The sequence below is a fragment of the Bradyrhizobium sp. DN3 genome (assembly GCF_041357655.1).
In the GTDB taxonomy this organism is placed as follows: domain Bacteria; phylum Pseudomonadota; class Alphaproteobacteria; order Rhizobiales; family Xanthobacteraceae; genus Bradyrhizobium.
Genome location: NZ_JAULLN010000005.1, coordinates 285,314 through 342,354, shown reverse-complemented (window position 1 = coordinate 342,354; position 57,041 = coordinate 285,314). Strand labels below are relative to the sequence as shown.

At 64.3% G+C, this 57,041-nt stretch carries 49 protein-coding genes (2 of these 49 running past the window's edge); 35 read left to right on the top strand and 14 right to left on the bottom strand.

From position 1 onward, the window contains the following. Positions 1-308, bottom strand: partial view of a hypothetical protein gene (locus AAE027_RS10805; RefSeq protein ID WP_091896457.1) — the 5' portion only. 28 nt of this gene lie to the left of the window's left edge; 308 of the gene's 336 nt are visible here — the first part of the coding sequence; the start codon lies at positions 306-308; its stop codon lies beyond the left edge, outside the window. Between the two features lie 144 nt (positions 309-452). Next, complete coding sequence (locus tag AAE027_RS10800) at positions 453-845, bottom strand: EF-hand domain-containing protein (protein ID WP_091896411.1); 393 nt, start codon at positions 843-845, stop codon at positions 453-455. A 335-nt stretch (positions 846-1,180) separates the two neighbouring features. On the opposite strand from AAE027_RS10800, the gene AAE027_RS10795 reads away from it, so the two are divergent. From AAE027_RS10795 to AAE027_RS10785, 3 genes are read left to right on the top strand one after another with little or no spacing between them, the layout of a single operon-like run. Further along, positions 1,181-2,845, top strand: a complete 1,665-nt coding sequence (locus AAE027_RS10795; protein WP_370987751.1) for a methanol/ethanol family PQQ-dependent dehydrogenase — start codon at positions 1,181-1,183, stop codon at positions 2,843-2,845. Positions 2,846-2,856: 11 nt separating this feature from the next. Next, positions 2,857-3,213 (top strand): c-type cytochrome, encoded by a 357-nt coding sequence (locus AAE027_RS10790; RefSeq protein ID WP_370987774.1) that lies wholly within the window; start codon positions 2,857-2,859, stop codon positions 3,211-3,213. Next, positions 3,210-4,139, top strand: a complete 930-nt coding sequence (locus tag AAE027_RS10785; RefSeq protein WP_370987750.1) for a substrate-binding periplasmic protein — start codon at positions 3,210-3,212, stop codon at positions 4,137-4,139. The genes AAE027_RS10790 and AAE027_RS10785 overlap by 4 nt, the downstream gene beginning before the upstream one ends. Before the next feature lie 630 nt (positions 4,140-4,769). Here the strand turns inward: AAE027_RS10785 and AAE027_RS10780 are convergent. Next, positions 4,770-5,738 carry a helix-turn-helix domain-containing protein gene (locus AAE027_RS10780; RefSeq protein WP_091896399.1) on the bottom strand — a complete coding sequence of 323 codons (969 nt, stop codon included), beginning with the start codon at positions 5,736-5,738 and terminating at the stop codon, positions 4,770-4,772. 514 nt (positions 5,739-6,252) lie between these two features. Between AAE027_RS10780 and xoxF5 the strand changes: the two genes are divergently transcribed. The 7 genes from xoxF5 to AAE027_RS10745 all read left to right on the top strand — a co-directional run bounded on the left by xoxF5 (position 6,253) and on the right by AAE027_RS10745 (position 14,138). Next, on the top strand, positions 6,253-8,058 hold the full coding sequence (xoxF5, locus tag AAE027_RS10775) for a lanthanide-dependent methanol dehydrogenase XoxF5 (protein WP_370987749.1): 1,806 nt from the start codon (positions 6,253-6,255) through the stop codon (positions 8,056-8,058). Between the two features lie 112 nt (positions 8,059-8,170). Then, entirely contained in the window at positions 8,171-8,662 is a 492-nt protein-coding gene (locus AAE027_RS10770) for a c-type cytochrome, methanol metabolism-related (RefSeq protein ID WP_091896454.1), read from the top strand. A 60-nt stretch (positions 8,663-8,722) separates the two neighbouring features. Further along, positions 8,723-9,832 (top strand): S-(hydroxymethyl)glutathione dehydrogenase/class III alcohol dehydrogenase, encoded by a 1,110-nt coding sequence (locus AAE027_RS10765; protein ID WP_128945313.1) that lies wholly within the window; start codon positions 8,723-8,725, stop codon positions 9,830-9,832. 33 nt (positions 9,833-9,865) lie between these two features. Beyond that, on the top strand, positions 9,866-10,429 hold the full coding sequence (gene gfa / locus AAE027_RS10760) for an S-(hydroxymethyl)glutathione synthase (protein WP_370987748.1): 564 nt from the start codon (positions 9,866-9,868) through the stop codon (positions 10,427-10,429). Between the two features lie 630 nt (positions 10,430-11,059). Beyond that, positions 11,060-11,512 carry a (2Fe-2S)-binding protein gene (locus AAE027_RS10755; protein ID WP_370987746.1) on the top strand — a complete coding sequence of 151 codons (453 nt, stop codon included), beginning with the start codon at positions 11,060-11,062 and terminating at the stop codon, positions 11,510-11,512. Between the two features lies 1 nt (position 11,513). Beyond that, positions 11,514-13,826, top strand: coding sequence for a xanthine dehydrogenase family protein molybdopterin-binding subunit (locus AAE027_RS10750; protein ID WP_370987745.1), 2,313 nt, complete (start codon positions 11,514-11,516; stop codon positions 13,824-13,826). A 54-nt stretch (positions 13,827-13,880) separates the two neighbouring features. Then, a complete protein-coding gene (locus AAE027_RS10745; protein ID WP_370987744.1) occupies positions 13,881-14,138 on the top strand; it encodes a hypothetical protein in 258 nt (85 codons plus the stop codon). 228 nt (positions 14,139-14,366) lie between these two features. Here AAE027_RS10745 and AAE027_RS10740 read toward each other — a convergent pair whose 3' ends face one another. From AAE027_RS10740 to AAE027_RS10725, 4 genes are all read right to left on the bottom strand, one after another. Continuing rightward, positions 14,367-16,094: a methanol/ethanol family PQQ-dependent dehydrogenase gene (locus AAE027_RS10740; RefSeq protein ID WP_370987743.1), complete on the bottom strand. Its 1,728-nt coding sequence runs from the start codon at positions 16,092-16,094 to the stop codon at positions 14,367-14,369. Between the two features lie 112 nt (positions 16,095-16,206). After that, entirely contained in the window at positions 16,207-16,860 is a 654-nt protein-coding gene (locus AAE027_RS10735) for a QcrA and Rieske domain-containing protein (RefSeq protein WP_370987742.1), read from the bottom strand. 263 nt (positions 16,861-17,123) lie between these two features. Further along, positions 17,124-17,588, bottom strand: a complete 465-nt coding sequence (locus tag AAE027_RS10730; protein ID WP_370987741.1) for a group III truncated hemoglobin — start codon at positions 17,586-17,588, stop codon at positions 17,124-17,126. Between the two features lie 138 nt (positions 17,589-17,726). After that, a complete protein-coding gene (locus AAE027_RS10725; protein WP_130211743.1) occupies positions 17,727-18,578 on the bottom strand; it encodes a 3-hydroxybutyryl-CoA dehydrogenase in 852 nt (283 codons plus the stop codon). A gap of 236 nt (positions 18,579-18,814) precedes the next feature. Here AAE027_RS10725 and AAE027_RS10720 point away from each other — a divergent pair, with 236 nt between their 5' ends. The 5 genes from AAE027_RS10720 (at position 18,815) to AAE027_RS10700 (ending at position 21,641) form a co-directional block, all read left to right on the top strand. After that, complete coding sequence (locus AAE027_RS10720) at positions 18,815-19,159, top strand: ArsR/SmtB family transcription factor (RefSeq protein ID WP_370987740.1); 345 nt, start codon at positions 18,815-18,817, stop codon at positions 19,157-19,159. Positions 19,160-19,170: 11 nt separating this feature from the next. Then, the gene (locus AAE027_RS10715) at positions 19,171-19,650 is read left to right on the top strand and encodes an ArsI/CadI family heavy metal resistance metalloenzyme (RefSeq protein WP_370987739.1); all 480 of its coding nucleotides are present in this window, start codon (positions 19,171-19,173) and stop codon (positions 19,648-19,650) included. A 16-nt stretch (positions 19,651-19,666) separates the two neighbouring features. Further along, a complete protein-coding gene (gene arsC, locus AAE027_RS10710; RefSeq protein WP_091896359.1) occupies positions 19,667-20,077 on the top strand; it encodes an arsenate reductase (glutaredoxin) in 411 nt (136 codons plus the stop codon). Beyond that, a complete protein-coding gene (locus AAE027_RS10705) occupies positions 20,077-20,781 on the top strand; it encodes an MIP/aquaporin family protein (RefSeq protein ID WP_370987738.1) in 705 nt (234 codons plus the stop codon). The genes arsC and AAE027_RS10705 overlap by 1 nt, the downstream gene beginning before the upstream one ends. 161 nt (positions 20,782-20,942) lie before the next feature. Continuing rightward, positions 20,943-21,641: an ABC transporter permease gene (locus AAE027_RS10700; protein ID WP_370987737.1), complete on the top strand. Its 699-nt coding sequence runs from the start codon at positions 20,943-20,945 to the stop codon at positions 21,639-21,641. Here AAE027_RS10700 and AAE027_RS10695 read toward each other — a convergent pair. Next, positions 21,615-22,424: an ABC transporter substrate-binding protein gene (locus tag AAE027_RS10695; RefSeq protein ID WP_370987736.1), complete on the bottom strand. Its 810-nt coding sequence runs from the start codon at positions 22,422-22,424 to the stop codon at positions 21,615-21,617. The genes AAE027_RS10700 and AAE027_RS10695 overlap by 27 nt on opposite strands. Positions 22,425-22,585: 161 nt before the next feature. Between AAE027_RS10695 and AAE027_RS10690 the strand changes: the two genes are divergently transcribed. The 5 genes from AAE027_RS10690 (at position 22,586) to AAE027_RS10670 (ending at position 28,127) form a co-directional block, all read left to right on the top strand. Then, positions 22,586-22,885, top strand: coding sequence for a hypothetical protein (locus AAE027_RS10690; protein WP_370987735.1), 300 nt, complete (start codon positions 22,586-22,588; stop codon positions 22,883-22,885). Positions 22,886-23,196: 311 nt separating this feature from the next. Next, positions 23,197-24,432, top strand: a complete 1,236-nt coding sequence (locus tag AAE027_RS10685; protein WP_370987734.1) for a hypothetical protein — start codon at positions 23,197-23,199, stop codon at positions 24,430-24,432. Positions 24,433-24,496: 64 nt separating this feature from the next. Next, entirely contained in the window at positions 24,497-24,772 is a 276-nt protein-coding gene (locus AAE027_RS10680) for a Plug domain-containing protein (protein WP_370987733.1), read from the top strand. A gap of 171 nt (positions 24,773-24,943) precedes the next feature. Further along, positions 24,944-25,828 carry a BJP family subclass B3 metallo-beta-lactamase gene (blaBJP, locus tag AAE027_RS10675; protein ID WP_370987732.1) on the top strand — a complete coding sequence of 295 codons (885 nt, stop codon included), beginning with the start codon at positions 24,944-24,946 and terminating at the stop codon, positions 25,826-25,828. Between the two features lie 289 nt (positions 25,829-26,117). Then, entirely contained in the window at positions 26,118-28,127 is a 2,010-nt protein-coding gene (locus AAE027_RS10670; protein WP_370987731.1) for a putative bifunctional diguanylate cyclase/phosphodiesterase, read from the top strand. A 7-nt stretch (positions 28,128-28,134) separates the two neighbouring features. On the opposite strand, the gene hutU is transcribed toward AAE027_RS10670, so the two are convergent. The 3 genes from hutU to hutI are packed head-to-tail and all read right to left on the bottom strand — an operon-like array spanning position 28,135 to position 32,585. After that, positions 28,135-29,805, bottom strand: a complete 1,671-nt coding sequence (gene hutU, locus AAE027_RS10665) for a urocanate hydratase (protein ID WP_370987730.1) — start codon at positions 29,803-29,805, stop codon at positions 28,135-28,137. 9 nt (positions 29,806-29,814) lie between these two features. Further along, a complete protein-coding gene (gene hutH / locus AAE027_RS10660; protein WP_370987729.1) occupies positions 29,815-31,374 on the bottom strand; it encodes a histidine ammonia-lyase in 1,560 nt (519 codons plus the stop codon). After that, positions 31,371-32,585, bottom strand: coding sequence for an imidazolonepropionase (gene hutI, locus AAE027_RS10655; RefSeq protein ID WP_370987728.1), 1,215 nt, complete (start codon positions 32,583-32,585; stop codon positions 31,371-31,373). The genes hutH and hutI overlap by 4 nt, the downstream gene beginning before the upstream one ends. An 82-nt stretch (positions 32,586-32,667) precedes the next feature. Between hutI and AAE027_RS10650 the strand changes: the two genes are divergently transcribed. From AAE027_RS10650 to AAE027_RS10620, 7 genes are all read left to right on the top strand, one after another. Then, the gene (locus AAE027_RS10650; protein ID WP_370987727.1) at positions 32,668-34,026 is read left to right on the top strand and encodes a formimidoylglutamate deiminase; all 1,359 of its coding nucleotides are present in this window, start codon (positions 32,668-32,670) and stop codon (positions 34,024-34,026) included. Continuing rightward, positions 34,023-34,751, top strand: a complete 729-nt coding sequence (gene hutC / locus AAE027_RS10645; RefSeq protein WP_370987726.1) for a histidine utilization repressor — start codon at positions 34,023-34,025, stop codon at positions 34,749-34,751. Before AAE027_RS10650 ends, hutC begins: the two co-directional genes overlap by 4 nt. A 107-nt stretch (positions 34,752-34,858) precedes the next feature. After that, positions 34,859-35,803 (top strand): ABC transporter substrate-binding protein, encoded by a 945-nt coding sequence (locus AAE027_RS10640; RefSeq protein WP_370987725.1) that lies wholly within the window; start codon positions 34,859-34,861, stop codon positions 35,801-35,803. A gap of 70 nt (positions 35,804-35,873) precedes the next feature. Next, positions 35,874-36,647 carry an ABC transporter permease gene (locus AAE027_RS10635; protein WP_091896321.1) on the top strand — a complete coding sequence of 258 codons (774 nt, stop codon included), beginning with the start codon at positions 35,874-35,876 and terminating at the stop codon, positions 36,645-36,647. Beyond that, positions 36,644-37,429: an ABC transporter ATP-binding protein gene (locus tag AAE027_RS10630; protein WP_164939435.1), complete on the top strand. Its 786-nt coding sequence runs from the start codon at positions 36,644-36,646 to the stop codon at positions 37,427-37,429. The genes AAE027_RS10635 and AAE027_RS10630 overlap by 4 nt, the downstream gene beginning before the upstream one ends. Further along, positions 37,422-38,654 (top strand): Zn-dependent hydrolase, encoded by a 1,233-nt coding sequence (locus AAE027_RS10625; RefSeq protein ID WP_370987724.1) that lies wholly within the window; start codon positions 37,422-37,424, stop codon positions 38,652-38,654. Before AAE027_RS10630 ends, AAE027_RS10625 begins: the two co-directional genes overlap by 8 nt. A gap of 131 nt (positions 38,655-38,785) precedes the next feature. After that, entirely contained in the window at positions 38,786-39,712 is a 927-nt protein-coding gene (locus tag AAE027_RS10620) for a catalase family peroxidase (protein ID WP_370987722.1), read from the top strand. Positions 39,713-39,739: 27 nt separating this feature from the next. Here the strand turns inward: AAE027_RS10620 and AAE027_RS10615 are convergent, their stop codons facing one another. Further along, on the bottom strand, positions 39,740-40,672 hold the full coding sequence (locus tag AAE027_RS10615) for a helix-turn-helix domain-containing protein (RefSeq protein ID WP_370987721.1): 933 nt from the start codon (positions 40,670-40,672) through the stop codon (positions 39,740-39,742). A 191-nt stretch (positions 40,673-40,863) separates the two neighbouring features. Further along, positions 40,864-43,377 carry an outer membrane protein assembly factor BamA gene (gene bamA / locus AAE027_RS10610; protein WP_370987720.1) on the bottom strand — a complete coding sequence of 838 codons (2,514 nt, stop codon included), beginning with the start codon at positions 43,375-43,377 and terminating at the stop codon, positions 40,864-40,866. Between the two features lie 297 nt (positions 43,378-43,674). Here bamA and AAE027_RS10605 point away from each other — a divergent pair, with 297 nt between their 5' ends. From AAE027_RS10605 to AAE027_RS10575, 7 genes are all read left to right on the top strand, one after another. Continuing rightward, on the top strand, positions 43,675-44,043 hold the full coding sequence (locus AAE027_RS10605) for a hypothetical protein (protein ID WP_370987719.1): 369 nt from the start codon (positions 43,675-43,677) through the stop codon (positions 44,041-44,043). A gap of 1,271 nt (positions 44,044-45,314) precedes the next feature. Continuing rightward, positions 45,315-46,841 (top strand): efflux transporter outer membrane subunit, encoded by a 1,527-nt coding sequence (locus AAE027_RS10600; RefSeq protein ID WP_479714215.1) that lies wholly within the window; start codon positions 45,315-45,317, stop codon positions 46,839-46,841. Then, positions 46,838-48,067, top strand: coding sequence for an efflux RND transporter periplasmic adaptor subunit (locus tag AAE027_RS10595; protein ID WP_370987717.1), 1,230 nt, complete (start codon positions 46,838-46,840; stop codon positions 48,065-48,067). Before AAE027_RS10600 ends, AAE027_RS10595 begins: the two co-directional genes overlap by 4 nt. A 1-nt stretch (position 48,068) precedes the next feature. Beyond that, the gene (locus AAE027_RS10590) at positions 48,069-50,030 is read left to right on the top strand and encodes a MacB family efflux pump subunit (protein WP_370987716.1); all 1,962 of its coding nucleotides are present in this window, start codon (positions 48,069-48,071) and stop codon (positions 50,028-50,030) included. Between the two features lie 90 nt (positions 50,031-50,120). Further along, entirely contained in the window at positions 50,121-50,834 is a 714-nt protein-coding gene (locus AAE027_RS10585) for a response regulator (RefSeq protein ID WP_370987715.1), read from the top strand. After that, on the top strand, positions 50,831-52,159 hold the full coding sequence (locus AAE027_RS10580) for an ATP-binding protein (RefSeq protein WP_091878166.1): 1,329 nt from the start codon (positions 50,831-50,833) through the stop codon (positions 52,157-52,159). Before AAE027_RS10585 ends, AAE027_RS10580 begins: the two co-directional genes overlap by 4 nt. A 61-nt stretch (positions 52,160-52,220) precedes the next feature. Then, positions 52,221-53,381 (top strand): MFS transporter, encoded by a 1,161-nt coding sequence (locus AAE027_RS10575; RefSeq protein WP_370987714.1) that lies wholly within the window; start codon positions 52,221-52,223, stop codon positions 53,379-53,381. 6 nt (positions 53,382-53,387) lie between these two features. Here the strand turns inward: AAE027_RS10575 and AAE027_RS10570 are convergent, their stop codons facing one another. After that, positions 53,388-54,377, bottom strand: coding sequence for a Bug family tripartite tricarboxylate transporter substrate binding protein (locus AAE027_RS10570; RefSeq protein ID WP_370987713.1), 990 nt, complete (start codon positions 54,375-54,377; stop codon positions 53,388-53,390). 292 nt (positions 54,378-54,669) lie between these two features. Here AAE027_RS10570 and AAE027_RS10565 point away from each other — a divergent pair, with 292 nt between their 5' ends. After that, positions 54,670-57,041: the 5' portion of an ATP-binding protein gene (locus AAE027_RS10565; RefSeq protein ID WP_370987712.1), read on the top strand. Its footprint extends 472 nt past the window's final position; only the first 2,372 of its 2,844 coding nucleotides appear in the window; it begins with the start codon at positions 54,670-54,672; the stop codon falls past the right edge of the window.

Sequence of the window (57,041 nt, the reverse complement as noted above, 5' to 3'; positions counted from 1 at the left end):
TTCGGCTTGGCGCCTTCGGCCTGCTGAGCAGCCGTCGGTTCACTCTGCATCTGCCGCTGCGCATCCTCGGATGAAGCCGGCGTTTCGCCGCTCGCACGATTCATCGTGCTGGTCGGCGGATGCTGACTGGTGTCGCTCGCCGAACTCGATGGATGGGATTGCGCCGAGCCCACGGTGACCGGGCCAGACCCGGCATCCTTGTCAGTGGCTGCACTGCCGGTTTTGCAGGGGCCCGCGACGGCGACACCGGCGCTCAACGTCAGGATCGCGCAGGCAGCAAGAACGGATCGTTTGGTGTTCATCTGCATGATCTCCTCTCCTCCCGCCGCGCAGCCCCACAACGCCAGGCAGGCCATTTCGGGGAGAACAGGCCCGGCAGCCCGATGTTCCGAGTGTCGGGGCGGAATTAATCGCAATGCCGCCGCCGCCACGTCCGTTCCAGGGGCACGCGCTCAGCGCAGCAGCCGCAGCAGCGCGCGGCCGGCCCGCGAGTTCAGCTCTTTTGCATCGAGCGTGCCATCCTTGTCCGGATTGGCCGCATTGAAGCGCTTCTCCACCACGGACAGGTATTCGTCGAGCGTAAGAGTCCCGTCACGATCGGGATCGGCGGCGGCGAGCTCTTTCGCCGACAACCGCCCGCGCAACTCGCGTGCATCGAGCGTGCCGTCATGATCGGGGTCGAGCTTGGCGAATAATGCGCTGGCCGCCTTCTTCACCTCGGCGAGATCGAGCGTGCCGTCATTGTCGGTGTCGAACATCTTGACCGCGTTGCCGGATGCCGCAAGGGCCGGACCGGACAGCAATGCAACCGTGAGCGCAAGCGTAATTGAGCGACGTGACCTCATTGAAACCTCCTGCCAACCTCGATTTGAGCGAGCACGAAACTGACATAAGTCCACAATCAAGCCCCGGTTCAAGTCGAAAATTACAACCTGCGCGCGCCAGACTTACGGAACCCCGCGGCGTCAGCCTAGTCGCCTCCGTCGGACCGCTTCGCGTCGCGGAATTTCTCCAGCGTCTGCGCACAAGTGAGAGCGGGCTGTCAGGTTTCCGTCAGGTGACTGGCCTCTGGCATTCAACATGTTGGCGTCGCACTCGCGACTTTCGTATTGACGCGTTTTGCATTCGGGCGGAGTGTTGTTCCCGCAGCGTCAAAAGACGCGCATATTGGGAGGAACGGATGAAACGCTTTGCGATGGCCGCGAGCCTCGTCATGCTTGCATCGACTTGTGCAAGCGCACAGACCACCGAGCAACTGGTCAAGGGCGCGACCGATACATCGAACGTTCTCAATTACGGGATGGGCTACAATCTCCAGCGTTTCTCGACGCTGAACCAGATCAACAAGGACACCGTCAAGAACCTCGTCCCGGTCTGGAACTACTCTTTCAACGACGATCGCAGCGAGGAATCGCAGCCGCTGGTGTACCAGGGCGTGATCTACGTGACCTCGCACAATGCGACCATGGCGGTGGACGCCAAGACCGGCAAGCAGATCTGGAAAACCAAGGTCGAGTATCCCGCCGAGACGCCGCGCATCGTCTGCTGCGGCATCATCAATCGCGGCGCCGCGCTCTACGACGGCAAGGTATACCGCACCACGCTGGACGCCAACGTGATCGCCCTGGACGCCAAGACCGGCAAGGAGCTGTGGCGGCAGAAGGCCGCCGACATCAAGGAAGGGTATTCGATGACGGTGGCCCCGCTGGTCGCCGACGGCGTCGTCATCACCGGCATCTCCGGCGCCGAATTCGGCACGCGCGGCTTCATCGACGGCTGGGATCCGGCGACGGGCAAGCATCTCTGGCGCACCCATTCGATCCCCTCGCCGGACGAGCCCGGTGGCGACACCTGGAAGGGCGACACCTGGAAACTCGGCGGCGGCTCGACCTGGATCACCGGGTCCTACGATCCCGAGCTGAACACGGTCTACTGGGGCATCGGCAATCCCGGCCCGTTCAACTCGGCGGTGCGACCCGGCGACAATCTCTACACCTGCTCCGTGCTGGCAATGGATCCAAAGACCGGCAAGATCAAGTGGCACTACCAGTTCTCGCCGAACAATCCGTTCGATTATGACAGCGTGGCCGAGATGGTGCTCGCCGACATGAACGTCGAGGGCAAGCCGACCAAGGTGCTGATGGACGCCAACCGCAACGGCTTCTTCTACGTGCTCGACCGCACCAACGGTAAGCTGCTCGCGGCCAACCCATACGTGAAGGTCAACTGGGCGACCAGCATCGACATGAAGACCGGACGTCCGATCGAGACCGACGTTTCGAAGGACGCGCGCGAGGGCAAGAAGGTCACCGTCTATCCGTCGATCCTCGGCGGCAAGAACTGGGAGCCGATGTCGTTCAATCCGCAGACCGGCCTGGCCTATGCCAACACGCTCGCCTTCGGCGGCAGGTACAAGACCGAGCCCGTCACCTTCAAGCAGGGTGAATGGTATCTCGGCATGGACCTGACCGACCTCTGGGAGTACGGAGACGGCCCGCGCGGCCATCTCAAGGCGATCGATCCCTTGACTGGCAAGGCGAAGTGGGAGGCCCCCGTCGACATCCCGCGCTTCTCCGGCGTGCTGTCGACCGCAGGCGGCGTCGTGTTCACGGGCGCGCTGACCGGCGAGTTCGAGGCCTTCGATGCCGACAGCGGCAAGAAACTCTGGCAGTTCCAGACCGGCTCCGGCATCGAGGGACAGCCGGTCACCTGGCAGCAGGACGGCGTGCAATATGTCGCAGTGACGAGCGGCTATGGCGGCGTCTACTCGCTGTTCTCCGGTGACGAACGACTGGCCAAGGTGCCGCCCGGCGGCTCGCTGTGGGTCTTTGCAGTCAAGCAGTGACCACAGGCACGATGCTGAAGGAGATATCTCACAAGACGGCGGCGATCTTCGCCGCCGTCGCGGTGCTGACGGTCGCGTTTGTGGCGACCGTTCGTGCCGCGGACGACGCAACCGGCAATCCTCTGCAGGCACAGATCGACCACGGCAAGTCGACCTATGCCGAAAAGTGCTCGCACTGCCACGGCCCCAACCTGATGAACTCCGGCACCATCACGCCGGACCTGCGCGCGATCCCCGACGACAAGACGCGCTTCATCACCACGGTGAAGAACGGCAAGAACAACAAGATGCCGCCCTGGGGCGACATCCTCAACGACGACCAGATCGGGGACCTCTGGGCCTTCATCTCCAGCCGGAGGAAGCCATGAGGCGTTGGCTCGCCGCGTGGAGCGTTGCCGCGATCCTCGCGGCGGCGCCTACGGTTGCGCACGCGGCCGATGATCCGCTGAGGATCTGTCTTGATGAAGGCCGGCCGCCGCTCTCGGTGCATCAAAAGGGCAAGCCGGATGCGGGCTTCGACGTGCTGCTGGCGCAGGCGGTCGCCGAGCGCCTGCGACGGCCCCTGACGATCCAGTGGTTCGAGAGCAAGCTCGATGAGGATTCCAGCCCACAGCTCGAGGCCAATGCGCTGCTCTCGGACGGGCGCTGCGCGTTGGTCGGCGGCTACGCGCTGACGCAGGATTCGCTCGTCAAGCCCGGCATGAAAACGGCGCGCCTGCCGGATTTCGCCGGCGCCACGCGCGAGGACCGGCGGCGCCGCGTCGCGCTCGGCGTGCTCACGCCGAGCCAGCCCTACGTCTATTCGCCGATGACGGTGGTGCTCGGGCCGAAGGCGAAGGGCCGCAAGATCGGCGACATTGGCGATCTCGCCGGCCTTCACCTCGTCATCGAAAGCGGCTCGCTCGGCGATGCCATCCTGATGACCTTCGACAAGGGCCGCCTGATCGACAACATCACCCATCTCGTGCCCGGCCGCGACGACCTCCTCGGCGCGCTCCAGCGCGGCGACCATGACGCGACGCTGATCGATCTTGCGCGCTTCGATGCCCATCGCGCCGCGCACCCCGATACGGCGATCACCGCGTCCGGCTACTATTATCCGATCGGCGCCAATCGCGGCTATGTCGGGCTTGCCAGCGATCCCGCGCTGATCGAGGCCGTCAACACGGCGCTCGGCCAGCTTGCCGCCGAAGGCAAGATCGCCGAATTCGGCGAGCAGGCCGGCCTCACCTATCTGCCGCCGCGCGAGCCTGCGATCCTCGGCGACGTCTGGATGAAGATCATTCAGCGGTGAGAGTTGGTCGCGAAGAGCGATGGCGCCGCCACGCGCTCCATTGTCATCGCCCGCGAAGGCGGGCGATCCAGTATCCCAGAGGCGGTTGCGATTGAACCGAAAGGCCGCAGCGTACTGGATGCCCCGCCTTCGCGGGGCATGACAGCGAGCGTGCGGCGAATGCGCGCCAAAATCGGCTCGCTGGCTTAGGAGGCTCCCGACATGCGGAAAGCGCGGCCGCCCGGATGAGCCGAACAGGACAACCTCCCTCCAATGCGCCAATCTGTCTCGCCCGTCGGCCATGGCAGTGACGGCTTGATGCAGTACCAAGGAAACCAATGCGCTGTATCAGCGCGAATTGCCGGTCTGGATCGAGAGCGCGAAGTCGCTCGGCCTCGAGCCGGCTTGAACCGGGAGAAGGCGCGGTCGCGCTTGCTTGCCGCTCTCTTGGCCAGCCTTCCCTATATCGCCATGTCGGCGTGACAGGCGTCGCAGCCGACGCCACGCGGCCGGCACAACGTCGTCGGCGACCGGCCGCAGCGCGACAAGCCTAAAGCGAGATGGGATTAGGACGAGTCGTCGTCGCGCTTGAGGTTATTGTTTGAGCATGATCTTTTCGGAAAACCGCTGCACACTTTTCCGGATCATGCTCTAATGCTCGTTCGAGCTCGCGGTGCCCTGCTGCGCCTTGTGGATCGAGGACGGCACCACGCCAAAATATTTCCGGAACACGCGGCTGAAATGCGATGAGCTGGAGAAGCCCCAGGAGAACGCGACGTCGGTGATGGTCTTGCCGGCGTGGGCCTCGAGCTCCTGGCGGCAGTTCTGCAGGCGCGCCTGCCAGATGTAATCGCTCACCGTGGTGCCGCGCTCCGAGAACAGCATGTGCAGATAGCGCTTGGAGCAGCCGAGCTCGGTCGAGATCTGATCGATGCACAGATCCGGATCGCGCAGATGCTCGCGGATGAAGAACTGCGCGCGCACATACATCGCTTCCGGTCCGACACGGTCGAACATCGTGTCGGCCTCGCGCAGCGGCAGCAGCAAGAGGTCGATCAGCGAATCGGCCACGCCGACCGCGCTGTTCGCCGACAGCTTCGCCGCCTCGTCGAAGGTGGCGTGGACGAAATCATGGGCGATCCGCCCCGTCCCGGTCTTCGCCGACAATTTGCACGCCGGCATCCGCTGCGAGGGGAAGCCGCGGTCGCGCAGCAGCGCCTTCGGCACGATCACCACGTCGTGGCGGGTGAAGGCGGGGCTGATGATCGAATGCGGGCAGGAGACGTCATAGGCGATGATGTCGCCAGGGTTGAGTTCGATGTGGCGGCCCTCTTGTTCGAAATAGGACACGCCGTAGGTCTGGAAGTGAATCTTGATGTAGGGATGTTCGTTGGCCTTGGCGCGCGCCATCGTGTGCGCGATGCGGTGCTGGCTGACCTCGATCTGGCAGAGCTTCAGGCGCGAAACGGTGGTGTAGTCGATGCGACCTTCGAGCGAGGAGGCCTCCAGCGGATCGACGTCGAAATAGCCGCACAGGCTCGTCAGACCATCGATCCAGCTCTGGATCTGCCGCTTCGGCGTCAGCCCGGTCGTCGAGAGCGTGTGAATTGTGTCGGACATTGATCCAGCCACTGGTTTGATCCGGAGATTCGACGCGAATCGCGACCAGCGCTGCTGGAGCCCTCAGCCGTGATTGCGTGACGTTTACCTCAAACTTAGGCGATCTTTTGGAACTTGCGCCTCCGTTCCACTGCCACCTTTGAAACTTAATCCTCCGCCTTAGTTGCAGCGCCGTCAAGGGGAACATAGGCGCGGACCGCCGTGCAAGCCGGCGCGGAAATCGCTGAATTCGCTACTGCAAAATCAAAATCTTCGTGCCCGTGCGCTGTCGAGCAAACCGGCTTCTCTCTTGGGCAAGTTTCCCGTTGACGAAGTCGTTAGGGATTGCGGCAGGAACAACAAGAACGGGCCGCTCCTGCACACACGGACCCGTGGCTCTCATCAGGAGGAGGAAACAGCACAGCATCGTTTCTGGTCTCGATCGTGACCGCCCTGCACGAGCAGACGCCGGACGAGAAGCCCGGTGATTAAGCAATGCTTCGGAAACAATAAACGACCAACGGAGGAATTAACTATGCGCAAGGTGCTACTGGCGACCTATCTTGGCTCCGCGGCGGCTCTCGCCGTCGGCAGCGCCTCAGCTAATGACGAGCTGATCAAGATGTCGCAGAACCCGAAAGACTGGGTGATGCCGGCGGGCGATTACGCCAATACCCGCTATTCCAAGCTGAACCAGATCAATGCACAAAACGTCGGCAAGCTCCAGGTCGCCTGGACCTTCTCGACCGGCGTGCTGCGTGGTCACGAAGGCGGCCCGCTGATCATCGGCAACGTGATGTACGTCCACACGCCGTTCCCGAACAAGGTCTACGCTATTGACCTTTCCAACGAGAACAAGATCATCTGGAAGTACGAGCCGAAGCAGGATCCGAACGTCATCCCGGTGATGTGCTGCGACACGGTCAACCGCGGCCTGTCTTACGGCGACGGCAAGATCATCCTGCATCAGGCCGACACCAACCTCGTCGCGCTCGACGCCAAGACCGGCCAAGTGGCCTGGTCGGCGACCAACGGCAATCCTGCGAAGGGCGAGACCGGTACGTCGGCCGCGCTGGTCGTCAAGGACAAGGTCCTGGTCGGCATCTCCGGCGGCGAATTCGGCGTGCAGTGCCACGTCACCGCTTACGATCTCAAGAGCGGCAAGCAAGTCTGGCGCGCCTATTCCGAAGGTCCGGATGATCAGATCAAGCTCGATCCGGCCAAGACGACGTCGCTCGGCAAGCCGGTCGGAGCTGACTCCAGCTTGAAGACCTGGCAGGGCGATCAGTGGAAGATCGGCGGCGGCTGCACCTGGGGCTGGATCTCCTACGATCCCGCTCTGAACATGGTCTATTACGGGTCGGGCAACCCCTCGACCTGGAATCCGAAGCAGCGTCCCGGTGACAACAAATGGTCGATGACCATTTTCGCGCGCGACGCGGACACCGGTATGGCCAAGTGGGTCTACCAGATGACGCCCCATGACGAGTGGGACTATGACGGCGTCAACGAGATGATCCTCACGGATCAGCAGATCAATGGGCAGCCCCGCAAGCTCCTGACCCATTTCGACCGCAACGGCCTCGCCTACACCCTCGACCGTGAGAATGGCGAACTCCTGGTCGCCGAAAAGTACGATCCGAAGGTGAACTGGACCTCCGGCGTCGACATGAACAAGAGCTCGCCGACCTACGGCCGTCCGAAGGTGCTTGACGCAGCTTCGACCGACAAGGCGGGCGAGGACGTCAACGTGAAGGGCATCTGCCCGGCCGCGCTCGGCACCAAGGACGAGCAGCCGGCAGCCTACTCGCCCGACACGCAGCTGTTCTACGTTCCGACCAACCACGTCTGCATGGACTACGAACCGTTCAAGGTGAGCTACACCGCGGGCCAGCCCTATGTGGGTGCGACGCTCTCGATGTATCCGCCGCAGGGTGAAAGCCACATGGGCAACTTCATCGCCTGGGACGGCAAGACCGGCAAGATCGTCTGGTCGAACAAGGAGCAGTTCTCGGTCTGGTCGGGTGCGCTCGCAACCGCCGGCGGCGTGGTGTTCTACGGCACGCTCGAAGGCTACCTGAAGGCAGTCGATGCCAAGTCCGGCAAGGAGCTCTACAAGTTCAAGACTCCCTCCGGCATCATCGGCAACGTCACCACCTATGAGAACAATGGCAAGCAGTACGTTGCCGTGCTCTCCGGCGTGGGTGGCTGGGCCGGCATCGGTCTGGCAGCAGGTCTGACCGATCCGACCGCCGGTCTCGGCGCCGTCGGTGGCTACGCGGCCCTCAGCAACTACACGGCGCTCGGCGGTACGCTGACCGTGTTCTCGCTGCCGAACTAGGCCCCGCTCAGCATCGCTCCGGCGCGTGGATCAACTCCACGCGCCGGCTCGTCTCCACCGAACGCCTTCGAGGAAAAATCTCTTGCGTAAAATCTGCTCTGCCATTGCTGTGATAATCTTCGTTGCGTCCGGAGGAGTTGCGGTCGCGGACGGTCCGGGAGACCCGACCGCGGTGAAGAAGGAAGACGACGGGAAGTGGCTCGATAAGGAAGGAAACCCGACCTACAAGATTTCGGCCGACGGCACCGTGGACTGGTTCACCTATTCCGGATACCGCCGCTATCACTCAGACTGCCATGTGTGCCACGGCCCCGACGGCATGGGATCGACCTACGCACCGGCGCTGAAGGATTCCGTCAAATCGATGAGCTATGGCGACTTTATCGGCGTGATCGCCTCCGGTCGCAAGAACATCTCGACCGCGCAGGAGAACGTCATGCCGGCCTTCGGCGACAACCCGAACGTCGCCTGCTACATGGACGATCTCTATGTCTATCTGCGCGCCCGCTCCACTGACGCGTGGGGCCGGCAGCGTCCCTCCAAGAAGGAGGAGAAGACAGAAGCCTACACCAAGGCGGAAGACGCCTGCATGGGCAAGAAATGAACGTTGCCAGGATCGCCGAGACGACGTCCTGGCGTCCTACGAAGATTTGAGGAGTTTACGATGAAGACACGTGCAGCCGTTGCTTTCGAAGCCAAGAAGCCGCTCGAGATCGTCGAGGTCGACCTGGAAGGACCGAAGGCCGGCGAAGTCCTGGTCGAGATCAAGGCCACGGGCATCTGCCATACCGACGCCTATACGCTCGACGGCTTCGACAGCGAAGGAATCTTCCCGTCGATCCTGGGCCATGAGGGCGCCGGCATCATCCGCGAGATCGGTCCCGGCGTGACCTCGGTGAAACCGGGCGACCACGTCATTCCGCTCTACACGCCGGAATGCCGGCAGTGCAAAAGCTGCCTCAGCCAGAAGACCAATCTCTGCACCGCGATCCGCGCGACGCAGGGCAAGGGCGTGATGCCCGACGGCACCAGCCGCTTCTCCTACAAAGGCAAGCCGATCTACCATTACATGGGCTGCTCGACCTTCTCGAACTTCACCGTGCTGCCGGAGATCGCTGTCGCCAAGATCCGCGAGGACGCGCCGTTCGACAAGAGCTGCTACATCGGCTGCGGCGTGACCACCGGCGTCGGCGCCGTCGTCAACACTGCGAAGGTCGAGCCGGGCTCTAACGTCGTCGTGTTCGGCCTCGGCGGTATCGGCCTCAACGTGATCCAGGGCGCCAAGATGGCCGGCGCCGACAAGATCGTCGGTGTCGACATCAACGATTCCAAGGAAGATTGGGGCCGCCGCTTCGGCATGACTCACTTCGTCAACCCGAAGAAGGTCACCGGCGACGTCGTCCAGCACCTCGTCGGCCTCACCGACGGTGGCGCCGATTACACCTTCGACTGCACCGGCAACACCACGGTGATGCGCCAGGCACTGGAAGCCTGCCATCGCGGCTGGGGCACCTCGATCATCATCGGCGTCGCCGAAGCCGGCAAGGAAATCGCCACACGGCCGTTCCAGCTCGTTACGGGACGCAATTGGCGTGGCACCGCGTTCGGCGGCGCGCGCGGCCGCACCGACGTGCCGAAGATCGTCGATTGGTACATGAACGGAAAGATCCAGATCGATCCGATGATCACCCACACGCTCAAGCTCGAAGAGATCAACAAGGGTTTTGACCTCATGCACGAGGGCAAATCCATCCGTTCCGTCGTCGTGTTCTAGCTCACTGCCATCACACCCCAGGAGGATCGACCCATGACTGTTGCACTCCATCCATCGATCGACAACGGCATCAAACAAGGCAGCGGCAGCTTCGCCGGCGGCACGCTGGTCTGCAAATGCAAGGACCATCCGGTGAAGGTCGGCATCAAGGGCGACGTCGCGCACAACCACGCCTGCGGCTGCACCAAGTGCTGGAAGCCGCCGGGCGCGACCTTCTCGGTCGTCGCCGTGGTGCCGCGCCAGAACGTCACCGTGCTCGAGAACGGCGACAAGCTCCAGATCGTCGATCCCTCCGCGGTGATCCAGCGCTATGCCTGCAAGGCCTGCGGCACGCACATGTACGGCCGCATCGAGAACAAGGGCCATCCGTTCTATGGACTCGACTTCATCCATCCCGAGCTGTTCCAGGAGCAGGGCTCGCAGGCGCCGCAATTCGCCGCCTTCGTCTCCTCGGTAATTGAATCGGGCGTGAAGCCGGAGCAGATGGCGGGCATCCGTTCGCGACTGAAGGAGATCGGGCTGGAGCCCTATGACTGCCTGTCGCCGGCGCTGATGGACGCGATCGCGACCCACGTTGCGAAATCCAAGGCCGCCTAAGAAGGCCGCCTGAGCGGGGCCGCCGAGCCCTCTCAAGCCCTATCGGTTCGCTGGTGCCTATCACCGCCAGCGAACCGGATCGGTCCCATCCGGGACCATCGCGGCGATGCCGCGCTTTTGCACCACGCGTATGTGAGGGCCATCAGCTCCTCAGTCCTGGTCTCTGAATGACTGCGCAGGGCCAGCCGGCTTCCGGCTTGAAGTTCGCGGTGCTGCGTTCTCCCTCCCTCGACTGAGGCATCCTGCTTCGTCCGCGCAGTCTCTTCCTGGCGGACGAAGCTTTTTTGGTTGCGCCCGTCTCATAAGCAGCGCGGCATCAAGCCGCGCCCTGCTTTTGACAAACCATCGATGCAATCTTTCCGGGTGAGAACACTCGGCTGTGAACGCCGGTCCGGCGCGATCTCTGCTACGGTCGCGCCGTCACGATGCCGCGCGAAATGCAAACAATTAAGAACAAAACGGGAGGTATCGAGCACATCCGGACATTGCGATTTGTATTCCTGCCGCCTGCCGGGATCTGCCCGCGCGGGATAATGCGGCCGGAATGCGGCGACACGACGCAACCGGCATACGCCCGGTCGGCGTCGTTAGTTTTGAATTGAACAGGCTTATGAAGAGCGAGGGACGATCATGATCAAGGTGAAGATCAACGGCCAGGAACAGAGCTGGGACGGCGACCCGGATCTCCCGCTACTCTGGTTCCTGCGTGACGAGGCCGGACTGACCGGCACCAAATTCGGCTGCGGCCAGGCCCTGTGCGGTGCCTGCACCGTCATCGTCGACAAGCAAGCCGTCCGCGCCTGCATCACGTCGGTGAACGACGTTGCCGGACGCGACGTCACGACGATTGAGGGACTGCACCCTACCGGCGATCACCCGGTGCAGAAGGCCTGGCGCGAGCTCAACGTGCCCCAATGCGGCTTCTGCCAGGCCGGCCAGATCATGCAGGGCGCAGCACTCTTGATGGACAACCCAAAGCCCTCGCACGACCAGATTCGCGAGGCGATGTCCGGCAACATCTGCCGCTGCGGCTGCTACCAGCGCATCGAGAACGCCGTCCATCTCGCATCGACTGGAGTGTGACATGAATTTCATCGACAATCCCCGCAAGCTTCGCGGCTTCGAAAAGCACATCAGGGTCGAGAAAGTCTCGCGCCGGAGCATCCTGAAGGGGCTCGGCGTCACCGGCGGCTTCGTGCTTGCAGCACCCGTGATGTCGCGCCAGGCATTCGCCTATGAAACAGGCGCGGGAAAGATGCCGCACGGCGTCGTGGTCGATCCGCGGGTGTTCGTTTCGGTCGCGCCGGACGGCATCGTCACCATCGTCGGGCACCGTTCGGAGATGGGCACCGGCGTGCGCACCAGCCTGCCACTGATCGTGGCCGAGGAGATGGAAGCCGACTGGTCCAGGGTCAAGGTGCAGCAGGCCCATGGCGACGAGGTCAAGTTCGGCAACCAGGACACCGACGGCTCGCGCAGCACGCGGCACTATTTGATGCCGATGCGCCAGATCGGCGCCTCGGCCCGCACCATGCTGGAGCAGGCCGCGGCCAAGCGCTGGGGCGTGCCGGCGACCGAGGTCAAGGCCGTCAATCACGAGATCGTCCACAGCGCCAGCGGACGCAAGCTCGGCTTCGGCGAGCTCGCCGCCGATGCCGCCAAGGAATCGGTGCCTGCTATCGAAGGCCTCAAGCTGAAGAACCCCAAGGACTTCCGCTATCTCACCAAGGGCCAGATCGGCATCGTCGATCTCCACGACATCACCACCGGCAAGGCGCGCTACGGCGCCGACGTGCGACTGCCCGGCATGAAATATGCCGTGATCGCCCGTCCGCCGGTGACCGGCGGCAAGCTTGTCAATTTCGATCCGGAGGCCGCGCTGAAGGTGCCCGGTGTCGAGAAGGTGATGAAGGTTCAAGGCTGGCCGTGGCCGTCAAAATTCCAGCCGCTCGGCGGCGTCGCCGTGATCGCGCGCAACACCGGTGCGGCGATCAAGGGCCGCGACGCGCTGAAGCTCGTGTGGGATGACGGCCCCAACGGCAAATACGACTCCGTCGCCTACCGCAAGGAGCTCGAGGAGGCCTCGCGCAAGCCCGGTCTCGTCCTGCGCCAGGAGGGCGATGCGGACGCCGCCTTGAAGAGCGCCGACAAGGTCATTGTCGGCGAGTACTACATCCCCCATCTCGCCCATGTCAGCATGGAGCCGCCGGTGGCGGTCGCCGACGTCAAGGGCGACAAGGCGGAGATCTGGGCGCCGGTGCAGAGCCCGGGCGGCACCCGCGAGGACGTCGCCAAGACGCTCGGCATTCCCGAGGGCAACGTCACCGTCAACGTCACACTGCTCGGCGGCGGTTTCGGACGCAAATCGAAATGCGACTTTGCGCTCGAAGCGGCCCTGCTCTCCAAGGAGCTCGGCGCGCCGGTCAAGGTGCAGTGGACGCGCGAGGACGACATCCATAACGGCTTCCTGCACACCGTCTCGGTCGAACGGATCGAGGCGGGCCTCGACAAGAGCGGCAAGGTGATCGCCTGGCGCCACCGCAGCGTGGCGCCCAGCATCGCCTCGACGTTTGCCGCCGGCACCGTGCACCAGGCGCCGTTCGAGATCGGCATGGGACTCGTCGACATGCCGTTCGAGATCGCCAACATCTCCTGCGAAAACCCGGAGGCGGCCGCGCATACCCGCATCGGCTGGTTCCGCTCGGTCTCGAACATCCCACGTGCCTTCGCGGTGCAATCGATGGTCGGTGAGATCGCGCAGGCGACCGGCCGCGACCAGAAGGAGACCCTGCTCGCGCTGATCGGCAGCCCGCGGATCGTCAAGCCCGCAGTGAAGGACCTCTGGAACTACGGCGAGCCCCAGGACGGCTACCCGATCGACACCGCGCGTCTGCGCAAGGTGGTCGAGCTGGTCGCCGAAAAGGGCGAATGGGGCCGTCAGGTCCCGAAGGGCCACGGCCTCGGCATCGCCGTGCACCGCAGCTTCGTCAGCTACATCGCGACCATCGTCGAGGTCGCGGTCGACGACAAGGGCAAGCTGACCGTGCCAAGGGTCGACACGGCGATCGATTGCGGCACCTATGTCAACCCCGAGCGCATTGCCTCGCAGATCGAGGGCGCGGCGATCATGGGGCTCAGCATCGCCAAATATGGCGAGATCACCTTCAAGGACGGCAAGGTCCAGCAGAAGAATTTTGACGACTTCCAGGTCGTCAGGATCGATGAATCTCCTGTGGTGACCAACGTCTACATCGTGCCGCCCGCATCAGACACGCCGCCGAGCGGCGTCGGCGAGCCCGGCGTTCCGCCGTTCGCGCCGGCGCTGATCAATGCGATCTTCGCCGCGACGGGAAAACGCATCCGCTCGCTTCCGATCGGCAAGCAATTGCAAGCGTGAGCCGGAACACAAGCGGCCTCGGGCCGTTTGCATCGATCTGACAGGAGCGGATCGATGACCAACATCTTAAAGGCGCTCGCAGTCTCGCTGTCGGGCGCCTTTCTTTTGACGACCGCCGGCGCGTTCGCCCAGAGCAACACCGCCCCGCCAACCACGGCGACGCGCCCCACCGCGCCGGACCAGAACTCCCTGCCCAACGCAAACGCTCCGCCCGCCTCGACCAACCAGACCACCGGACAACGCAACCCTGATCCGAAGGTTCGGGATATGAACCAGAAGGAAAAGGACAAGGTCGAGCGCCAGGGCAAGTAGCGCTCCGAGTTTGGTGCACTGATGTTACCACGCCGTCATGGCCGGGCTGGTCCCGGCCATCCACGACCTTTGTCTCAACACGAAGAACGTGGATGCCCGGGACAAGCCCGGCCATGACGAGATTGCGCAGCAAGGGCGTCATCACTTTAGCAAAAATGCGACGGACGTTACCGTCCGCCGCATTCGCCACCCCCCGGCTGCTCCGCTTCTTTCGATCCGCCTGCGGAGCTATTTCTTCAGCGCGAACACCCAGATGACGCCGCCCTGCGGGACGTTGGCTTCGATGCCAATGTTGTTGGTCGCAAGTGCATCCTGGATGCGCTGTGCGTCCACACCCCATCCCGACTGGATCGCGACGTACTGCGTGCCGTCGATCTCATAGGACACCGGCATGCCCATGATGCCGGAGTTGGTCTTCTGCTCCCACAACAATTCGCCGGTCTTGGCGTTGAAGGCGCGGAAGTTGCGGTCGTTGGTGCCGCCGACGAAGACGAGATCGCCTGCGGTCGCCGTCACCGATCCGAACAGTTGCGACTTCGGGAAATTGTGCTGCCAGACCTTCTTGCCCGTTGCGGGATCCCAGGCCTGGAGCTCGCCGAAATGATCCGCGCCGGGCTTCGCCTTGAGACCGATATCCTCCGGCTTGGTGCCGAGCCAGAGTTCGCCAGGCTTCAGCGCGACTTTCTCGCCGGTGAACCCACCGCAGAAATTCTCGTTGGCGGGCACGTAGACGAGGCCAGTCCTCTGGCTGTAGGCCGCCGACGGCCAATCCTTGCCGCCCCAGAGTGAGGGGCAAAACTCCACGCGCTTGCCGATCACCGGCTTGTGCGCGGGATCGACGATCGGCTTGCCGCTCTCCGGTTCGATGCCTTTCCAGACGTCCGTGGAGACGAACGGCCAGCCGGCGACATAGTTGATCTTGGTCGGCGTGCGCTCGAGCACCCAGAAGATGGCGTCGCGTCCCGGATGGACCAGGCTCTTGATGTTGCGGCCGTCGCGCTGCAGGTCGATCAGCATCGGCGCATCGACCTCATCCCAGTCCCAGGAATCGTTCTGGTGGTACTGATGATGGGTCTTGATCTTGCCGGTATTGGGATCGAGCGCGAGCACCGAGGAGGTGTAGAGATTGTCGCCGGGATGGGTTTCGCCGGGCCATGGCGCGGCGTTGCCGACACCCCAGTAGATCGTCTTGGTCTCCTTGTCGTAATTGCCGGTCATCCAGGCCGAGCCGCCGCCATTCTTCCAGTCCTCGCCCTGCCAGGTGTCGTGACCGGGCTCGCCTTCGCCGGGGATGGTGAAGGTCCGCCACAGCTCCTTGCCGTCCTTGGCATCATAGGCGGCGACGTAGCCGCGCACGCCGAATTCGCCGCCGGAGCCGCCGACAATGACCTTGCCGTCGACGATCAGCGGCATCAGGGTCATGTACTGGCCCTTCTTGTAGTCCTGCACCTTGGTGTCCCACACCACCTTGCCGGTCTTGGCGTCGAGCGCGACGACGTGGTCGTCGGTGGTGGCGAGATAGAGCTTGTCCTCCCACAGGCCGACGCCGCGGCTGGTCGGATGCAGCTGGAACAGATCGTCGGGGAGCTGCCGCTTGTAGCGCCAGTATTCGTCGCCGGTCTTCGCGTTCAGCGCGATCACCTGCCCCATCGGGGTCGCCACGAACATTACGCCGTTGTTGACGATCGGCGGCGCCTCGTGGCCTTCGACGACGCCCGTAGCGAAGGTCCAAGCCGGCGTGAGGTTTTTCACGTTCGAGGCGTTGATCTGGTCGAGCGGACTGTAGCCTTGCCCGTCATACGTGCGCCGGTAGAGCATCCAGTTGCCGGGTTCCGGATTTTCCAGCCGTTGCGTGGTGACCGGAGAATAATTCTCGATCGGGCCTGATATGGCGGCGGTCGAGGCAAGACACGTGAAGGCGACGAAGCCGGACAGTAACCATTGCTTCCTGGACATGGACGTTCCCCTTTTCATCCGTTTGAATTCTTGTTGTGAATTCTTGTCGTTCGTCCCGTCCGCCATCGGCGGATGCGGCCTCTCGTGACGCGGGCACGGCCCGCACCGTCCGTCATCCTGGCTGCGCGCCACCTACCTTTCCGATGAAATTGCCGGCAACGCTGAGCGAACCGTCAGCGAGCGCCAGCGGCAGCGCTGCAAGCCGTCGCGGCGCCGGCCCGAACACGACCTGCGCGCCCGCGCGGGGATCGTATTCGGAATTGTGGCACATGCACTTGAACACCTCCTGGTCGCCGACATCGCTCTTCACCCAGGCGGTGACGGGACAGCCCGCGTGCGAGCAGATCGCCGAATAGGCGATGATGCCGTCGACGGCACGCGCACGGGTCTTCTCGTCGAGCTCGGCGGGATCGAGCTTGATGATCAGGATCTCGTTGAGGCGCGAGGCGCTGCGCACCACCGACGTGTTGGGATCCTTCGGCCAGGCATGGACTGGCGGTCCGCCAGCCGTCACATCGGCCGCAGTGATGAGTTTCCCCTCCTTGTCGCCTTCGGAGAAGACCAGCACGTCACCCTTTTGCGGTCGTTCGTCGGAGCCGGGCGGATCTTCACCCGCGCGCGCCGGTGGCGAACAGCCGAGGCAAGCGGTGCTCGCAAGCGCGCCGAGCAGCAGCGTTCGCCGCGTCTGCTCGATGCCCGCGTCGACTTCGGGTTCCGTGGAATTCTCGGAGGATGCAGAATTGGGAGTGAACGATGAGCGCGACATGCACGCTAGCAGGCGCTGGAACTCTGCCGAAAACAAGGCGAAGAGTTGGCGCCGCAGTGCATCAATATGGCTTTGCTCGCTTTGATTGAGCGAGGGTGAACGCATTCAAGCGCGTTTTCGCAATTTCAACGTCATGCCACGCGATTGGCATGATGATTTTGCAGATCAGGCCGATGCTGTTGGAATTGGTGCACCGCGATCTCAGTCGCAACGCAAAAGCGAAGCAAAGGAGCTGCGTATTTTGCAGACAGGCCGATCAGTCGTCAGGACCGGAGCACGTGACGCGGAGACGCGATACGGCCTGCGACTGTCGCCGACGCCATTTCGAAACTGTCGGCGATGCGCCGTGCCTTGTCGATGAAGAGCGCGGCCGCCGCCGGCGGGCAGACCTCGCGCGCAGTCTGCTCGAACAGGTCGAGCCAGCGATCGAAATGATCGCCAACCAGGCTCAGCGGCAAATGCGCCCGCATCGGCGAGCCATGATAGCAGCCGCTCATCAGGACGACCGACGACCAGAAATCCCTGAGCTTGACGAGATGCTCATCCCAGTTCAGGACGATCGCAAAGACCGGACCGAGCAGTGCGTCCTCGCGCACGCGTCCGTAGAAGCGGGTGACGAGTTCCCCGATCATCTCCTCGGTGATCCCGGTGCGCTCGATCGCATCCTGGGTGAGCAGGTTCCGCCGCGCAGCCGCCGCCTCGCGCTCGGCCTTCAGTCGATCCGACATGTCCTTCGTTATCCGTTCCGATGTTCCCGCGATCCGCCCATTCGACATTGTCGGGCCAATTGCGCGCGGCGTCTTTGTCGCAGCGCAAATTGCGGAATCTGGCGGCGGACGCTGAGTGCCCGCCGCCGATGCCTTTCTTCAGGCGCTATAGATGTAGAAGCCCTGCCCGGTCTTGCGGCCGAGATGGCCGGCATCGACCATTTCCTTGAGCAAGGGGGCTGGGCGGTATTTGGGGTCGTTGAAGCCTTTGTAAAAGACCTCCATCACCGAAAGCATGGTGTCGAGGCCGACGAGATCGGCCAGCGCCAGCGGCCCGATCGGATGGTTGCAGCCGAGCTTCATGCCGGCGTCGATCTCTTCCGCTGTCGCGATGCCCTCCTGGAGCGCGAAGATCGCTTCGTTGATCATCGGACAGAGGATGCGGTTGACGGCGAAGCCCGGGCTGTTCTTGGCCGTGATCGCCACCTTGCCGACGCGCTTGGCGAAATCCAGCGCCTTGGCGTGGGTGTCGTTGGAGGTCTGCAGGCCGCGGATGAGCTCGAGCAGCGCCATCACCGGCACGGGGTTGAAGAAGTGCATGCCGATGAACCGGTCGGGACGATCGGTCGCCGCGGCGAGCTTGGTGATCGAGATCGAGGAGGTGTTGGTCGCCACCAGCGTGCGCGGCGACAGCGTCGCGCAAAGATCCTTCAGGATCTTGACCTTGAGCTCCTCGTTCTCGGTCGCTGCCTCGATGACGAGGTCGCAATCCGACAGCTTCGACCGGTCGGTGGTGCCGGTGATGCGCTTGAGCGTCGCCTCGCGATCGGCAGCCGACATCTTCTCCTTCTTGACCAGCCGCTCGAGACTGCCACCGACGGTCGAAAGTCCGCGGTTCACCGCAGCATCGGAAATGTCGACCATCACGACCGAAAGCCCGGCCGCCGCGCAGACCTGCGCGATGCCGTTCCCCATGGTCCCTGCCCCGATGATGCCAACGGTTTGGATCATTGCCTCACATCCTTCATTCTTGGGGGCCAGGACGGCCCAGCCCTGTTGTTCCTGCACCAGGGTCTAGCACCCCCACCGGGCGGGCGCGACCTGATCGTGCCCCTTCCATAAAGCATCCGAGGCGGGAATAAAGCGCCAAGCGCTGAACGGCGGCGACCGACCGTCAAATCGAGATTGGGCTAGACCCACCACAATCTCGATTGACAGCCGCTCATTATTTCCATAATCGTTGAAATATGGAAACGAAAGATGCCGTCGCGGCGCTCGCCGCGCTTGCACAAGACAACCGTCTCGAGGTCTTCCGCCTGCTGGTGCAGGCCGGCCCCGACGGCATGACTGCCGGCGCGGTCGCCGAAACGCTGGATCTCGCCCCCAACACGCTGACCTTCCATTTCGACCGGCTGCGGACGGCCGGACTCGTGACCGTCCGGCGCGAGGGACGCTCGATGATCTATGCGGCGCGGTTCGAGACCATGAACGCGCTCGTCGGTTTCCTGACCGAGAACTGCTGCGGCGGCGTGTCGTGCGCTCCGGCCATGCCTTCGAAACCCACGCGAAAGCGCAGCAAAGTGCCAGCCTGAAAGGAACGACCATGAAGCGCCTGCACGTTCACGTGTCCGTCGAGGATCTCTCCCACTCGATCGGGTTCTACTCCGCCTTGTTCGCCAGCGAGCCCTCGGTCGTGAAATCCGACTATGCCAAATGGATGCTGGAAGACCCCCGCGTGAATTTTGCGATCTCGACGCGTGGCCGCGCGGCTGGCCTTGACCATCTCGGCATCCAGGTCGAGACCGGCGAGGAACTCCAGGAAGTCTATGCGCGGCTGCGCCAGGCCGGCGGCAACGTGGTCGAGCAAGGGCAGACCACCTGCTGCTATGCCAAGTCGGAGAAATCCTGGATTGATGATCCAGCCGGCATCGCCTGGGAAACCTTCTACACCACGGGCGAGAGCACCGATTACGGCGACGGCAGCGGCGAGAACCGGGCGCGCGTCGCTCACGAGAAGCAGGAGCCGCAATCGGCCTGCTGCGCGCCGCAGGCAGCGCCCACAGCGTCGCAGGCGTGCTGCTGAGCACGAGGATCCCACCATGGATGCGATCATCTATCACAATCCCGATTGCGGCACCTCGCGCAACACACTGGCGATGATCCGGAACGCCGGCATCGAGCCGCACGTGATCGAATACCTGAAGACGCCGCCATCGCGGACGCTGTTGCAGCAGCTCATCGCGCGTATGGGAATTTCGGTGCGCGAGGCGGTTCGCGAGAAGGCGGCGCCCTATGCGGAGCTCGGGCTCGACAACGCGGCGCTGACCGACGATCAGCTGCTCGACGCCATGATGGCGCATCCAATCCTGATCAACAGGCCGATCGTAGTGACGCCGAACGGCGTCAGGCTCTGCCGCCCCTCCGAACGGGTGCTCGATCTGCTGCCGGCGCAACAAGGCGAATTCGTCAAGGAAGATGGCGAGCGCGTCAGGCTCGATCGCGGCGCCTAATGCCGGGCCTGGGACAGCGTGCCTTCGCCGAATCGCTAGGGACGGCGTTTCTGCTCGCCGCCGTCGTTGGCTCGGGGATCATGGCGCAAAAGCTCGCCGGCGGAAACGTCGCGCTGGCACTGCTGTGCAATACGATTGCCACGGGCGCAATCCTCGTCGTGCTGATCCTGATGCTCGCTCCGATCTCGGGAGCGCATTTCAATCCAGCGGTGACGCTGGCCCTGGCTTTGCGCGGCGAAACGTCATGGACGGACGCCGCGATCTATCTTGTCGCTCAGGTGGGCGGCGGCATCGCCGGTGTTGAGATCGCACATCTGATGTTCGAGCTTCCGGTCCTCCAGCGTTCGCTCACGGAACGCGCCGGCGCCGGACAATGGCTGGCCGAGGCCGTGGCGACCTTTGGCCTGCTGTCGACGATCCTTGGCGTCCGGTATCGGACACCCGCCGCGGTTCCTTACGCCGTCGGCCTCTACATTACTTCGGCTTACTGGTTCACGTCATCCACGTCGTTCGCCAATCCTGCGGTCACCATCGCCCGCGCACTGTCTGATACGTTCGCGGGTATCGCGCCGCGAGACGTGCCAGGCTTCATCGCTGCTCAATTCGTCGGGGCAGTTCTTGCCGTTGTGCTGGCGCGCTGGCTCTGGAGCCCAGCCTCTGTAAAGCCGAACGCCGCCCGGACCGCGTCGGGAAAGCCTGCATAACGCGGCACTTGACGGTTATTTTCCGCTAAATCGCCTGTCCAAATCGTCTCGCCCGAGTATTCTGTCGATGTCAAAAAGACTCGCAGAGACCAATCCGTGATGCGATTGCGCGATATCGACGATCCCGCGGCATCCTGCCCGACGCGGAAGCGCCCGGCCGGATGAACGATTTCGCACGATCCACCGCTGCTGCCTTCACGCTGATCGGCGAAGCCGACGCCGAACTGCTCGGCATCGTCGCCTTGTCGGTGCGCGTCAGCCTGACCGCGAGCATCGTCGCGCTGCTGATCGGTGCACCATTCGGGGCCCTGCTTGCGATCACGCGCTTCCGCGGACGTCAGGTCATCATCATCCTGACCAATGCCTTGCTCGGCCTTCCGCCGGTCGTGGTCGGGCTCGCGCTCTACCTCCTGCTGTCGCGGTCCGGCCCGCTCGGGGCGGGAGGACTATTGTTCACACCGACCGCCATGGTGATCGCACAGACGCTGCTCGCGACGCCGATCGTGGTGGCGCTGGTGCACCGTCCGGCCAGCCTGCTGTGGGCGGAGTATGGCGATCTGGCGCGGATCGACGGACTGTCTGCTCTGCGCAGCATGGCACTGCTGTTTGCACTCGGCCGGACCTCGCTGCTGACGGCTTTTCTCGCGGCTTTCGGCCGCGCCATCGCGGAAGTCGGCGCCATCATCATCGTCGGCGGCAACATACGGGGCTTCACCCGCACGATGACAACCGCGATCGCGCTGGAGACCAGCAAGGGCGACCTGCCGCTGGCGCTGGGACTCGGGCTGATCCTGCTCGCGCTCAGCGTCGCGGTGTCGACCATCGCATTCTTGCTAGTGGGACGCGTTGGGGAAAAATAGCTGCTCGCCGCCTACCTTGTAGCCTGCGATCGCATCCTGCCCCTTCGATGAGATGAGCCAGTCGATGAAGGCCTGCCCATCCTTCGCCTTGACGTTCGGATGCTTTGCCGGATTCACCAGCATGACGCCATACTGGTTGAACAGTCGCTTGTCGCCCTCGGTCAGGATGGCAAGTTCGCCCCTGTTCTTGAACGAGAGCCAGGTGCCGCGGTCCGACAGAAGATAGGCATTCGACGACGAGGCCATGTTGAGCGCCGGTCCCATGCCCTGGCCGATCTCCCGATACCAGCCGTCCTTGCCCGCTGCGATATCGACACCCGCTTCCTTCCACAATCGCAGCTCGGCCGCATGGGTGCCGGATTTGTCCCCGCGCGAGATGAACGGCGATTTCGCAGCCGCAATCTTACGCAGCGCATCAGTGACCTCCTTGCCGCCGGCGATCTTCGCCGGATCGCTCTTGGGACCGACGATGACGAAGTCGTTGTACATGACGTCGAAGCGCTTCACGCCCTGGCCTTCGGACATGAACTTGTCCTCGGCAGCCCTATCATGAACGAACACCACGTCGGCATCGCCGCGCCGCCCCATGTCAAGAGCCTGGCCGGTGCCGACGGCAACGACCTTCACCTCGATGCCCTCGGCCTTCGAGAACAGCGGCAGCAGATAGCCGAACAGCCCCGACTGTTCCGTCGACGTCGTCGAGGCCACGGTGATGGTGCGATCCTGCGCGAAAGCGATGGTGGACCAGAGCAGAACCGCTCCGATGGCAGCAATCTTTCTCATACGTCCTCCCTAAACGAATGATGAGGGTCCTGAATAGCCGCTGGCGATGAAGACGGGAACCCCGACGTTAGGCCGCAAAGAGTTGAAGCGGTGGTGATAGATCGGCAGGAACGTCGTTGGCGGAGGCGGATTGTCCGGGATGCCAAGTCAAGGAGAATCCAATGAAGAAGATCATTCTGGCATCCGCGTGCATCATGGCGCTGGCGACCGGTAGCGCCTTCGCGCAGACACAACCTGCTCCAGGCGCATCCAGTCAGGGCGAGGTTGGTCCCTCTTCGCGGGGGCCCGCGACCAAAGGCATGACGACGGGCCGCGCATCGAACATGCAGAACGAGGCCAGCGACAGCAAGGGCGCACAGTCGCCATCCGCAGGTGGCACCAATACGAATAACATGGGCAGCCAGGCCGGCGGCGGCGCGGGTTCTGGCAGCGGTGCAGGCTCCGGTTCCGGCGGGAAATAGCGCGAGAGAGGACGTTGCAGCTTCATTGGGGGTTCGCTGCCAAGCACGAGCCCCCCCACTCATGCCGATCGCTAACCACCGCTATTCGCACGTTTGGCGTCCGCTTCGGAATTCGCTCTTCCAGTTGAGCTGGGCCGTCACCAGACGATCGCGCAACGCGCACGATGGCGCGCGGATGTTCTGCAATTGGTCCCACCTAGATTGACATCGGTGTGACGGCCGGGGCAGTTTTTCACATTGCTGACGAATCAGCGATTGCCTCACGCCGAGTACCTCCTGGACAACTCCCAGTGCTTTCGAGACTGATATCGTTGCTGCGCCGCATCCCTGCGGTGAAATGGGCGTTCACCCGGCTTCGGCCCCTGCCGCACAGCGGCAGTGTCGACGTCGCACCGAGTGCCGCAAGCGACTCACCCGCCATCACCTCCGACATTGCAGAAGCAGCTCCGCCTCTCGACACCGGTCTCAGCACCGCTCCGTGCTGCAGCGATGCCGAGATCGCGATCGCGACTCCGGTCGCAGGGAATGATACCGTCATCGCGGAAAGCTCGTCGGCAGCGCCAATCGATGTCGACGTCAGCGACCATCCAACCCTGGAGACGCCGGCAGACGTCGAACCGGTCGTCATCGCAGAGGTTGCGGTCTCGTCGGCCGAGAGCGACCCGGTTGATGTTCCTGAAGTCATCAGCAACGATCCGCCCGCAGACCTCCCGGCGAACGTTGACCCCGCCGTCGTGGACGAGGCAGCGGTCGCAACCGCCACCGTCGAGGTCGAGCCGGTCGATGTTCCCGAGCCCATCATCAGCAGCAATCCAGCTTGCGAACTCCGGGCCAACGTCGCGGACGAGGTGCCGGTCGCGGCCGGCGAGGTCGCGATTGCCTCGGCTGACACACCCGTTCTCATCGTCAACGATGACACTTCCGCCGGCCTCCCAGGGGATGTCGAGCTGGCCGTCGTGGACGACTCGCGTGTCGCGCTTGCCGATAGCCAAGTCTCGGCGGAGGATATTGCCGAGAGCAGCATCGACAGGGCTGCGTCTCCCAGTGTCGCCGTAGAGATCGAGCCCGGCTTCGCCGGCGATTCCGCGCTTGTCGCAACGATCGTCGCAGCGGACGCTTCCGCCAACACACCGATCGTCCTCACGGATGTCGCGCCGGAGCCGATCCTCGAGTCTCCCGCTGCGAAGACACCCAGCACGCGGAAGCCTCGGCAAAAGGTCGCAGAGCCCACCGACCGCGCCGCGTTGATCCGGCAGCGCTGGGCCGAGACCGGGATCAGGATGTGGAATCCGCGCCTGCACGGCACCGGCGATGCCACTCTCAACATCCAGGGCAGTGTCGGACTGCTGCCGCCGGCGCCCGGCGAGACGATGCCGCGCTACGACAAGCTGGAATTCAGGATGCTCGGCAGGCAGATCGTCTGCGAGGGCGTCATCGTCGAGGCGCCTGCGCATGCGAGCCAGCGCAGTTTCACCCGGCTCGCCGAGCCTGGGAAAAACGACCGCGCCCGCGAGCCGGTGCGGGAGCGCCAGGCCGCCCTCGCCTGATCCTTTCTTCTGCGGCACACCGGTGCGATGTGCTAGGTTGATGTCCCGACATGGGAGATCGCATATGCGCGCAAGGTCATTGTCTCTGATCCTGATCGCCGCCTTCTGCATCTCGCAGCCCGCTCTGGCCGCGGGCAAACGGCCACGTCATGCGGCTGCTCCCGCCACCGATCCGGCCGCGCCTTACAAGGCCGATCGGCTCTCTTCCTCGCACGGCGAGACGATCCTCAACACGCCCGGCCAGACCACCGTGCTGACGCGGCAGATCCTCGACGACATGAACGCGACGAGCCTCCGGGACGCGATGCGCTCGACCGCCGGCGTGACGATCGGGCGCTAGGCGTCTCGCACCGCTTTCGGCCGACCGGCGTTGTTCCCGCGCGGCACATCGATATTTCCAGGCACGAAGCAGTTGCCCGCAACGCCGGCCACGACGTAACTTGCACAACGGGTCGCGCCACACGACGTCCGCGCCCGATCAAAACGACAAAAACACTGTGGGAGGCAAACTATGACGAAGCTCGCGGCCGCGCTATGCGCGCTGGCATTGTTCGCAACGGGCGCGCAGGCGCAGACCATCAAGGATTTCCTGGCGGCCGCCATGCAGAAGTGGACAGCGCCGTTCGAGCCGTTCCAGCTCATCGGCAACATCTACTATGTCGGAACCGGCGGCATCGCCCTCTACGTCATCAAGACATCCCAGGGCCTGATCCTGATGGATACCGCGATGCCCCAGTCGACCGGCATGATCGAGGACAATATCGCGAAACTCGGCTTCAAGGTCGCCGACATCAAGATCATCCTCAACACGCATGCGCATCTCGACCACACCGGCGGTTTTGCCGAGATCAAGAAGGAGACCGGCGCACAGCTCGTGGCCGGCGAGCGCGACAAGCCCCTGCTCGAAGGCGGCTACTATCCCGGCGACGAGAAAAACGAGGACCTCGCCTTCCCCGCGGTGAAGGTCGACCGTACGGTGAAGGAAGGCGACAAGGTCACGCTCGGCGACGTCACGCTGACGGCGCATGCAACGCCCGGCCACTCGCCGGGCTGCACGAGCTGGGAGATGAGCGTCAAGGACGGCGATCAGAACCGCGAGGTGTTGTTCTTCTGTAGTGGCACGGTTGCGCTGAACAGGCTGGTCGGTCAGCCGACCTATCCCGGCATCGTCGACGACTATCGCGCGACATTCGCCAAGGCCAAGGCGATGAAGATCGACGTGCTGCTCGGGCCGCATCCGGAGGTCTATGGCATGCAGGCCAAGCGCGCCCAGATGAAGGACGGCGCGCCGAACCCGTTCGTCACGCCGGGGGAGCTTACAACCTACGTCACCGGCCTATCGGAGGAGTTCGACAAGCAACTCGCCAAGCAGACGGCCGCGCTGGAGAAAAAATAGCGGCGATCAGACGCCGCACCACACCGTCGCCCGAATGGAGGCGTGGTGCGGCATACGTTATGCCGCCGCACATGGTTAGCAGAACGTAGCCGCACGGTTTGACCGGCGGCGAAGCGCCCGGCTCTGCCGCCGCAATGTCCTTAACAGACCCTCACCAATGCACGCCGACGGAAAATGCCGCAGTCACGTGCAACCTGCGCCGGCTTTTCGCGTGGAACCCACCTAACGCGACCTTTACCCGCGCCATGCAAGATCGCCCGGTTTTGAAGGACCCGGGGCGCGTATTGCAATGCCTGTTGCCGATTTGAAGTCTCATCTCGCCGCCGCGATGCGGCTGTTTCGCGTACCGGCCGACAACCCGGATCTGACACGCGCGCAGTTCGACGCCTTCTCCAAACAGGTCCCGCTCCTCTACTTCCTGCTTATGAGCAACTCGATCGCGGTCGCCTACACCTATGTGAACGTGGCGCCGGACTGGCTCACGATGATCGTGCCTTCTGTGCTGACCGTGCTCGCGGCGCTCCGTACGTTCTGGTGGCTGCGTCAGCGCCACCTCGTGCGCAGCGATGCCGATATCCTGCGCAATCTGCGCGCTACCAACTGGCTGACAGTGCCGATCGGCGCCGGCTTCACCGTCTGGTCCTTCGCGCTCTACCCCTACGGCGATCCGTTCGCCAAGAGCCAGGTCGCCTTCTACATGGCGGTCACCGTGATCGGCTGCATCTTCTCGCTGATGCATCTACGCTCGGCGGCGCTGATCGTGACGCTGATCGTTGACGTGCCCTATGTGCTGTTTTTCTTCGCCACGGGCGAGCCAACGCTGAAGGCGATCGCCGTCAACAATTTGCTGGTCTCGGGCGCGATGGTGACGGTGCTGTTCATCTATTACCGCGACTTCGCCGATCTCGTCGCGAGCCGCAAGTCGCTGCTTGCGCAGCAGGCGGCGACACAGGCGCTCTCGGACGAGAACTTCCGCCTTGCCAATCTTGATTCCCTCACCGAGCTGCCGAACCGCCGCCGTTTCTTCGCCGAGCTGTCGAGCGCCTATACCGACGCCGAGCGCCGGAGCGTTCGCGTCGCGGTCGGAATCATCGACCTCGACGGTTTCAAGCCGATCAACGACAATTACGGCCATAGTGTCGGCGACCGCGTCCTGATCGAGGCGGGCCGCCGCATCCGTGAAGTCTGCGAAGGCTTTGGCCCGCAGCGCGTGGAATTCGCAAGACTCGGCGGCGACGAGTTTGGCCTCGTCGTGTGCGGCGATCCCGATGATGCCGATCTAATGCGGCTCGGCGAGCGCATCGGCAGCCAGGTCAAGCTGCCCTACCAGCTCGACACCGCCCATACCGGGCTGTCCTGCTCGATTGGTTTTGCGCTGTTCCCGACCTCGGCGACGACGTCGGAAGCGCTCTATGAATGCGCCGACTACTCGCTGTATCACGCCAAGCGCCATCTGCGCGGCCGCACCGTGATCTTCTCGAGCGAGCTGGAGGCAGAGATCCGCAGCCGCGGCGTCATCGAGAATTTGCTCCGCAGTGCGGATTTCAGCACCGAGATGGACCTGGTGTTCCAGCCGATCGTGGACGCCATGAGCGAGCACACCGCCGGCTTCGAAGTCCTGGCGCGTTGGCATAGCTCGCGCCTTGGTCTGGTGTCCCCGGCCGATTTCATTCCGGCTGCCGAGCGCATCGGCCTGATCCGGCCGCTGACGCAGGCGCTGCTGGTTCGCGCGCTCGCGACCGCCAGGACCTGGCCCAACCACATTCGCCTGTCGTTCAACCTCTCCGCGCACGATGTCTGCGCGGCCGAAGGCATTCTGCCGCTGATCGCCATCATCGAGAAGAGCGGGCTGCCGCCGCACCGGATCGATTTCGAGATCACCGAGACCGCCGTCACTTTCGACTTCGTGCGCGCGCAGCAGTCGATCGCGACGCTGAAGGCAATGGGCTGCGGCATTTCGCTGGATGATTTCGGCACCGGCTATTCCTCACTCAGCCACGTGCACCGGCTGCCGCTCGACAAGATCAAGGTCGACCGCAGCTTCGTCGCCGACATCAACGACAATCCCGTGAGCTACAAGATCATCAAGTCGCTTACGGGCCTGTGCGACGACATGGAGATCGCCTGCGTCGTCGAGGGCGTCGAGACTCGTGCTCAGCTCGACACCCTGCGCCGCCTGGGATGCGACTTCATCCAGGGTTATTATTTCGCAAAGCCCATGCTGGCCGACGCGATCGGCGACTATCTCGCCAAGGAACAGCTGCGCCTCGACGGCGCCGGCGCCAAGGTCGTGGCCTGAGGCGCAGCTACTTCGCCAGGCTCGGCAGATCGAGACCCTTGTCACGGGCGCAGTCGATCGCAATGTCATAACCCGCGTCGGCATGGCGCATCACGCCGCTGGCGGGATCGTTCCAGAGCACGCGTTCGATGCGCTTTGCGGCTTCCGGCGTGCCATCGGCGACGATCACCATGCCGGCGTGCTGCGAATAGCCGATGCCAACGCCACCACCATGGTGTAGCGAGACCCAGGTCGCGCCACTGGCGCAATTGAGCAGCGCGTTGAGCAAGGGCCAGTCGGATACCGCGTCCGATCCGTCCTTCATCGCCTCGGTCTCGCGGTTAGGGCTTGCCACCGAGCCGCTGTCGAGATGATCGCGGCCGATGACGATCGGCGCTTTCAATTCGCCGCGCGCCACCATCTCATTGAAGGCAAGGCCCAGGCGATGGCGATCACCAAGGCCGACCCAGCAGATCCGCGCCGGCAGGCCCTGGAACTTGATGCGCGCCTGGGCCATGTCGAGCCAATTGTGCAGATGCCTATCGTTGGGTATCAGCTCCTTGACCTTGGCGTCGGTCTTGAAGATGTCCTCGGGATCGCCCGAGAGCGCGGCCCAGCGGAACGGCCCGACGCCGCGGCAGAACAAGGGCCGGATGTAGGCGGGAACGAAGCCCGGGAAATCGAAGGCGTTCTTCAGGCCCATGTCCTGCGCCATCTGGCGGATGTTGTTGCCGTAGTCGAGCGTCGGAATGCCCTGCGCATGGAAATCCAGCATGGCCTTCACGTGCTCGACCATCGACGTCTTCGAGGCACGCTCGACCGACTTCGGATCGGCGGCGCGCTTGGCTTCCCACTCGGCCAGGGTCCAGCCTTTCGGCAAGTATCCGTTGATCGGATCGTGCGCGCTGGTCTGGTCGGTGACGATGTCGGGCTTGACACCGCGGCGGACCAACTCCGGGAAGATCTCGGCGGCATTGCCGAGCAGGCCGACCGAGACCGCTTTCTTCGTCTTCGCGGCCTCTTCCATGATGGCGAGCGCTTCGTCGAGCGTTGCGGCCTGGCGATCGAGATAGCCGGTGCGTAAGCGCATCTCGATGCGGCTCGGCTGGCATTCGACCGCGAGCATCGAAGCGCCGGCCATGGTCGCGGCCAGCGGCTGCGCTCCGCCCATGCCGCCGAGGCCGGCGGTGAGAATCCATTTGCCGGCGAGGCTGCCGCCATAGTGGCGACGACCGACCTCGACGAAGGTTTCGTAGGTGCCCTGCACGATGCCTTGGCTGCCGATATAGATCCAGGAGCCCGCAGTCATCTGGCCGTACATCATCAGGCCCTTCCGATCGAGCTCGTTGAAATGATCGAGCGTCGCCCAGTGCGGCACGATGTTGGAGTTCGCGATCAAGACGCGCGGCGCGTCGGCATGGGTGCGGAAGACACCGACCGGCTTTCCGGATTGGATCAGCAAGGTCTGGTCGTTTTCGAGCTTGCGCAAGGCCGCCGTGATCCGGTCGAAGCTTTCCCAGTCGCGCGCGGCGCGGCCGATGCCGCCATAGACGACGAGCTCGCTCGGCCGCTCCGCCACGTCGGGATCGAGATTGTTCATCAGCATGCGCAAGGGCGCTTCCGTCAGCCAGCTCTTGGCGCTGATGTCGCTGCCGCGGGGCGCGCGGATGGTGCGGTCATTGTCCAGTCGGCGGTTCATGCGGACCTCTTAGTCAAGTCTCGGAAACGGATCGGATGGAAGTGCGGTGATCGCGATGGCCGGCAACACGTCGGCCTCGATCAGTACAGCTGCCTTGGCGAGATCGCCCGCCATGTAGCGGTCGGCACCGAGTGCGGGCACTTGTTCACGAAGCGCGGCAATGACGGCAACGAGCGGCGCGCTGGTCGCATGCGGCGCGCGCAGCGTGATGCCTTGTGCGGCGACCAGAAGCTCGATGCCGAGTATGGCAGCGAGATTGTCGGCCATGTCGGACAGGCGCCGCGCGGCATGCGCGGCCATCGAGACGTGATCTTCCTGGTTCGCGCTGGTCGGGGTCGAATCGATCGAGCAGGCGAGCGCGCGCTGCTTGTTCTCGGCATAGAGCGCGGCCGCCGTGACCTCGGCGATCATGAAGCCGGAATTGAGGCCGGGGTCGGGCGTCAGGAACGGCGGCAAGCCGAAGTTGAGCGCGGGGTCGACCAGCGTCGCGATGCGCCGCTCGCTGATCGCGCCGATCTCCGATAGCGCGAGCGCAATCGCGTCGGCGGCAAAGGCCACCGGCTCGGCGTGGAAATTGCCGCCGGAGACGATCTCGCCCGTCTCGACCAGCACCAGCGGATTGTCGGTGACGGCGTTGGCCTCGATGATCAGCGTGCGCGCCGCCTGCGTGATCAGGTCGAGCGCCGCGCCCGCGACCTGCGGTTGGCAACGCAGGCAATAAGGGTCCTGCACGCGCTCGTCGCCTTCGAGATGCGACAGGCGGATGTCGCTGCCGTCGAGCAGCGCCGTCAACGTCGCGCCCGCCGCGATCTGCCCGGCATGACCGCGTAGCGCCTGGATTTCAGGGCGGAACGGTGCCGTCGAGGCCATCGCGGCATCCACCGACAATGCGCCGGTCACGAGCGCTGCGCGGGCCAGGCGAAACGCACGCAGCACGCCGGAGATCGCGTAGGCCGTCGACAATTGCGTGCCGTTGATCAGCGCGAGGCCTTCCTTGGGCCCGAGCGTCAGCGGCGCAAGGCCGGCGGCCTTTAGTGCCTCAACGCCGGATACAGTTTTCCCGTCAATGATGGCCTGCCCTTCGCCGATCATCACTGCCGTCATATGCGCAAGCGGTGCAAGATCGCCGGAGGCGCCCACGGAGCCTTGCTGCGGCACCAGCGGATAGACACCCCGCGCCAGCATTGCCTGCAGTTGCTCGATCACCTCGCTGCGCACGCCGGAGGCGCCGCGGCCGAGCGAGACGATCTTCAGCGCCATCATCAGCCGCACGATCGATTCGGGTGTCGCCGGGCCGACGCCGCAGCAGTGCGAGACGATCAGGTTGCGCTGGAGCAGCGCGGTCTGGTCCGGCGGAATGCGCTTCGACGCAAGCTTCCCGAAGCCGGTGTTGATGCCATAGACCGGGACATCCGCGCGCGCGGCTCTTGCGACGATCTCCGCCGCGGCTTCGACGCGCGGCCAGAATGAGGGATCGAGCACGACGGGCGCACCATCGAGCACGCAGGCGAGATCATCGAGACTGACCGTCCCCGGTCTGACGACGATCGCTGTGTCCTGCTCCGTCACTGCCCCCTCCATATCCGCTCGTGCAGCGGATTGAAGCCGATGCGGTAGACCAGCTCGGCCGGCCGCTCGATGTCCCAGATCGCGAGGTCGCACCATTTGCCGGCCTCCAACGTGCCGGTCTCATCCAGCACATCAAGCGCCCGCGCCCCCTCGCGCGTCACGCCGGCAAGGCATTCGGTCACTGTCATCCGGAACAGGGTCGCCCCCATGTTCATCACGAGCAGCAGCGAGGTCAGCGGCGAGCTGCCCGGATTGCAGTCGGTCGCCAGCGCCATGTGGACGCCAAGCCTGCGAAACGTCTCGACCGGCGGCTTTTGCGTCTCGCGGATGAAGTAGAAGGCGCCGGGCAGCAGCACCGCCACCGTTCCGGCCTTCGCCATCGCGGCAGCGCCGGCTTCGTCGGTGTGCTCGAGATGATCGGCCGAGAGCGCCGAGAATTTCGCGGCAAGCGCGGCACCGCCGAGATTCGAGAGCTGGTCGGCATGGAGCTTGACTGGAAGTCCAAGCCCCCTCGCCGTCTCGAACACCCGCGCGGTCTGCTCGGCGGAGAACGCGATGCCCTCCATGAAGGCATCGACGGCATCGGCAAGGCCTGCCTTAGCGACCGCGGGCAGCATCTCCTTGCACACGAGATCGATGTAACGATCCTTGTTGCCCTCCGCCTCCGGCGGCAGGGCATGCGCGCCAAGGAAGGAGGTGCGGATCGCAACCGGCCGCTGGCCACCGAGGCTGCGCGCAGCGGCAAGCTGACGCATCTCGGTTTCGGTATCGAGGCCGTAGCCGGACTTGATCTCGACCGTGGTTGCGCCCTCGGCGATCAATGCATCGAGCCGCGGCAGCGCGCCTGCGACGAGCTCGGCCTCGCTCGCCTTCCGCGTCGCAGCCACCGTCGAGACGATGCCGCCGCCGGCGCGCGCGATCTCCTCGTAGCTCGCCCCCTTCAGGCGCAGCTCGAACTCGTGCGCGCGGTTGCCCCCATAGACCAGATGGGTATGGCAATCGACGAGGCCGGGCGTGATCCAGCGTCCCTCGCAATCGATCCTCTCGGCCGCATCGGCATCCGACGGAAAATCGGTCTGCGCATCCGCATAGACGATACGGCCGCCGCGCGTGGCGATTACGCCTCGCGCGATCTCGCCAAGGTCAGGACAGTCAGCCCGCATCGTGGCGAGCCGGGCATTATGCCAGATCCGGTCGAAGCGCTCTACCATGCAACGGCCCCTTCGTGGGATGCTTGACTTATATGTCTAGACATATAATCGTGGGGCGGTTCTGTCCAGCCGGCGTGTAATCATGACCCGACTGCATTTCGCTTCCGCGCTCCTGCCCTCGGGCTGGGCCAATGACGTGCAGGTGGTCGTCACCTCCGGCGCGATTGCGGCGGTGACGCCGAATGTGGCGCCGGCAGCCGGCGACGAGCGCCACGCAATCGCGCTTCCGGGATTGGCGAGCCTGCACAGCCACGCGTTCCAGCGCGGCATGGCGGGCCTCGCCGAGTTGCGCGGCGACAGCACCGATACCTTCTGGACCTGGCGCGAGACGATGTATCGCTTCGCGCTGGCGATGACGCCGGACGACGTCGTGGCGGTCGCAACGCTGCTCTATGTCGAGATGCTGGAGCACGGTTTTACCCGCGTCGGCGAATTCCACTACCTCCATCATGATCGCGACGGCTCGCCCTACGCTGATCTCGGCGAGATGGCCGCGCGCATCGCACAGGCTGCCGAAGCGTCAGGCATTGGCCTGACACTGCTGCCAAGCTTTTATGCGCATGGCTCCTTCGGCGGCGCAGCGCCGCATGCCGGCCAGCGCCGCTTCATCTGCTCGGTCGATCAGTTCGCCGCTCTGATGGCCGCATCACGCAAGGCCATCGCAACGTTGCCGGGCGCCAATATCGGCATCGCGCCGCACAGCTTGCGCGCGGTGACGCCGGACGAACTCGCCGCGATCATTCCGCTGGCCGATGGCGCGCCGGTGCACATTCATGGCGCCGAACAGGTGAAGGAAGTCGAGGATTGCCTGGCCTGGTCGAGCCGGCGACCGGTGCAATGGCTGCTGGAGCACGCGCCCGTCGATCAACGCTGGTGCCTCATCCACGCCACCCATACGACCGATGAGGAAGTCACCGCATTCGCCAAGACCGGCGCGGTCGCCGGTCTCTGCCCCATCACCGAAGCAAGCCTCGGCGACGGCATCTTTCCGGCGCGCGAATTCCTCGCCGCCGGCGGCGCATTCGGTGTAGGCACCGATTCCAACGTGCTGATCGGCGTCGCCGACGAGTTGCGCCAGCTCGAATACGGTCAGCGTCTCAAGCATCGTCAGCGTAACGTACTCTCCAGCGGTGCGGGGCGCTCGACCGGACGCACGCTGTTCGATCATGCGCTCGCGGGCGGCGCGCAGGCGATGGCACAGACGACCGTCGGCCTCGCGCCGGGTGCGCGCGCTGACATCGTCACGCTCGACACGGCACATCCGTCGATGGCGGGACGCGCACGCGACGCCATCATCGACGGCTGGATCTTTGCCGCCGGCGGCGGCGCGATCGATTGCGTTTGGGCCGGCGGCGCCAAGGTCGTCGAGAATGGCCGGCACAAGCTGCGCCAAGCCGCACGCGAGCGCTTCAACGCCTCCATCCGGAGGCTCGTCGCATGAGCCTCGCGACCGATGCGACCGACAAGCCCACGCTCTACAAGCGAATCCGCGCCGATATCGAAAAGCGCATTTTGACCGGCGAATGGCCGCCCGGGCATCGCATCCCCTTCGAGCACGAGCTGGTCGCGCGTTACGGCTGCTCGCGCATGACGGTGAACAAGGCGCTGTCGGAGCTGGCGCAAGCCGATCTGATCGAGCGGCGGCGGCGCGCCGGCTCCTTCGTGCGCCGGCCGCAGCACCAATCCGCCGTGCTCAAGATCGCCGACATCCGCGCCGAAATCATCTCGCTCGGCCGCGCTTACGGCTACGAGCTGATCGGCCGCAAGCTGCGCACGGCGACCGCCGCTGACCGCGACCGCCTCGGCGTCAAGAAGGCCGGCAAGGTGGTCGCGATCGCCTGCCGGCACAGCGCCGACAACGTGCCATTCGCCGTCGAGGACAGGCTGATCGATCTGTCATCCGTGCCGAATGCTGCGACCGCGGATTTCTCGCGCGAGCCGCCCGGCTCGTGGCTGCTTCACCATGTGCCATGGACGGAGGCCGAGCATACCATCAGCGCCATCGTTGCGGATGATCGCGCGGCGAAGGCGCTCGACATCGCAATCGGCGCGCCCTGCCTCGTGATCGACCGCTATACCTGGCGCAGCGCGCGCACGATCACCGCGGTGCGCCTGCTTTATCCCGGTGACTCTCACCGCCTTGTCGCCCGATTCAAGGGAGGCTGAGAGAATGATGTCGGCACAATTCGTGCAATGCTTCGGGCAACGGTCCAAATGGGACCGACAAGGATCAACAGGACGTCAATCCATCGATCGGCAAGAGGACGACAATCATGCGTAGTTCGAAAGTATTTGTGACAATCATTGCCCTCGCGACCGCCACTCCGGTGCTCGCCGACGACGTCAAGGTCGGCATCGGCATCTCCGGATGGACCGGCTTCGCGCCGCTGACGCTGGCGAAGGAGACCGGCATCTTCAAGAAGAACGGCCTCGACGTCACCATCAAGAAGATCCCGCAGAAGGACCGTCACCTCGCGATTGCCTCCGGCGACGTCCAGTGCGCGGCAACCACCGTCGAGACCTGGATCTCCTGGAACGCCAACGGCGTTGCGACCAAGCAGATCTTCCAGCTCGACAAGAGCTACGGCGCCGACGGCATGGCCGTGCGCAACGACCTCGCTTCGATCAAGGATCTGAAGGGCAAGACCGTCGCGGCCTCCGCGCCCGGCACCTCGCCCTATTTCGCGCTGGCCTGGATGCTCAAGAAGAACGGTCTGTCGGTGAAGGACGTCACCGTCGTCAACCTCGAGCCGGCTGCGGCTGCGCAGGCCTTCGTCTCCGGCCAGAACGATGCCGCGATGACGTATGAACCGTATCTTTCGACGGTTCGCGCCGCGCCCGACAAAGGCAAGATCATCGCGACCACGCTCGACTACCCGATGGTCATGGACACGTTCGGCTGCACGCCGAAGTTCCTCACCGAGAACCCGAAGGCCGCCAAGGCGCTCGCCGACAGCTATTTCGAGGCGCTCGACATGATCGCCAAGGATCAGGCAAAGGCCTACGAGATCATGGGCGCCGACGTGAAGCAGTCCGGCGAGCAGTTCGGCAACTCGGCGAAATATCTGCGTTGGCAGGACAAGGCGGCGAACCAGAAGTTCTTCGCCGGCGATTTCCTGACCTTCAACAAGGAGGCCGCCGAGCTCCTACTCGAGATCGGCATCATCAAGACCGCGCCGAAGGTCGAGGACCTCTTCGACGCGAGCTTCATCAAGTAACTTCTGCAAGCTGCCGGTTCCGCCAGGAGGCGGAGCCGGCACATGATCGACTATTCGGATAGACAGTTTGATGCGTCCCCTGGATCCCGTGACATCGAAGCAACGCATGGCGTACGGCCTTGCATTCTTCGTGCTGTTCGTTGCCCTCTGGTCCTGGGCGACGCTCGGCGGCCATGTGTCGAAGACGTTCCTCGCGAACCCGCTGACCATGGTGCAGGAAGGTTATGATCTGCTAGCCAAGCAGGGCTTCGTGTACGACATCGGCATGACGGTCTGGCGCGTCGTCGGCGGCTTTGCACTCGCGGCAATCATCGCTGTGCCGCTCGGCGTGCTGATGGGGGCCTACAAGCCGGTCGAAGCGTTCCTGGAGCCGTTCGTCTCATTCGCGCGCTATCTGCCTGCGTCCGCCTTCATTCCGCTGCTGATCCTCTGGGCCGGCATCGGGGAATTGCAGAAGCTGCTGGTCATCTTCATCGGCTCGGTGTTCCAGGTCATCCTGATGGTCGCCGTGACGGTCGGAGCGACGCGGCGTGATCTGGTGGAGGCGGCCTATACACTCGGAGCCAGCGACCGCGGCATCATCCGCCGCGTGCTGCTGCCTTCCTCCGCCCCCGAAATCGCGGAGATCCTGCGGCTGGTGCTCGGCTGGGCCTGGACCTATGTCATCGTCGCCGAGCTGATCGGTTCGTCCTCGGGCATCGGCCACATGATCACCGACAGCCAAGCGCTGCTCAACACCGGCCAGATCATCTTCGGCATCATCGTGATCGGACTGATCGGCCTCCTCTCGGACTTCATGTTCAAGGCGTTCAACGCCTGGCTGTTTCCGTGGAGGCTCGCATGACGATCCTCAAGATCGAGCAGGTCTCGCGTACCTTTCCCGCGCGCCACGGCAATGCGCCGACCAGGGCGCTGGAGCCGACCGATCTCGTCATCGGCAACAACGACTTCGTCACCATCCTCGGCCCGTCCGGCTGCGGCAAGTCCACGCTGCTCCGCATCGTCGCTGGCCTCGATCGCCCGACCAGCGGGCGTGTCACGCTCGACGGGCGTGAGGTGACCGGCCCGGGCGCCGATCGCGGCATGGTGTTCCAGTCCTACACGCTGTTCCCCTGGCTGACCGTACGCGAGAACATCGCCTTCGGCCTGCGCGAGCGCGGCGTGTCGCAAGACGAGCGGAACAGGATCGCCGACGCTTTCATCCGCCAGGTCGGATTATCCGGCTTCGAGAACCACTGGCCCAAGCAGCTCTCCGGCGGCATGCAGCAGCGCACGGCGATCGCCCGCGCGCTCGCCAACGATCCGAAAATCCTGCTGCTCGACGAGCCCTTCGGAGCGCTGGATAACCAGACCCGCGCCTTGATGCAGGAGATGCTGCTCGGGATCTGGGAGCGTGACCAGAAGACCGTGCTGTTCGTGACCCACGACATCGAGGAGGCGATCTTCCTCGGCAGCCGCGTCATCGTCATGAGCGCGCGCCCCGGCCGCATCAAGGCCGAGATCCATGTGGACCTGCCGCATCCGCGTTCCTACAAGATCAAGACCACGCCGGAATTCGTCCAGCTCAAGGAGCGGCTGGTCGAGGAGATCCGCACCGAGGCGCTGAAAGTTGCCGAACATGCCTGACACCCAGCCCCGCGCCGACGGGAAGCGCGTCCTCGCCGACCTCAATGCGCTGCGCGCAATCGGCGCCTATAAGACCGGCGTGCACAAGCCGACCTTCTCCGAGCCGCACAGGCTTTCGCTGGACTGGCTGGTGCGAAAGCTGCCTGACGCCGGCCTCTCCGCCACGATCGACGGCATTGGCAATGTCTTCGGTACCAGCGCAAAGCCGGTACCGAAGCTGCTGGCGGGATCGCATCTGGAAAGCCAGAATTACGCCGGCTGGCTCGACGGTCCGCTCGGCGTCGTCTATGCGCTCGAAGCCGCACGCGTGCTCAATGCCGATCCCTCGTTCAAGGGCGCGGTCGAGCTCGCCGCCTGGTGCGACGAGGAAGGACATTTTGGGCATTTCCTCGGCTCGCGCTCCTATGTCGGCCAGGTGACCGAGGCCGACGTCGATGCTGCCCGCGACCGCACCAGCGGCCGCACCATGCGCGATGCACTCGCCGAGATGGGGCTCTCGGGCCGCCCACGCATCACCGCCCCGCCAGGCCGGCACGTCGGATATCTGGAGGCGCATATCGAACAGGGCGACACGCTCGAAAGCGGCCGCCTCGCGATCGGCGTCGTGACCTCCATCGTCGGCATCTGGCAATACCGGATCAACTTCGTCGGCGAGCAGAATCACGCCGGCACCACCCGCATGGCCGTGCGAAAGGATGCCGGCCTGGCGCTGGCCAAATTCTGTGTCGCGATCGACGAACGTTTCCCTGATGCCTGCGGCCCGCGCACGGTGTGGACCACCGGTCGCATCACGCTCGATCCCGGCGCTCCGAGCATCATTCCGGGTGGAGCAGAAATGCTGTTCCAGATCCGCGACGACGACCCGGCGGTCATCGCGCGGCTCGAGCAGTTGCTGCGGACCATGGCGGACGAGGTCAACGCGAAGGGGCCCTGCACCGTCGCCGTGGAGAAACTGCGCACCGGGGCGCCGGCCATGATGAATGCTGGCTTTCAGGATGCCATCGAAGCCGCGAGCAGGGCCCTAGCTAGTGGACGGTCGATCCGCATGCCCAGCGGCGCTGGGCACGATGCGCAGATGCTGGCAACGATCATGCCCGCGGCGATGCTGTTCGTGCCATCGATCGGCGGCATCAGCCACCACTGGACCGAGAACACCGCCGATGCCGACATCGTCACCGGCGCGCAGGTGTTCGTCGACGCCTCCCGCCGCATTCTCGGCGGCTGAGCATACGGGTCGTCGCTGCCCGATCGATCGAGCATCGATCGTGGCGGGATCGGGCAAATCGTGCCCGCTTTGGGAAAGACTCATGACCCGAAGCGTGCCTAGAAGCGGGGCTCGCATGCGAGAGGTCCGCCTTGTCAGAGAGCCCGAACGGCGTCGCAACACCCGCCTCCATCGTCGGCGCCCTGAACGCCGTCGCCGGCAATCCGCCGAAAGTGCGCGCGAGCTTCGCCAAGGGCTGGTGTGTTCGCGGCACCTACACCCCGTCGGACCGCGCGGGGGACGTCACGAGATCGCAGAGCTTCACGAGACCGTCGCGCGTGCTGGCACGCTTCTCGGTGGGCGGCGGCAATCCTAACGTCGCTGATACCGACAACCACGTGCTGCGCGGCTTCAGCTTCAGACTGGGCGACGGGGATCATCGATCCGACATCCTCACGGAAAGCGCTCCCGTGCATTTTGCAAGGACGCCCGACCAGATGCTGGCCTTCCTCGAGGCGCGCATCCCCGGGTCGGACGGCAGGCCAGACGAGGCGAAGGTCGCAGCTTTCTCGGCGGCTAATCCCGAAACGCTCAATCAGGCGAACTACGTCGCCGCGCGCCGGCTGCCCGGGAGTTTTGCCGGCACGACCTATTGGGGCGTGCACGCCTTTCCGGCGACCAGCGCGCGAGGCGAGACGCGCTTTATCAAGTTCAAGGTCGCCCCGGTCGGCGACGACATCACGCTGACCGAGCAGGAAGCCGAGACGAAGCCGGCCGACTTCCTGCACGACGACCTGAACACACGAATCGCTACCGGCGATGTCCGCTTCAACGTGATGGCGCTGCTCGACCGTCCCGGCGACCCCGTCATGGACGTGACGATACGCTGGCCGGACGAGGACAGCCGCGAAGAAGTGCGCCTGGGTACGATCGTGATCACGGGGTTCGAGCCGAACCGGGCTTGCGACGCCTCCATCTTCAATCCGGCCAACCTCGCCGATGGCATCGGTCATCCGCCGGACGAGATCTTTGCGGCGCGGCGCACCGCCTACGCCATTTCACTGGCGAAACGCCGTTGAGGGCACTGGCGCCCCAGATCAGCGGGGTCACGTCCCGGCGCGCAAGACGCCGAGCGCCTCGCGGCGCCACACCGCCGGGCTGACGCCGGCAATCGAGGAAAACACGCGCGTGAAGTGACTCTGGTTGGCGAACCCGGCCGAGATCGCGATCTCCGTCAGCGGCAGGTCGCGAACGGTCATCAACTGCTTGGCGGCCTTCACCCGCTGATGAAGCAGCCATTGGTGCGGTGGCAGGCCGACGGAAATTCGAAATGCGCGGGAGAAATGGCTGACCGAGAGGTCGAGCTCGGTCGCGATCTTTTGCAGCGAGAGCTTGCCGCCGAGGTCGGATTCCAGCCTCTCGCAGGCACGTTTCGCCTGCCACGGAGCGAGCCCGCCGCGGGTGGGTCCGGCCCTGCGCTGGAGCCCACCATAAGTCTGGGCGACATGGGCAGTCAGCCCGAGCATCATGTGGTCGATGAAAAGCTGGTTGGCCTCGTCCGGCCTGCGCAGGCCTTGCTGCAGCGACGCGCCGATGTGGCGGATGATTCCGTCGTCATGGCCGACGCCGATCTGACAGTCGAGTTCGTCGATCCGCGACGCATTGCACTGCTCGGAGATGCTATCGAGTGCCGATCGCGGAATGTAGAAAAACAGCGAGTGGAACGGCTTGTCGATCACATAGCGCGGATCGCGCTTGAGATCGTAGAGATAGGTCGTACCGGCGTGGACGTCCGCCTTCATGATACACTTGCCACGCTCCCAGAGCTCGCAATCCGGGTAGTCGTGAAGCTTCAGGCTTACGAGAAAGGCGTCTTCGGCGGTCAGCGAACCTGACAGACCGGGCACCGGGTGATCATTCCGGGTTTCGGTGACCGCCAGCTCGGCGCTGCGCAGCGAGCGCGTGACCAGGGCGGGCGGCGCCTCCTTCAGACGCAGGAACTGCCCGAGCCTCTGTCCATAGGCGCCTGCCTGCGTCATCGGATTTGCCTTTCTGTGGAAGCCGAGTGCAGGCCACAGTGTCCTGCAATTTCAGGCTCACATTATCCAACATCCGGAAGCGACTGTCCACGTGCGCGCACGAGGCGAGCTTCACACGTTTTCACAAACGCACGATCAAATGGCGAACGTGCGTCACGCGACACGAGAATTGCGGTGCCGGCGCCGCATCGCTAGAACGACGTGCCGCCGCCGAACCTGAACTCCTGGACGATGTCGTATTTGCCCTTGGTGATCGGCACGGCATAGTCGAAGCGCAGCGGCCCGAATGGCGAGGCCCAGATCAGGCCGACGCCGACCGACGATCGCACCACATTGCCGTCATCATATTGCAGCCCGCAGGTCGGACAGGCCGCCGTGTTGACTTCGCCGGTGGCCGTCCATGACGTTGGCCCCTGATAGCCCCAGAGTGAGCCGGCATCGGCGTAGATCGCGCCCTTCAGGCCGACCTCCTTGGGCAGGAACCAGAACGGCATCTGCAACTCCATCGACGCGCCCCAGTATTTCGTGCCGCCGAGCGCATCGCCGCTCGCGCCCAGGCTCCAGTAAGTGATGTCGCGCGGACCGATGCCGTTCGAAGCGAATCCGCGCACGAGGTTCGGTCCCATCTGGAAATGGTCGAGCATGCGCAAATCCTGGTCGCCGATCTTGCTGAGGATACCGCCCTGAAGGTGGATCACGCTGACGATTTCGGACACGAGCGGCGCGTAATACTTCGTGTCAATCGCAGTCTTCAGATAAGTCACATCGCCGCCGACTCCGGCGAAATCCTGCCGGAAGTCGATCAGCAAGCCGTCGGTGGGGTTCTTGGTGTTGTCGAGCGTATTGTAGTTCAAGGTGTAGCCGAGCGCCGACGTCCAGGTCGCGCCGTTCGCCAGCTCTTTCCGGACCGGCAAGCTCGATTCGCCGTCGCCGTAGCAGCCGTATCCATAAACGCCGGAGTCCGTGGAATTGGTCGGGTCGACGCCGCCCAGAACATTCTTGATGTAGGCCGGCGTCGGGTTGAAGGCCAGTGACGTGTTCGATGCGCTGTTGTTACAATTATTGTACGCGCTGGAGAGCGTGATGCTCTGCTGATAGAGCGAGTAGCGGAGCTGGAGTGAGAGGTCCTCGCGCAACGCAAAGCCCAGGCGCGGAGAGAAGCCCAGCGTCGTCACGCCGTAGCTCGTATAGCTGTTCGACAATTGCTGGCGCCAATAGGTGTCGAATCCGAGCGCCAGCCTATAGTCGAGCAGGTAGGGCTCGACAAAGGATAGAGATATGCCACGCGAGTACTGGCCATAGCTGACGGACGCCTTGGCGTAGAGTCCCTTGCCGAGCAGGTTGCGCTCGGAGACCGAGACCTCGGCCAGTGCGCCATCCGTCGTGGAGTAGCCGCCCGAGATCGAGAAATCGCCGGTCGATTTCTCTTCCATGTCGACGATCAGGATCACGCGGTCACTCGACGAGCCGGGCTCGGTGACGATCTTGACGCTCTTGAAGTAATCCAGGTTCTTCAGCCGCCGCTCGGCGCGGTCGACCAGGGCGCGGTTGTAGGCATCTCCTTCCGAGAGGTCGAATTCGCGGCGGATCACGTAGTCGCGCGTGCGGGTGTTGCCGCGCAGGTTGATGCGCTCGATATAGGTGCGCGGTCCCTCGTCGATGTTGAACACGACCGAGACGGTGTGGGTCTCGAAATTGCGGTCGCCGCCGGGACGGACCACGGCGAAGGCGTAACCGCGGCGCGAGGCCTCGATCTGCATCTCCTCGGTCGACTTCTCGACCGATTCGACGTTGTAGAGCGAGCCGACATTGACGCGCGAATAGGTGCGCAGCGAGCCTGCATCGAAATCGAGAATGCTGGAGCGGAAATTCACCGCTCCGACCCGATATTGCTGGCCTTCCTCGATCTTGAAGGTGACGAGAAAGCCCTTCTTCTCCGGATCGTATTCGGTGAGCGCGGCCACGACCTGGACGTCGGCGAAACCATTCTTGAGATAGAAACGACGGATCAGGTCGCGGTCGGCTTCGACGCGATCGGGGTCGTAGATGTCGTTGTTGCCGAGGAAGCTGAGCAGATTGCTCTCATGCGTCTTGATGACATCGCGCAGGCGTGAGGCCGAGAAGGCGCTGTTGCCGATGAACTCGACCGATTTGACCGAAGTCTTGACGCCCTCCTCGACCGTGAAGATCAAGTCGACGCGATTGTTCGGCTGCTCGATGATTTCAGGCGTGACGCGCACGTCGTAACGGCCGGACCGGCGATAGATCTCGGCGATGCGCAGCGTGTCGGATTGCACCAGCGCCCGCGAGAAGGTGCCGCGCGGCTTGGACTGGATCTCGGCCGAGAGTTGCTCGTCCTTGATCTTCTTGTTGCCCTCGAAGGCAACACGACCGATCACGGCGTTTTCGACCACCGACACCACGATGCGGCCGCCGGCCCGGTTGATCTTCACGTCCTGAAACAGGCCGGTCCCGATCAGCGCCTTGAGGCCCTCGTCGACCGCCGATTGATCGAAACGCCCCCCGGGCCCCGGCCTGAAGTAGGAGCGGACCGTCTCGGCCTCCACGCGACGATTGCCTTCGACGACGATCGTCTCCACCGCCTGCGCGGCCGCCGGCCGCGGCAACAGCGCAAGCGGCAGTGAGCTTGCAATCGACACGCCACTTACCGCCGCAACGACCAGCCAGGCCCGCAAAAACGACATTCCACACCTCAACAGTACCTCGCCTGCTCTGAAACGAGACGGCTGTGGCCGCGGTGTGGCTTTGAGATTGCTGTAGTGTTTCCGGTCGTTGAATTTGATTGGTTGATCAGTGGCGTGAACGTGGAGGCCACGACAAGCGCGCGGGCTGTCAATGGCAACCGACCGGCGTCGAAGCTGCCGCGCAGGCGGCTTGCCCTTGCTGACGTTCAGCAACATCGCGCAACGCCCGGATTCTTTACAGGCCCTTAAGCCGGTGCGAGAGGCGGCGACATCAGGAACCCGCAAGGATGTTTGCCGATGAACACGATTGCCATGACCAGAGCGGTGCTGGTCGCCCTTCTCGCTTCGACCTTCACCGCATATGCCGCCACCACCGGCAAGCGCGACCAATCGCGAACGGCACAAAATGCCGTTTATGAGTATGGCCCGCACGGTCCCAATCGTTCCTACCAGTCCGGTCCGCATACGCGGCTCTATGTCAGCAAGCGGTCCTGGCTGGATGGCGGGACCGAGGTGCTCCCCGGCGAGCGCAAGTTCAGCGACTATGCCTTGCCGCCGGGCGCCTCGTTCGCGCGCGAGAACAACAACCGGCCGCTCGACCGCCAGCCGTTGAGTCCTGATTCGGATTTGGGTGGATTTGCGCAGAGAATACCGATTTCGTGGTGATGGGACGCTCTCGTGTCCGTCCGGTGTACGAGCGCGCAGCGTGGCGCTCGCTCTCTCAACATCGTCATTGCGAGCGCAGCGACTTGTCCGCCGAAGCCTTGGCGTAGGCGGAAGCAATCCAGAATCTCTCCGCGGAAAGACTCTGGATTGCTTCGTCGCAAGGGCTCCTCGCAATGACGGAACAAGGGGCGCCGCCGTCGTCCTCCAATTCACGCCGGTCGAGCCGGGCGATGACAGCGAGTGTGTGGTTAGCGCTCGCCCCAATCTCGTCATTGCGAGCGCAGCGAAGCAATCCAGCATCCCTCCGCGGCAAGATTCTGGATTGCTTCGTCGCAAGGGCTCCTCGCAATGACGGAGCAAGGGGCAACGGCGTCGTTCTCCAATTCACATCTGCGTTGCAGACACGGCTTCGCATCCTCGCGGCGCATTTCGCCCGAGCTTTGCTCTCTCCATCGCCCCCAAAGAAAGAGGGTGCAGGGAAGGCCGGGTGCCGGCTGGCACCCACGGTCCGCTGTGCGAAGGCACACGCAGAAAAACTGCACAGCGGCATACAGGTGAAGCCGAACACACGGCCTTCCCTGCGCAGTGGTCGGACGGCTTATGCCGCGCTCTCCCGGGAGCCGAGTTCCTTCTGGCCTCCCTCACCCCAGCGAAAGTCGCCGGCACCGCGCCGGTTGACACGAATGCCGCATCCGCCAGGGCTTGACCGTAGCAACGACGGCCAGGACCACACGGTTTTGCCGTACGCGCGGTTCGCTATTCGCAGCAGTTTTTCCAACCCCTGTCGACGGAGCCGGAAACTTGCTGGCGAGACGAACCTGACAGCGCCGTTCGTCCGCACGAAGCCTTGGGCTCACGGAGAGCAATCCGCCCTGCCCTTAGCTTTCGCGCCCGACACTGCCGCGTCCACCGCTCCCCGGCTCTGCGATCATCACGACACATGATCGCCCCTCAAGGGTAAGCCAGGATGGGCAACACATACGATAAATCCGAATTTCGGTAAAGCATAATCTTTTTGCAGGCGCGGCTTGACACCGATGCGTGTCGGAATAGCGCGGTGTTTTGCCCGACGGGCAGTCTCGCCCGGCGCCGAGATGTCGGGCAACATCTGTTCATATCCAGCAACATTCCGCCTGTCGAAAGGCCACGATCCCCCGGCTAGTGGCCCTGTCTCGTCCTTCCCCTCGGAAGGTCGCCGGAGCCCTTTCCCGGGGTCAGGCCAATGGATTTCAGCCGATTTGATGCCGTCACACTTGTTCTTCGTCGTTCCCATGCCATCCGCAAAGGAGAACCATCATTCGACGCCCCGCCTGCTGCACGCAGCTCGTTCGCACGCCGGATCGATTTGCGTCGCGCTGATGATGATCGGCTCACTGACGGGCTGCGCGGTGGGGCCGGATTATGCCGGTCCGCCCAGGCTGGACCTGCCTTCGCATTGGAGCAAATCCCTCTCCCGACGGCAGACCAGCCATCTCGATCGTTGGTGGCTGCGCCTGCGCGACCCGCTGCTCAACCGGCTTATCGAGCAAGCCGTCGAGGCCAACCCCGATGTCGCGAAGGCAAAAGCGGTCGTGCGCGAGGCGCGCGCCACGTTGCAGCAGACCACCGCAGGCCTGCTTCCCTCCGTGAGCGGAACGGCCTCGGTGACGGACAACAAGACCAGTGCGGGATCCAGCTCTGTCCTCGTCGACAGCGCGCCCTACGCGCTGCACCAGGCGAGCTTCGATTCGAGCTGGGAGCTCGATCTGTTCGGAGGCACGCAACGGAGCATCGAGGCGGCGCTGCGCTCCGAGCAATCCGCCGTCGAGGATCTGCGCGACAGCCTCGTCACGCTGATCGGCGACGTTGCCGCCTATTATGTCGACGCGCGCGGCTATCAGGCCCGGATCGCATTGGCGCAGCGCACCTCGGTCTCGCAGCGCGACACCGAAAAACTCACCCGCAGCAAATATGAGGCCGGCAGCGGCAACGCCGTCGATCTCGCCAAAGCCACTGCGCAAGCCGCCAGCACCGAAGCCAACGTTCCAACCTATCAGGCCGCGCTCGCGTCCGACATCCACCGGCTCGGAATCCTGCTCGGACGGCCGCCCGATGGTGTCGCCTCGCTGCTGGCGCAGTCCGCACCCGTGCCTGCGCCGCGGATGCCGCTGCCGACGGGCATACCCGCCGATCTCTTGACCTGCCGTCCCGACGTTGCAAGCGCCGAGCGCAAGCTGGCGCAGGCGACCGCCAAGATCGGGCAAGCCGAAGCCGACCGCTACCCGGCGGTGTCGCTGACCGGCTCGGTCGGCACGTCGGCGCTGCGGGCCGGCGATCTCGCCAAATATTCCAGCGTGAGCTGGTCGGTCGGCCCCTCGGTCACCGTGCCGGTGTTCGACGCCGGCAAGCGACAGGCGGCGGTCAGGATCGCCGAAGCGCAACGCGACCAGGCCTTCGCCACCTTCCATTCGACCCTGCTCACCGCGCTCGAGGATGTCGAGAACGCGCTGGTTTCGCTGTCGCGCGAACGGATACGCGCCACCAAGCTGTCCGAAGCAGCCAAGAACTATCGCGAGGCTGCGCGCCTGTCGCGATCGCTGTTCGAGACCGGCAGCGCCAGCTTCATCGACGTGCTGGACGCCGAGCGTTCGCTCTATTCAGCCGAAGATTCACTGATCCAGAGCAAGGTGTCGGCGGCCAAGGACTACATCGCGCTGGCAAAGGCGCTTGGCGGCGGCTGGGCCGATCCGATCGATGTATCGGCGCCGATCATCGTCGACGCGGGCACGGGACCTCACCGGCGGGAGACGGTCAAGTGACTGCCATCATCACCGCCAGGCGGCTGAAGATCACTGCCGCGCTCATTGCCGCCGTGGTCACCGGCGTCGTCGCGGCGACGCGCTTTCCGGGCACATCGAACAAGGCGCAATCCTACATCACCGCGCCCGTCACCGTCAGCGATTTGCGCGAGGAGGTGCTCGCGAGCGGCACGCTGAAGCCGGCGCGACTGACCGCCGTCGGCGCGCAAGTGTCGGGCCGGATCACCGCGCTCAACGTGCGCGTCGGCGACAGCGTCAAGGCCGGGGACGTCATCGCCCAGATCGATCCCGTCACCAAGCAGAACGATTTGCGGAGCTCGGAGGCGTCGCTGAAGAACTACCGTGCACAGAAGGTCGAGAAGGAGGCCGCGCTCGTGCTGGCCGAGGCCAACCTGGCACGCCAGCAGGCGACATTGGCGCAGCGTGCGACGTCGCGCAGCGATTTCGACAGCGCGGATTCGACCGTGCGCCAGACCCGGGCCCAGATCGCGGCCCTGGAGGCGCTGATCGTGGGTGCCGAGGCCAGCGTCGAGACGGCGCGGGTGAACCTCGAATACACCCGCATCACCGCACCGATCGACGGCACCGTGCTCGCCACCGTGGTGCAGGAGGGACAGACCGTCAACGCGGTGCAGTCAGCGCCGACCATCGTCGTGCTCGGCCAGCTCGAGACGATGACCGTGCGGGCGGAGATCTCAGAGGCCGACATCGTCAAGGTCAGGCCCGGGCAATCGCTCTACTTCACCATTCTCGGCGACCAGGACCATCGCTACGAGGCCCGGCTGGAGCAGATCGAGCCGGCGCCCGAATCGATCAAGAGCGACGCCAGCTTCTCTTCGACCACCACCAGTTCGACCTCGAGCACGAGTTCGTCGAGCTCGACCAGCACGGCGATCTACTACATCGGTGTCTTCAACGTCCCGAACAAGGACCTTGCGCTACGAACCTACATGACCGCCGAGGTGCATATCGTCACCGGCGAGGCCAAACGCGTGAAGGTCATCCCCGCGCTTGCGTTGACACGCAAATCCGACGGCCGCAGCACCGTCCGCACCCTCGACGCGTCGGGTGACGTTCGCGAGCGCGAGGTCAAGACCGGCCTCAACGACCGCACCACGGTCGAGATCAGGTCCGGTCTCGACGAGGGCGAACGGGTCGTCACCGGAGAAGCGAACGAGCAGACCGCATCGCACGGCATGCCGGGCGGCCCGCCGGGAGGTCCGTGACATGACCGATCCGATCATCGCGCTTCAGAACGTCCGGCGTGAGTTCGCAGCCGGCGACACAAGTGTGATCGCACTCGACGACTTCTCGCTCAGCATCCAGCCCGGCGAGATGGTCGCGATCATCGGCTCGTCCGGATCGGGCAAATCGACCCTGCTCAACATCCTCGGCTGCCTCGACCGTCCGACCTCCGGCACCTATCGGGTCGCCGGCAAGAACGTCTCCGAGCTCGATGCCGATGCGCTGGCGGCGCTGCGCCGCGAGCATTTCGGCTTCATCTTCCAGCGCTATCATTTGCTCGGCGACCTCTCGGCTGGCGCGAACGTCGAGATCCCCGCCGTCTATGCCGGAATGAAGGCCCGGGAGCGCCGCACGCGCGCAGAGAAGCTGCTCGCAAGACTGGGCGTGAACGACCGGCGCGGCCATCGCCCGAACCAACTTTCGGGGGGCCAGCAGCAGCGCGTCTCGATCGCGCGCGCACTGATCAACGGGGCCGAGGTCATCCTGGCGGACGAGCCCACCGGCGCCCTCGACCGACGTAGCGGCGAGGAAGTCCTGCGTATCCTCGGCGAGCTGCACCGCGAGGGGCGAACGATCATCATCGTCACCCACGATTCCGAGGTCGCCGCGCGGGCCGAGCGCATCATCGAGCTGCGCGACGGCAGGATCGCCGCCGACCGCCGCGCCGCGACCGCCGTCATCGCGGAGCCGTCCGCTCCGATTGTCCGGACGTCCTGGGACGGCGACTCCGGCTGGTCCGGTGCGTGGCGACGGCTGCGCGAAGCATCGCGGATGGCGCTGGTGGCGATGGCCGCGCACCGGCTGCGCGCCTTCCTGACGATGCTCGGCATCATCATCGGCATCGCGGCGGTATCGTCTGTCGTCGCGCTCGGCAACGCCTCGCAGCGCAAGGTGCTGTCCGATATCGCAAGCCTCGGCACCAACACGATCGAGGTTTTTCCGGGCAAGGACTTTGGTGATGCCCGTGCCGGCAAGATCAAGACGCTGGTGCTCGACGATGCCCGCGCGCTTGACCGCCAGAGCTTCATTGCCGGGGTCACGCCGACGGTCTCCACCAGCAGCACCGTTCGGTACCGCGGCAACGAATCCAACGTGCTGGTGAACGGCGTCGGCGAGAGCTATTTCCAGGTCAAGGGCGCCAAGCTGGCGAAAGGACGCCTGTTCGACACCGATGCGGTCCGCAATATCGAGCGGCAGGCCGTCATCGACGACAATACCCGCAAGACCTTCTTCGCGGACGACCAGACCTCAGGCATCGGCCGCGTCATCTGGCTCGGCAAGGTGCCCTGCCGCATCGTCGGCGTCATCGCCCAGCAGCAGGGCGGCTTCGGTTCGAACCAGAACCTCTCGGTCTATCTTCCCTACACCACCGTGCAGGCGCAGTTCACGGGCGACCGCTCGCTCCGCAGCATCCTGCTCCGGATCAGCGACGAGATCTCGACCGCGCTGGCGCAGGATGCGGTCACCACGCTGCTAACACGGCGGCACAACGTCAAGGATTTCGTCATCCTCAACACCGACGACATCCGCCGCACCATCACGAGCACGACGCAGACCCTGGCCTTCCTCGTGGCGGCGATCGCGGTGATCTCGCTGATCGTCGGCGGCATCGGCGTGATGAACATCATGCTGGTGTCCGTTTCGGAGCGGATCAGCGAGATCGGCGTACGCATGGCGGTCGGCGCCAGGCGCACCGACATCCTCCAGCAGTTCCTGGTGGAGGCGACCTTGATCTCGTCCATCGGCGGCATCGCCGGCATTGTCGTCGCGATCCTGCTCGGGACCGTGATCAACATCGCGATCCCGGGATTCCAGGTCAGCTATTCGCCGTTCTCGATCGGCGCGGCGTTCCTGACCTCGACGGGGATCGGGATCGCCTTCGGCTTCTTCCCGGCCCGGCGGGCCGCCTTCCTCGACCCCGTGGTGGCGTTGAGCCGTGACTGACCGTAGGATTGCCCCATGACCGTAGTTCTTCGGACGAGACAATCGTCCGCACATCGACCAACGATCGGCAGCCCCGATGCGATCTCAATCATGACAAACGGCACGCAGAGCATCCTGATCGTCGAAGACGATCAGCAGACTCGCGACCTCATCGCGCGCTATCTGCGCGATCACAAATTCTCGGTCGACGCCGTCACGAACGGCAAAGAGATGGACCGTCACCTGGCGCAGAACCGCGTCGATCTAATCGTGCTCGACCTGATGCTACCGGGCGAGGACGGCTTGAGCCTCTGCCGTCGCCTACGCATGGACTCCACGACCCCGATCATCATCCTCACCGCGAGGGGCGAGGATCTCGACCGGATCCTCGGCCTCGAGATGGGAGCCGATGACTATCTGCCGAAACCCTTCAACCCGCGCGAACTCCTCGCCAGGATCAACGCCGTCCTGCGCCGGCAATCGAGCGGCCTTGCGGCCAGCGCGACGGCGAGCCGGCTGAAATTCCAGGGCTGGACGATCGATCTGCGCTTGCGGGAATTGCGCGATCCCGAGGGCGCGCAGGTGCCGCTGACCAGCGCCGAGTTCGACCTGCTGCAAGCCTTCTGCGAACGGGCCGGCCGCATCCTGACCCGTGACAGCCTGCTCAGCATGACGCGGGGACGTGCCGGCGCAAGCTTTGGCCGCAGCATTGACGTGCTGGTCAGCCGGCTGCGCCGCAAGCTCGACCGCACGGAAGGGACGTCCGTGATCAAGACCGTCCGCACCGGCGGCTACATCTTCACGCCTGTGGTGGAGGAGGCATGAGCCGCGCCGCCGACATCGTCACGCTGTTCAGCTTCAGGCGGATCAGCGGCCAGATCGCGGCCCTGGTGCTGGTGTCGCTGATCCTCATCCATGTCCTGATCGCCGGCTATTTCCTGCTCAACCGTCCGAAAATTCTGGCTGACAGGCCGCTCGAGCAGTTTGCGCTGATCGTTCGGATCATCGCCAACACGCCACAAGCCGAGCGAGCTCTCGTTCTCGAGAACGTCAGCCGAACCTTTCCCGCGTTGAAGCTTCAATTGCTGGAAGGCGTTTCCGCCTCCACCGTGCCATTGCCGGAGCGGACACTGAACGTCCCGTCGCCGCTCGACGGTGAGGTCGACCTCATTCGCGGCAGCACGTCAGAACACGATCGTGTGTGGTTTCACCTCTCAAAGGACGACGTGCTCGAGGCCACGATCGGATCGCCCAAAATGCCGGCCTTCGTCAGCGGCCTCTGGACCTCTACGTTGCTGTTCCTGGTGGCGAGCGTGACGCTGCTCGGCGTCTGGGCCGGTCGCGCGCTCTCCTCGCCGTTGTCGGCCTTCGCGCGCGCTGCAGAGGACTTCAGCTTGAACGGATCATCTGCGCCGCTGCCCGAAAACGGTCCGGAGGAGATCAGGTCCGCGGCAAGAGCGTTGAACCGGATGCGCGAGCGCATCACCACGCTGATGAACGACAGAACCCGCATGCTCGCAGCCATCAGCCATGACCTGCGCACGCCGATCACGCGGCTGCGGTTGCGCTCGGAATATATCGAGGATGCGGCGCAGCGCATGCAGACCGTGCGCGACCTCGACCAGATGCAATCGATGCTCGAATCGGTGCTCTCGTTGCTGCGCAACGAAAGCTCTGTCAAGCCGACCCTGGTGGACGTTGCCGCGCTCCTTCAAATGGTCTGCGAGCAGTTCTCGGATTGCGGACACGCCGTGACTTATTCCGGCCCCGACCGTGCCGCGTTCGTCATGCGGCCGGACGAGATCATTCGCGCGGTCACCAATCTGGTCGAGAACGCAACGCGATTCGGAACCGACGTCCGCGTCGAACTGTCGACGCCCGGAAACGAGATCGTCATCGACGTCTCCGACGACGGACCCGGCATTCCCGATGAGAGGAAGGCGGCGATGCTCGAGCCCTTCGTGCGCGGAGAGGACGCCCGCAACATGGACGAGAGGGCCGGATTCGGCCTCGGCCTTTCGATCGCGCAGGCGATCGTGATCGCACATGATGGAACGCTTCAGCTGCTCGACAATAAGCCCAGCGGCCTGCGCGTCCGCTTGCAGCTTTCGAGCGCTGCCTGCGACAATTCGGGCAAACCTCGGACATAAAGGCGCGGCAATTCTGGGGCCTCTGGAGCATCCCACCCTTGCCTGCTTCCCCGGAGTTCCCATGCATTCTGCCGACCGGCCGGCGACGCGCCTTGCGACTCGGCTCGCCTTCCTCGTCGCGGGCTTCGGCATCGCGTGCTGGGCGCCGCTGGTGCCGTTCGCGAAGACGCGGCTCGGCGTCGATGATGGCGTTCTCGGGCTGCTGCTGCTCAGCCTCGGCATCGGCTCGGTCCTCGCCATGCTTCTGACCGGCGTCCTGAGTGCGCGCTACGGCAGCAGGCCGATCATCATTGCGGGCGGCTTCGGCCTTGCCCTGGTCCTGCCGTTGCTCGCGATCGCGAGCTCGCCAGCAGCGCTGGCGTTGGCGCTCTTTGCGTTCGGCGCCGCGCTCGGCTCGATCGACGTCGCCATGAACATCCATGCGGTGGAGGTCGAGCGCGCCGCGAAACGTCCGCTGATGTCCGGCTTCCACGCTTTGTTCAGCATCGGCGGCTTCGCCGGGTCCGCGCTGATGACGGCACTGCTCTCGCTGCAGCTCGGCGCGCTCACTTGCACGCTGATCTGCTCGATCCTGATGCTGATCGCGATGTTTGTAACCTGGCCGCGTCTGCTCCGTTCGGCGCAGGTGCAGGAGGGTCCCCTGTTCGTCCTGCCGCGCGGCGCCGTGCTCCTGCTCGCGCTGCTTGGCGCCATCACCTTCCTCGTCGAAGGCGCGATGCTCGATTGGGGAGCGCTGCTCGTCATCGGCGCGGGCCTCGTCTCGAAGGCACAAGGCGGCGCCGGCTATATCGTGTTCTCGATCGCGATGACGGTGGGGCGGCTCGGCGGCGACGCCGTCGTCGCGCGCATCGGCGACCGCACGACGCTGTTGTGGGGAAGCCTCATCGCCATCGCGGGCTTCGTGGTCCTGCTCACGGCTCCGATCGCGGCGGTGGCCATAGCCGGCTTCCTGCTCATCGGCCTCGGCGCATCGAACCTGGTGCCGGTGCTGTTCCGCCGGGCGGCCAAGCAGACCGCCATGCCCACGGGCCTCGCGGTCGCGGCGATCACGACCGCCGGCTATGCCGGCATCCTCATCGGTCCCGCCGGCGTCGGCTTCGTTGCTCGCGTCAGTGGGCTGCCAATGGCGTTCTGGCTGCTGGCCGCGCTGATGGGTCTCGTCACGCTGTCGGCAGGCGTCGTCACGAAGGAGCAACGCCGGACATCGCGCGTCAGCGCGTGAGCGGCCTCACAACTGATTCAGCCCGATCGATTTGATCACGGGCGCCAGGCTTGCCGTTGTCGCCTCGACGATGCGCTGGAATTTTTCGGGGCTTGAATCGGCGTCCGGCTCCATGCCCTGCGCGCGATAATTCGCGAGCAGCGTCGGATCGGCCATGGCCAGCCGCGTGGCCTGGGCGATCCGATCGATGATCGCATCATCGGTGCGCTTGGGCGCGAACAGTCCGAACCAGCCCTCATATTTGAGATTCGGCATGCCGGATTCGACCGCCGTCGGGATATCAGGCGCGCCGCTCAGCCGCCTTTCGGTGGTGACCGCGAGCAGCCGGATCTTGCCGGCCTGGCTGAGCTGCTGCAATTGGACCGACATCACGGCAATGACGAGCGAAATCTGGCCGCTGACGAGATCATTGGTCGCCTGCGCAATGCCCCGATAGGGCACGTGGACGATGTCGAGCGCGCCGGCCTGCTGCTTGAAGGATTCGCCGACCAAATGATTTCCCGTCGCGACGCCCGGCGTCCCGTAGGACAGCATTCCCGGATTGTCCTTCGCATAGGCGATCAATTCGCGCAGATTGGCCGCGGGCAATGAAGGATGGACGGCGAAAACCAGCGCGCTGTTGATCAGGCGGTAGATGGCGCGGAAATCGCCGACGGAATAGCCGGGATTTGCCGAGGTCAAGGGAATGATGACCTGCGTGCTGCCGTTTCCGAGCAGCAGTGAATAGCCATCGGGCTCCTCGCGCGCGACCGCGGCAGTCCCGATCGCGCCGCCTGCGCCGCCGATATAGTCGACGAAGGTCGGCCCGAGCAGCGCTGACATCTTGTCGACCCATGGGCGCCCGATCTGGTCACCCGATCCGCCAGCCCCGTAGGGAATCACCAGTCGAATGGGACGGGACGGATAGTCGGCGGCTTGTCCGCTGCGTGGGATGGTCGCCAGCGCCGCTGCGCCCGATAGCGCAGAGACGAACCGTCGCCGCGAGAAGGAAGGCATGTTCGAATTCCGGAAGCGGTAGTTACTGTCGAGGCGGGACCGGCTCCCCGTCATCCCATCGCAGCAATCCGCGACCGCCGTCAATGCTCCGGTCCGATCGAGCGGCAGCATCACCGCCGTGGCATGCTGGTCTAACCCATTCCTTTTCAAGAACTATTTCAATCAGCCGAGGCCGACCCAAGCCATCTGTGCAGGTCTGCCAGTCATGCGGCTTTCGGCCAGTTTACTCGGCGCCTCGTTCTGCTAGACCAGAACGAAATACCTTTTGACTCCCGCGAGGGGGCAATGGCGCGTGCCAGCACATAGTAACCAAGACTCAGCCATTTCATTTGGGCCATTTCGGCTGTTTCCCAAGTCCCGGCTCTTGGAGAAGGAGGGCGCGCCGCTTCACGTCGGCGGCCGCGCGCTCGACATTCTGATCTTCCTGGCCGAGCGTCCCGGTGAAGTCATCGACAAGCGCGAGCTGGTCAAGCGCATCTGGGCCGACGTCAATGTCGACGAAGGCAGTCTGCGCTTTCATGTCGCAGCGCTGCGCAAGGTGCTCGGCGATACCGGCAAGTCGGCCCGTTATGTCGTCAATGTACCCGGCCGCGGCTATTGCTTCGTCGCCTCGTTCGCGCAAGCGGCGCCGCAAATCGCCCCACCCTCCGCCGAAACCGCGCTTCCTCGCTCCCTGCCCGCTCAGCTTGCGAAGATGATCGGACGAGAGGAAGTCATCGAGAAGATCTCCAATGGACTTTCGCTGCATCGCTTCATGACCGTGGTCGGCCCGGGCGGCATCGGCAAGACCGCCGTCGCCGTCACCGTCGGGCATCGCCGATCCCAGGATTTCGGTGGGCGCGTGTTCTTTGTCGACTTCAGTCCGTTACGGGACGCCAGCCACATCGCGACCACCATTGCTTCGGCGCTCGGCCTGACCATCAGCGCGGAGGATCCGACGCCGGCCCTGCTGACATTTCTGAAGACCGGCCCAGCCCTGCTGATCTTCGACAGTTGCGAGCACGTGCTGGATGCGCTGGCGCCGCTGGTCGAGCACATCGTTCGCGAATCAACGGAGCTTCGCGTTCTCGCGACCAGCCGCGAGTCGTTCCGCAGCGAAGGCGAGCGGATATTCAGGCTCTTCCCGCTGGATTGTCCGCCGGAGCGCGAGGACCTTGATGTCGCCGATGTCCTTGCCTACCCCGCCGCTCAGCTCTTCGTCGAGCGCATCGCGCAGAGCTCGGGTCCGTTCCAGCTCAGCGCCGAAGAGGCGCCGCTTGTCGCCAGCATCTGCCGGCGCCTCGACGGCATTGCGCTGGCGATCGAGCTCGCGGCAGGTCGCGTCAATGCGTACGGCATTGCCGGCACCGCATCCCTGCTCGACAGCCGCTTCTCGCTGCAATGGCGGGGGCGCCGCACCGCGGTGCCGCGGCACCAGACCCTCGCCGCCGCGCTCGACTGGAGCTACGATCTGCTGCCCGCGGCGGAGAGCGCCACCTTGCGACGGCTGTCCGTCTTCGCCGGGCCCTTTGCACCGGAAGCGGCCGCCGCCGTTGCGGCCGGCGATGGCCTCAGCGAATCGGAGACGCTGGAGGCGATCGACAGCCTGGTCACCAAATCGCTGATCTCGCCGTCCGGTTCGCGAACGCTGCGCTATCGCCTGCTCGACACCACGCGCACCTATGCGCTTGCGAAGCTGCACGAGCTCGGCGAAAATAGGCAGCTCGCGCGGCGCCATGCGGAGCATTTTCGCGATTTCTTCGAGCGCGCCGAGGCCGACACGACAACGCCGCTGCCCGAATGGCTGAACATCTACGGCGCAGAGCTGGACAATGTGCGCGCGGCGCTGGACTGGGCCTTCGCGCCCGACGGCGACGCTGCACTGGGAATCGCCCTGACCGCAGTTGCGGTCTCACTGTGGGTGCGCCGTTCGTTGTTCGCCGAATGCCGCGAGCGCACCAGAACGGCCCTCGCCGCGCTCGGCGATGCCGGCGACAACGACCATGTCCGCATGCAGCTGCTGTCGGCGCTTGGCTGGTCGCTGATGTATGGCGAGGGCCGCGCGCGCGAGGCGCGCCCGATCCTTGAGACGACCCTCGAGCTGTCGGACAGGCTCGATGACAAGGATTTCCGGCTGCGCGCGCTCTGGGGTTTGTGCATCGACCAGTTCAACAACGGGCAGTTCGGCAAGGCCCGCGCGCTTGCCGAGCGCTTTGCCAACGCGGCAGCGAACTCACCCGACAAGACCGATGTCATGCTGGGCGACCGGCTGATGGCCGTCGCGCTGCACTATCTCGGCGACCAGGACGAGGCGCGCGTGCGCATCGATCGGGTCAACATGTCGCTGCACGTGCTGGCGGAGAAGCCGAAAATCTTCCCGCTCGACCTCAGGATATCGACGCAATATTTCCGCGCCCGCATCCTGTGGCTGCAAGGCCTGGCCGATCAGGCCCAGGCGCTCGCCGCCAGGAACATCGAGGAAGGCCGCGCCAACGGTCACGCCCTGACCTTCTGTAGCGTGCTGGGACAAGCCGCCTGCCCAATTGCGTTCTGGGCCGGCGATTTCGACGCCGCCGAGCGCCATGGCACCGAGTTGCTCGAGCACACCGAGCGCCATGCGATCCGGCTGTGGGGCTTATGGGCAAAAGCCTTCAATGCAGCGATCATTGCCAAGCGAGGCGACGT

What these genes read in the sequence shown, in the direction of transcription:
- AAE027_RS10800 (WP_091896411.1), bottom strand. Translation starts at nt 845, where the DNA reads ATGAGGTCACGTCGCTCAATTACGCTTGCGCTCACGGTTGCATTGCTG.
- AAE027_RS10795 (WP_370987751.1), top strand. Translation starts at nt 1,181, where the DNA reads ATGAAACGCTTTGCGATGGCCGCGAGCCTCGTCATGCTTGCATCGACT.
- AAE027_RS10790 (WP_370987774.1), top strand. Translation starts at nt 2,857, where the DNA reads ATGCTGAAGGAGATATCTCACAAGACGGCGGCGATCTTCGCCGCCGTC.
- AAE027_RS10785 (WP_370987750.1), top strand. Translation starts at nt 3,210, where the DNA reads ATGAGGCGTTGGCTCGCCGCGTGGAGCGTTGCCGCGATCCTCGCGGCG.
- AAE027_RS10780 (WP_091896399.1), bottom strand. Translation starts at nt 5,738, where the DNA reads ATGTCCGACACAATTCACACGCTCTCGACGACCGGGCTGACGCCGAAG.
- xoxF5 (WP_370987749.1), top strand. Translation starts at nt 6,253, where the DNA reads ATGCGCAAGGTGCTACTGGCGACCTATCTTGGCTCCGCGGCGGCTCTC.
- AAE027_RS10765 (WP_128945313.1), top strand. Translation starts at nt 8,723, where the DNA reads ATGAAGACACGTGCAGCCGTTGCTTTCGAAGCCAAGAAGCCGCTCGAG.
- gfa (WP_370987748.1), top strand. Translation starts at nt 9,866, where the DNA reads ATGACTGTTGCACTCCATCCATCGATCGACAACGGCATCAAACAAGGC.
- AAE027_RS10755 (WP_370987746.1), top strand. Translation starts at nt 11,060, where the DNA reads ATGATCAAGGTGAAGATCAACGGCCAGGAACAGAGCTGGGACGGCGAC.
- AAE027_RS10750 (WP_370987745.1), top strand. Translation starts at nt 11,514, where the DNA reads ATGAATTTCATCGACAATCCCCGCAAGCTTCGCGGCTTCGAAAAGCAC.
- AAE027_RS10745 (WP_370987744.1), top strand. Translation starts at nt 13,881, where the DNA reads ATGACCAACATCTTAAAGGCGCTCGCAGTCTCGCTGTCGGGCGCCTTT.
- AAE027_RS10740 (WP_370987743.1), bottom strand. Translation starts at nt 16,094, where the DNA reads ATGTCCAGGAAGCAATGGTTACTGTCCGGCTTCGTCGCCTTCACGTGT.
- AAE027_RS10735 (WP_370987742.1), bottom strand. Translation starts at nt 16,860, where the DNA reads ATGTCGCGCTCATCGTTCACTCCCAATTCTGCATCCTCCGAGAATTCC.
- AAE027_RS10730 (WP_370987741.1), bottom strand. Translation starts at nt 17,588, where the DNA reads ATGTCGGATCGACTGAAGGCCGAGCGCGAGGCGGCGGCTGCGCGGCGG.
- AAE027_RS10725 (WP_130211743.1), bottom strand. Translation starts at nt 18,578, where the DNA reads ATGATCCAAACCGTTGGCATCATCGGGGCAGGGACCATGGGGAACGGC.
- AAE027_RS10720 (WP_370987740.1), top strand. Translation starts at nt 18,815, where the DNA reads ATGGAAACGAAAGATGCCGTCGCGGCGCTCGCCGCGCTTGCACAAGAC.
- AAE027_RS10715 (WP_370987739.1), top strand. Translation starts at nt 19,171, where the DNA reads ATGAAGCGCCTGCACGTTCACGTGTCCGTCGAGGATCTCTCCCACTCG.
- arsC (WP_091896359.1), top strand. Translation starts at nt 19,667, where the DNA reads ATGGATGCGATCATCTATCACAATCCCGATTGCGGCACCTCGCGCAAC.
- AAE027_RS10705 (WP_370987738.1), top strand. Translation starts at nt 20,077, where the DNA reads ATGCCGGGCCTGGGACAGCGTGCCTTCGCCGAATCGCTAGGGACGGCG.
- AAE027_RS10700 (WP_370987737.1), top strand. Translation starts at nt 20,943, where the DNA reads ATGAACGATTTCGCACGATCCACCGCTGCTGCCTTCACGCTGATCGGC.
- AAE027_RS10695 (WP_370987736.1), bottom strand. Translation starts at nt 22,424, where the DNA reads ATGAGAAAGATTGCTGCCATCGGAGCGGTTCTGCTCTGGTCCACCATC.
- AAE027_RS10690 (WP_370987735.1), top strand. Translation starts at nt 22,586, where the DNA reads ATGAAGAAGATCATTCTGGCATCCGCGTGCATCATGGCGCTGGCGACC.
- AAE027_RS10680 (WP_370987733.1), top strand. Translation starts at nt 24,497, where the DNA reads ATGCGCGCAAGGTCATTGTCTCTGATCCTGATCGCCGCCTTCTGCATC.
- blaBJP (WP_370987732.1), top strand. Translation starts at nt 24,944, where the DNA reads ATGACGAAGCTCGCGGCCGCGCTATGCGCGCTGGCATTGTTCGCAACG.
- AAE027_RS10670 (WP_370987731.1), top strand. Translation starts at nt 26,118, where the DNA reads ATGCCTGTTGCCGATTTGAAGTCTCATCTCGCCGCCGCGATGCGGCTG.
- hutU (WP_370987730.1), bottom strand. Translation starts at nt 29,805, where the DNA reads ATGAACCGCCGACTGGACAATGACCGCACCATCCGCGCGCCCCGCGGC.
- hutI (WP_370987728.1), bottom strand. Translation starts at nt 32,585, where the DNA reads ATGGTAGAGCGCTTCGACCGGATCTGGCATAATGCCCGGCTCGCCACG.
- AAE027_RS10650 (WP_370987727.1), top strand. Translation starts at nt 32,668, where the DNA reads ATGACCCGACTGCATTTCGCTTCCGCGCTCCTGCCCTCGGGCTGGGCC.
- hutC (WP_370987726.1), top strand. Translation starts at nt 34,023, where the DNA reads ATGAGCCTCGCGACCGATGCGACCGACAAGCCCACGCTCTACAAGCGA.
- AAE027_RS10640 (WP_370987725.1), top strand. Translation starts at nt 34,859, where the DNA reads ATGCGTAGTTCGAAAGTATTTGTGACAATCATTGCCCTCGCGACCGCC.
- AAE027_RS10635 (WP_091896321.1), top strand. Translation starts at nt 35,874, where the DNA reads ATGCGTCCCCTGGATCCCGTGACATCGAAGCAACGCATGGCGTACGGC.
- AAE027_RS10630 (WP_164939435.1), top strand. Translation starts at nt 36,644, where the DNA reads ATGACGATCCTCAAGATCGAGCAGGTCTCGCGTACCTTTCCCGCGCGC.
- AAE027_RS10625 (WP_370987724.1), top strand. Translation starts at nt 37,422, where the DNA reads ATGCCTGACACCCAGCCCCGCGCCGACGGGAAGCGCGTCCTCGCCGAC.
- AAE027_RS10615 (WP_370987721.1), bottom strand. Translation starts at nt 40,672, where the DNA reads ATGACGCAGGCAGGCGCCTATGGACAGAGGCTCGGGCAGTTCCTGCGT.
- bamA (WP_370987720.1), bottom strand. Translation starts at nt 43,377, where the DNA reads ATGTCGTTTTTGCGGGCCTGGCTGGTCGTTGCGGCGGTAAGTGGCGTG.
- AAE027_RS10605 (WP_370987719.1), top strand. Translation starts at nt 43,675, where the DNA reads ATGAACACGATTGCCATGACCAGAGCGGTGCTGGTCGCCCTTCTCGCT.
- AAE027_RS10600 (WP_479714215.1), top strand. Translation starts at nt 45,315, where the DNA reads ATGCCATCCGCAAAGGAGAACCATCATTCGACGCCCCGCCTGCTGCAC.
- AAE027_RS10590 (WP_370987716.1), top strand. Translation starts at nt 48,069, where the DNA reads ATGACCGATCCGATCATCGCGCTTCAGAACGTCCGGCGTGAGTTCGCA.
- AAE027_RS10585 (WP_370987715.1), top strand. Translation starts at nt 50,121, where the DNA reads ATGACAAACGGCACGCAGAGCATCCTGATCGTCGAAGACGATCAGCAG.
- AAE027_RS10580 (WP_091878166.1), top strand. Translation starts at nt 50,831, where the DNA reads ATGAGCCGCGCCGCCGACATCGTCACGCTGTTCAGCTTCAGGCGGATC.
- AAE027_RS10575 (WP_370987714.1), top strand. Translation starts at nt 52,221, where the DNA reads ATGCATTCTGCCGACCGGCCGGCGACGCGCCTTGCGACTCGGCTCGCC.
- AAE027_RS10570 (WP_370987713.1), bottom strand. Translation starts at nt 54,377, where the DNA reads ATGCCTTCCTTCTCGCGGCGACGGTTCGTCTCTGCGCTATCGGGCGCA.